The following is a 45277-nucleotide window of genomic DNA, read 5'->3' on the forward strand; positions in this document are numbered from 1 at the left end:
TCGAGCGCTCGGAGCTCACCTCCGGCTCGTCCTGGCACGCGGCGGGCGGCTTCCACACGCTGAACGGCGACCCCAACGTCGCCAAGCTGCAGGCCTATACGGTGCAGCTCTACAAGGAGATCGAGGAGATATCCGGCCAGTCCTGCTCGCTGCATTTGACCGGCGGCGTGATGATGGCCGACACGCCCGAGCGCATGGACTTCCTGCGCCTTGCCCATGCCAAGGGCCGCTATCTCGGCATGGACACCGAGCTGATCACCCCCTCCGAGGCCAAGGCGATGTTCCCGCTGATGGACGAGACCAATTTCGTCGGCGCCATGTGGGACCCGGTCGAAGGCCATCTCGACCCGTCCGGCACCACCATCGCCTACTCCAAGGCGGCGAAAAAACTCGGCGCCGAGATCGTGCTGCGCAACCGCGTCGTGGAACTGACACAGGAGGTCGACGGCACCTGGAACGTCGTCACCGAACAAGGCACGGTGAAGGCCGAGCATGTCGTCAATTGCGGCGGCCTGTGGGCGCGCGAGATCGGCCGCATGGTCGGCGTCGAACTGCCGGTGCTGGCCATGGAGCACATGTATCTGCTGACCGAGCCGATGCCGGAGGTCGAGGAATTCAACAAGTCGACGGGCCGCGAGATGATCGGCGTGCTCGACTTCAAGGGCGAGATCTACACCCGCCAGGAGCGCAACGGCATCCTGCTCGGCACCTATGAAAAAGCCTGCAAGCCGTGGTCGCCGGTCAACACGCCGTGGGATTTCGGCCATGAATTGCTGCCGCCGGACCTCGATCGCATCGCGCCGTCGCTGGAAATCGGCTTCAAGCATTTCCCCGGCATCGAGAAAGCCGGCATCAAGCAGATCATCAACGGCCCCTTCACCTTCGCGCTCGACGGCAACCCGCTGGTCGGCCCGGTGCAGGGCCTGACCAATTTCTGGTGCGCCTGCGCCGTCATGGCCGGCTTCAGCCAGGGCGGCGGCGTCGGCCTCGCACTGTCGAACTGGATGGTGCATGGCGATCCCGGCTTCGACGTCTGGGGCATGGATGTCACCCGCTTCGGCGAATGGGCCGGCCTGCGCTACACCAACGCCAAGGTGCGCGAAAACTATTCGCGCCGCTTCTCCATCCGCTTCCCCAATGAGGAACTCCCGGCAGCACGCCCGGCGCAGACGACACCGCTCTACGACACGATGCTGGCCAACAATGCCGTCATGGGCGACAGCTGGGGACTTGAGACGCCGCTCTGGTTCGCACCTGAAGGCAAGGAACCCAGGGATATCGTCTCCTTCCACCGCTCCAACGATTTTGGGCCGATCGGCGAGGAAGTGCGCGCCACGCGTGAGCGTGTCGGTGTCACCGAGATCGCCAATTTTGCCAAATACGAAGTCTCGGGACCCGCAGCCGAGGATTTCCTCAACCGGCTGATGACCAACCGCATGCCGAAGACCCGCCGCATCGTGCTGACGCCGATGCTCAACGAATTCGGCAAGCTGATTGGCGACTTCACCATCGCCAAGGCGGCAGAAGACCGCTTCATGATCTGGGGTTCCTCGGCGGCGCAGAAATACCACATGCGCTGGTTCGAGAAGCATCTACCGAAGGACGGAACGGTGCGCATCCACCGCTTCGACCAGACGCTGGTCGGCCTGTCGATCGCAGGGCCGAAGTCACGTGACTTGCTGCAGAAATTGGTCGATGTCGATGTCTCGACAAAAGCCTTCCGCTTCATGGATTTCCGCGAGATGGCGGTTGGCGGGGCGCCTTGCATGGTCAACCGCATCACCTACACCGGCGACCTCGGCTATGAAATCTGGATGGCACCGGCCTACGAGCGCCTGGTTTACAAAGCGATCAAGGACGCAGGCGAGGAATTCGGCCTTGTCGATTTCGGCATGCGCGCGCTGCTCTCCATGCGCCTCGAAAAGAATTTTCCGACCTGGTTCCGCGAGTTGCGGCCGATCTATGGACCGTTCGAAGGCGCGATGGACCGCTTCATCAAGCTCGAGAAGAACGACTTCATCGGCCGCGAGGCCGCTGCCAAGGAACAGGCCGAGGGGCCAAAGCTGCGCCGCGTCTCCTTCATCGTCGATGCCACCGACGCCGATGTCATGGGCGATGAGCCGATCTGGGCCAAGGTCAGCAAGGACTATGGCACGGTTGAAAAGCCGCATGGTTATGGCGCGCCCCGCTTCGACGAGGGCGGCAAGGAAATACGTGGCTCCAAGGCTACCGAAGGCGCTTCCGCCGTGCGGGGTATCGTCGACGGTGACTGGCGCGTGGTCGGCTGGGTCACGTCAGGCGGCTATGCGCATTATGTGCAGAAGTCGATGGCGCAGGGCTACGTCCCCGCAGCGCTTGCCGAGGACGAAAGTGCCGGGCTGTTCGAGATCGAGATCCTCGGTCACCGGCGCCCGGCCCGCATCAATGTCGAAGCGCCCTTCGATCCGAGCGGCGAGAAGATGCGGACCTGAGTTTCGACCATGGACAACGCGGGGCCGAAGGGCAGCTTTGGCCGGCATCGCAAGATCATGCCGTTCGAAGCCGACTCGATCGAAGCCTTGCGCGACGCCTCCCGCCAGAAGGCGGCTTCGCTCAACCAGCATGTGCTGGGCTACGGTGCGCAGGCCGAGGCTGAATGGGCCGCGGCGGGCATTGCCGCGCCCGATCTGGCGGCGATGCGCCAATACCGGCTGGAGCGCATCCGCGCCGAGCTGAGGCGCCGCGGCTATGCCGGCGCCGTGCTCTACGATCCCGTCAACATCCGCTACGCCACCGACTCGACCAACATGCAGCTGTGGGTGGCGCACAACCCGACGCGGCATTGCTTTGTCGCCGCGGAGGGGCCGGTGGTGCTGTTCGACTATTTCTCCTGCGAGCATTTGTCCGATCATTCCGGCGTCGTCGACGAAGTGCGACCGGCAGTGTCGTGGATGTATCTCTATGGCGGTGAGTTGACCGAGCAAAAGGTCCGCCGCTGGGCCGCAGGAATAGCCGATCTGGTGAAAGAGCATGGCGGCGGCAACAGCCGCATCGCCGTCGACCATATCAATCCGGAAGGCGTCGAGGAGCTGGCTCGCCTCGGCATTTCCATCGGCAATGGCGAAGCGTTGATGGAGAACGCGCGGCTGATCAAATCACCCGACGAGATCCTCGCCATGCGCCGCGCGATCGTCGCCTGCGAGGCGGCGATGGGCGAGATGGAACAAGCGCTGAAGCCGGGGACTTCCGAAAACGAATTGTGGGCGGAACTGCACCGCGGCAACATCGCGCGCGGCGGCGAATGGATCGAGACGCGACTGCTGACGTCAGGCCCGCGCACCAATCCGTGGTTCCAGGAATGCTCGTCGCGCAAGATCGAGGCTGGCGATCTCGTCGCCTTCGACACCGACCTGATCGGCCCCTACGGCTTCTGCGCCGACCTGTCGCGCACATGGCTGTGCGGCGATGGAAAGCCGACCAGCCAACAGCGCGACCTGTTCCGCATCGCTGCCGACCAGATCGGGCACAACACGGCACTGATGCAGCCAGGCATCTCGTTTCGCGACCTCGTCGAACGCTCGGCGGTGCCGCCCGGCGACTGCTTCCCGACGCGCTACGGCGTGCTCTATCACGGCGTCGGTCTGGCCGATGAATACCCGACCTTGCCGCATGCCAGCGACTGGACATCGGACACTCCGGACGGCGTGCTGGAACCGGGCATGGTGCTGTGCGTGGAAAGCTATATCGGCAGGCTTGGCGGGCGCGAAGGCGTCAAGATCGAGGAACAGATACTGATCACCGAGACGGGCAACGAACAGCTCTCAACCTACCCGTTGGATAAGAGACTGCTCGGCTAGCCCGGCAATGGCCTCGCGCAACGCCCCAACCGTCTTTTCCGGTGTCCCTGCGGCGGTGATGTAGGGCAGGCCTTTGCGCCGTCCGGTCCAGCCAACGACCGCCACCCTTTTCGCCGCCGGCTCGAAACGCTGCGCCAGTGCCCAGCTCTTGCAGTCGATGGCCGCTATATCGGCCTTGCCCTCTGCAATTGCGACGATCGAGGAACGGTGCCCACCGCTTTCGCTGCGCGAGGCAAAGAGGTCAAGGCTCTCGCCCATCGCCTCCAGGTCGCGCGTCAAACCGAGGAACCCCGACATCGAATCGAGGCTGTTGAAGGTGAAGCGCTTGCCGCGGATCCGATCTAGTGGGATCAGCGGGCTGCCGTCATTGGGCGAGGCAACCGACGGCGCGCCATCCGCCAGCATGACGATGGCGCTGGAATAGAGCTCGCCCTGCCCGCCTTCGTAGGCGTCGTAGCTTGGCTGGGCAACCACCTGCACATGCCTGGACAGGCCGAGTTCCATCGGCCCCCAGCAGGTCTGCGCGAACAGCAGCGCCGGGTGCAGCCACAGTCTGTGAAAATCGAGTTCGTCCGGCGGCAATGTCACTGGGTCGGGTGCGATCAATGCACCGGCAGCATCACGAATACCGCCCGGCACCGGCGGCAGGTCTCCATTGCGCCGCACGATGGTTTGCGGTGCGTCGATACCCTTTTGCCGAAACACGTCGCGCAACAGCATCCATTGCGCGTCGACCTCGCCGCGCATTTCGGGCCAGTCATACATCGGCAACGCCGCAATTGATTTCATCAGATTTTCTTTCTAAATCAACAGATTAACGTGTCAGTCCGGTTCAGCCAAATTCCCGCTATTGCACGGTTTTTCATTTATAGTACAACATGTCGTACCGACCTTGGGGGAATGTTGTACGGATGGCTAGCATCATAGAGCGGAAACGGAAGGACGGCTCGCCGTCGTTCATGGCCCAGATCGTCATCAAGCGCGACGGCAGGACAGTCCACCGTGAAAACAAGACGTTCTCCAAGCGGCGAGAGGCAGCGGCGTGGGGAGCCTTCCGCGAGGGCGAGCTTGCGAAGCCAGGCGTCGTTGAGGACATCAAGAAAGAAGACCCGACCCTTGGCGAGGCCATAGGGCGGTACGAGCGGGAGGCCAAGCGGCTTGGTCGCACCAAAGCAGCGGTCTTAAAAAGCCTGAAGGAATACTCCATCGCGTCTATGCGGTGCTCCGAAATTCGATCCGACCATATAGTGTCGCTTGTCCGCGAACTTGCGGAAACTCGACAACCTTCGACCGTTTCCGGGTACCTGACATTCCTCTCTGGCGTCTTCAAGATCGCACGGCCAGCATGGGGCTACCCGCTAGACGAGAAGGCCATGGCGGACGCCAGCACGGTTGCGTCTAAACTTGAGATGACTGGCCGTTCCAATCAACGCGATCGGCGCCCGACCGTTGGCGAGATGAATCGCATTATGGATTTCTTCGCCGCCCGCACCGAGCGCAGTCTTCCCATGGAACGCATCGCGGCGTTCGCTCTGTTCAGCGCGCGCCGTGAGGGAGAGATAGTCCGCATCCGATGGGATGACTTGGACGAAGCGCACTCACGCATCTTGGTTCGTGACGCTAAGGATCCACGCGGTTCATCAGGAAATCATATTTGGACGGAGCTGACGCCAGAAGCTCTGGCGATCATCAAGGCCACGCCAAAGACGGGCGAACTGATCTTCCCGTTCAAAGGCGACACCATCAATTTTGCTTGGCGCAACGCCTGCAATTTGCTCGACATCAAGGATTTGAAGTTCCACGATTTGAGGCACGAAGGCGTGTCGCGGCTGTTCGAACTTGGTCGGACCATTCCACAGGTGGCCTCAGTGTCGGGGCACCGCTCTTGGCAAAACCTGCAGCGATACACCCATATTCGCGAGACAGGCGACAAGTGGGCAAACTGGAAATGGCTGGAGATCGTCACACCGCAGGCGGAAAGCGCCTGACTAACATTGACATGCAAGGCGAAAACGCCTATACACGACGTCCGCTTCTGCACTCTACAAGCCTATTTTAGCAGGAGCGTCAACATCCTACCATCGGGAGGATAGATGTCAACTGGGAAAATGAGCACCGCCGCGGCTGCCGCGTATATTCGAAAATCGACCTCATGGCTGAACAAGAGCAGAATGTCGGGAACTGGTCCCGTCTACTTTAAAGCAGGCGCAGGCGTCAGCTACGCCCTGTCCGACCTAGACGAGTGGTTGGCAGGATGCAGACGTACCGCAGTGTACGACCATGCCAACGACAATCAACGAGCCATGAGGATAACAGCATGACCGATTTGGACGACGCCCTTGAGCACCTGAAGGAACTCCGTCGCACATTCGTGGAGAAGTACGCCGACCGTGCTGGCGACGACGAAACGCTAGGCAGGATTGCTCTAATCCAGACGAGCATTACCGCCGTTGAAGCAGTGATGGCCGAGCCAAAGCCGGTAAAGACCGGACCGAAAATTGAGTTCGGCGAAGACGGCTACCCCAAGTAGACCCCCTACCCGCGCCTCGGCCTCAATCTCCTCGTCACCCACCGCAAGGGCGCCGAGGCGCGGGCATTACTGCCTACGGGCAGCCACCCTGTTGAACAGGAACATCAACCTTGAAAGTTCTTTCGGTAAGACCTGCACCCAATGGTGCGGGCAGCGCAGTCGCGCACGTCGATATCGAATTCAATCAAGACATCAAGTTCTTCGGCCTTCGCGTCTCGAGGCGCACGGGAGGCGGCTATTCGGTTTTCGCACCGAACGGCCAGGGAGGTGCTGGCCGGGTTGTGACATTCTCCCCGGAATTGGTCAGAGACATAGCAAGCGCCGCCCTGGCCGCAATCGAGGGCGTTGTTCATGACCAGCGCTAAGGGGAAGCCGAGATACATCCCTGTCCCCGGCGACAACACCACGCGATGGTTGTTCTTGGGCGCACTGTCCACGGACAGGCGCCGCCGCCTGACCCACATGATGGTGTGTTGGCATATTCTCGAGGCCTGGTGGGATAAGTTTGGGAACTGCCGTGCAGGGGTCACTTTCCTGCAAAACGGCACAGGCCTAACCCGCGGTGCCATCGCCACGGCCACCTCTGAGTTGGTGGAATGGGGATATTTCACCCGCCGTATGGGGGAGGGAAAACGGCCTACGGAATACTTCCCTAAATGGTCTATCGTCCTACAGCCATCGGACGTTAACCCTAGCGTCCTACAGCTACGGGACCCATGGGTCCTACCGTCACAGGACGCTAAATTCGGTAGCGTCCTACAGCCATCGGACCAAACACACTTACTAAGCCCGCTTACAGCGGGGCTTACGTATAGTGTGAATGATAATACCCATGGCGCGGCTTTGCCGCCGCTTTCGGCTGGCCTTGCGGCCACCGACGCGGAAACGCCACGGGACCCTGAAAATGGATTCGAACAATTCTGGAAAGCATTTCCTCGGAAGCATTACAGGACAGCAGCCGAAGCGGCCTGGGGGAAGATTGCCCCTGACGCAGAGTTGCTTGAAACTATAATCGGCGCCGCGGAAGCTCTAGCCAATCACTATGCCGCCAATCCAATCGAAAAGAAGTGGATGCGAACCGCTCCGAAGTGGCTTGCCGGAAAGGGTTGGACCGAAGACTTGCCGTCCGTCTACGCGGACCCGAGGGATGCTGCTATCGCGAAGGCCAAGGACCGTCCGAAGAAAGACAAGCCTGCCAGTGTCGCACAGGTCGAAGCTGACAACGATAACAAAGACAACCTCGACGCGCCTGGCGAATGGATAGGCGATGTCGGGGTCTTCTCTCCGTTCGGCAGATTCGGCGCGGAAATCGCTGGAAGCAAGGTCCATTGGCGGGACGAACACAACGAACAGGTAGTCCTCACGCTGCGGCTCAATCCGTCAGGAGGCATCGCTAGTGGTGTCGAGGTGGAACATACGTTTCTATCGCAATCGGCTGACGAGCAAAAGCAGAAGCGCGGCCAAGCGTTCCTAAATCGCATCGCCTTCTGTCTTGGCATCGAGCACGACTTGGAGGACACCGACGTTTTTCATGGCCGCACTCTCTCATGCTACATCAGCAACCGCGGCGAGATATCGTACATGCCAACAATGCAGATAGCAGCATGAGCCTGCCTTCGCTCCACGAAATAGCCGATCGCCTCGCGCGGTTGGCACCTTCGCATCGGGACCCGGATTGGTTCCATGAGGAAAAGAGCGAGCTGGTCGACTTGTTGCGTCGGTTGGCTGCGAACTACAACGCCAAGCGCGCTAAATCGTCAATTTATTAGGCCACAACAGTATCACATATTATGCCAAATTGGCGCTTTCTGGCATTCCCATGGTGTATATAGGCAGAGGGACGGTAAAATCGTGGCCAGTTCTGACGTATGTACATGAGGGTAAGTCCCTTTTGTGATCTCATGACCTTATGAGTATAAGGGGGTGCGTCCCTTTCTGCAGAGTTGTTCGGAGTATGGTGAGGCCAGTACGGACTCAAACAGCCAGAATGTTGGGAAGGGTACGGAGAGCATCTTTGGTTATAACCATTTCCGGCTCCCGCGCCTTATAGGTGGGAAGCTTGGTGCGCACCAAAAGCCGGAAACTCGACAGTAGGTAGGAAGGCTAACTCCCACCTCCCCCCCAAGCCGCCTCTGAGCGGCTTTTTATTTGCCCACACAATCTTTCAATCGATAGACAGGAGGCCGTTCATGGCCTGGACTTCGCGCGGCTTCACTGTCGCCGAGGCCGCGCAGCTTGCCGGCCTTCACCGTTCCGCACTCGACGTCATCATCCACCGTGCGCGGCATGTGTCTGTGTTGTGGAGTGAGAAGCGTGCCACCCGCCGTTGGTTTTCGCCGCGTGACATTTGCGTGCTGCGGATCGCTCACGAGTTGGAGCGCTCTGGCCGCTCGTGGCTCATGTCGATCGGTACGGCCTTCGACAACCTCGAGCACCCGCCAACCGCTGACACGCTGCTGGTCGCGCCTGCCGTCATCCGGCGTGGTTGCGGCTTGCCGCGCGTCATCCCAGAGCGGGATGCCAACCGCTTGCCGTTCGATGTTTCAACAATCGTCGTGCCGTTCGGTCGCATCTGCAACGACATCATTGCGCGCTGCGCAGAACTGGAGTCCAGCCGTGTGGCCGTTTGACCGTAAGCAACCGCCTATTGAGCAGAAATCCCTAGCTGCCCCTGACGAGGAGCTGTTGGCCATCCTTGGCGCCACCGTGACCGGTACGGCAGCTGTATCGGCCAGCGTGGCGCTTACCGTGCCGGCAGTGTCCGCCGCGGTGCGCGTGCTGTCCGAAGCAGCAGCGACGCTCGACGTCCGCGTACAGCGGAAGGACGGCGACGCTTGGGTTGACGACGAGGAACATCCAGCATGGTGGCTCCTTCGCGGCGATGCCTGCCCATGGTCTTCAGGCTTCGAAACCATCCGCGACCTTGTTGCCGAGGCGCTGACTCGCGATGCTGGCGGCTTGGCGTGGGTCAACCGCGTCGAGGGCAAGCCTGTCGAGATTATCCACTATCGCGACCATGTCATCTCGGTTGAGTACGCCGATACCGGCGAGCCGACATACCGCCTGTCAGGTAAGGTGGTTCCGGCCAGTGACATCATTCACCTTACGGGACCATTCGCCAAAAGCCCATTGAACATGGCGGCGGAGGCGATCGGCGTTGCTCACAAGATGGAGCAACATGCCGCTAAGCTATTCACCAGCGGCGCTAGGCCCGCTGGTGTGCTCCAGTTTCCCACTGGCGTTAAACTTGGCGACACGGCACTGGCCAAAATCAAGGCCGGCTGGAACGCCGCTTTCGGTGGATCCGGTAACGGCGCCGGCACGGCGATTACGTGGGATGGCGCAGAGTGGAAAGCTTTGGCTTTCTCCAGCGTCGACAGCCAATTCCAAGAGCTTCGGACCTTCCAAGTCCAAGAGGTGGCGCGCGCGTTTCGGGTACCGCCGGGCATGCTTTACGAAATGTCGCGGCAGACATGGTCGAACATGACGCAGGCGACACGCGAGTTCTTGGTGTTCTCGCTAGAGCCGTGGCTGCGGTCACTCGAGGCCGCGCTTACCAGAGCGCTCATCGCGCCAGGCGATCGTAAGACATTCCGTATCTGGTTCGAACGCGATGACCTCACTCGTGCCGACCTTGGCGAACGCGCAACAGCCTACTCGTCCTTGATTACGAGCCGCGTCATCAACCCAAACGAAGCTCGCGAGTGGGAGAGCATGCCGCCTTATCCGGCCGGCAATGAATTCGCCAATCCCAATGTCAGCGGCGTCAAACCCGCCAACGACAACACTCCAGCAAAGGCTGCCGCCTGATGGAACGCCTATTATTCGAAACCAAATTTGTGGCCGATGACACGGGCGCAATCGAGGCGCTTGCCTGGCCGTTCGGCACGCCGGACCGGGTCGGCGACGTCATTGAAAAAGGCGCCTTTGCAGACGCCAAGATGCCGATGCCAATTCTTTTTGGGCACGACATGAATGACCCGTTGGGTGCCTGGACAGAAGCGACAGAAGCCATCGACGGTCTACGCCTAAAGGGCCGGCTACTTGTCGGTGAGGTGCGTCGGGCCGACGAAGTTCGCAGCCTAGTTAAGGCGGGTGCCGTCCGCGGCATCAGTATTGGGTTTGTTACCCGCAAGGCGATTGCTCGCAAGGGCGGCGGTCGAACCATCTCACAACTCGAATTGCTGGAGGCGTCACTCGTGACGATCCCCATGCATCCTGGCGCTCGCGTGACGAGTGCCAAATCCGCCGTGCGCGCGCTCGAAATTGCGGCGGCTATCAACCGGATGGCTGCAGCCATCCGAACCTAAAAGGACCATCCTACATGCGTGATGCAAACAACGCCCTTGTCACCAAGGGTGAAGACGAAAACGTTGACACCATCGTGACCAAGGCACTCGCTGATTTGCAAAAGTCGGTTGATGACCGCCTCAAGGCAGTCGAGACCAAGACGGCTGCGAACGACAACACCAAGCTTGTCGACCGTCTGGCCGCCGTCGAAACCAAGCTCAATCGCCCTACCATTCTCAAGGGTGCCAACGACAACGAGCCGACCGAAGAGCGCAAGGCTTTCGTTAGCTATTTGCGCCGCGGCAAGGAGTCGATGGTCGCCGAAGAGACCAAATCCCTCCGAATTGCGGACGACACGAGCGGTGGCTATTTCGCCACAGCCGAGTTCACTACGGAAGTCATCAAGGGCATTGTAGAGCGTTCGCCTATCCGCCAGGCGGCTCGCGTTGGCAGCACGGCTAGCGGTTCGGTTCTGTTGCCTAAGCGCACCGGCCGTCCGACCGGCTATTGGGTTGGTGAAACCGAGACCCGCACCAGCACAGAGTCGGCTTACGGCCAGCTTGAAGTGCCAATTCACGAAATGGCTTGTTACGTCGACGTTTCGACGCGCCTGCTTGAGGACGCTGCCGTTAACGTCGAGAGCGAAGTTGCTTTTGATCTTGCCGAAGAGTTCGGGCGCCTCGAAGCCGCTGCCTTTATGGACGGCGACGGCGTTAAGAAGCCGCTTGGTGTTATGGCGACGTCTGGCGTTGCATACAGCTTCACCGGCAACGCTTCGACGCTTGGCACTGCACCAGCCGACACGCTCATCGACGCCTTCTATGAGCTTTCCGCTTACTACCGCAACCGAGCGGTTTGGATGATGAACGGATCGACGTTGGCGGCCGTGAGGAAATTGAAAGACGGCAGCACGGGCGCATACCTGTGGGCGCCGGGCCTTAGCGCTTCGACTCCGGAAACGATCCTTGGCCGTCCGGTTATCGAAGACCCAACGATGGATGATGTTGGCGCCGCTGCGGAGCCGATCGTTCTTGGTGACTTCGATTCCGCGTTCCGCATTTATGACAGGCTCAACCTGTCCATCATGCGCGACCCGTACAGCCAGGCCACCTCTGGTTTGGTGCGCTTCCATGCGCGCCGCCGCGTTGGCGCCGGCATGGTTTTGGCCGAAGCACTACGCAAAATCCGCTGCGCGACCTCGTAAAACTACATCGCCTGCGCAATGCAGTTAGGGCGGTCCCAGACCAGTGGCCGCCCATTTCCCTTCAAATCATAGGAGCGCACATGCGCGATCTAGCTCACAACCTTGGGGCTGTTAATGCCCTTTCGCCTGCCGTGCAGGCTGCCACTATCAAGGGCAACGCAATCGACTTGCTAGGCTTCGACAGTGTCATGTTCACTGTCGTTACTGGCGCCATTGCCTCTTCCGGCAACTTCACCATCACAGTGCAGGAATCCGACACTACGACTGACGGCGACTTTACTGACGCTGCGGCTTCGGCCCTGATAGGCTCGAGCCTCGTCAACCCGCTCACTGCGGATGGCGCGTTCAAGATCAGTTATATCGGGTTCAAAAGGTATGCCCGTATCGTGGCAACCAAGAACTCAGGCACGTCGATTGCGGCCGGCGCTGTTGCTATCAAAGGCAGAGCCTACAGCAAGCCCGTAGCCTAACCCCATCCGGCGGGGGACATTTGAGGGCACCGCTACGCACGTAGCTCACGGGCCTGCCCGACAGCGAACTCATGGATGCGGCCCGCCAAGGTCTTCAACGATCCGTTCAATCCATGAAGGTCCAGATACCAGCCGCGCCTCCTTTCCTCATGGGTCACACCATGAGCGTCGGCTAAGGGTCAATTAGCGGGTGGCATGCAGGACGCTGCCATCCGCTTTCAATTCAGGAGCCACCATGCCCAACGTGATATGCGCGTGCGGCTATTCGCTACCGAAAGGCGTCAAGTGCCCATGCCAGCAGCGCAATGCCAAGACTAGGCAAGCAGCCAACGACGCAGCCCGCGGCAGCGCCTCAGAGCGCGGATACACAGCCGAATGGCATCGCGAGTCTAAAGCCTACCTAGCGCTGCTAGGAAGGCCGCTATGCGCCTGTGGCTGCGGCAGGCCAGCCAACATGGTGGATCATATCAAGGCGCCGAAAGGCGACATGGTACTGTTCTGGGATCGCACCAACTGGCAGCCCTATAACCGTGGCTGCAACAGCAGAAAGAACATACGCAGTGAGGGTGGGTTCGGGCGTTAGCGCAACGATCTCGCTATGCTTTCAACCTTTGAGATTGCGTCATCGATACGACGCTTCGCCTTCTGGCCGTCGTCATGTGAAGCAGCGCTTCTAGCTGCTGCCAATTCGCCTGACACTACAGCAGATAGTTCACGCGAAGCACGCTGCATCTTACGCTTGATCTCTTCTAGCTCCATCATCGCCTCCCGTTTGCCGGGCCGACAATGACACGCCCCCACCAGGTCGGCAACTTTTGTCGACTCCTCCCTAACCACTCGCCCCCACACATTTCGCAATAAATCGAAAATAGGAATTTGGACCTATGGCATTAGTCATTGTCACGGCGCCGTCTGTCGAGCCGGTCACGCTTGCGGAGCTTAAGGCGCATGTCCGCGTCGACCATAGCGACGACGACAGCTTGCTCGTGGCAAAGGGCCTGGCGGCACGCCAGTACGTGGAGCGCTTCGTCGGCAAGCCGCTTATTTCGACCACCTATGATCTGGTTCTGGATGCCTTCCAGCGCGGGCCGATGCAGATCCCCAAAGGACCGCTTCAGGCTGTGACGTACGTCAAGTATGTCGACGCAACTTCGGGCTTGGAAACGACGCTCGCAACCGACCAATATGCCGTGGATACCGCAAGCGATCCGGGTTGGATTGCACCGGGTGATGTCGGCTGGCCGGCAACAACACCAACCATCAACGCTATCCGCGTTCGCTTCATTGCTGGTTACGGCGACGCAGCAGAAGACGTCCCGATGCCATTGCGGGAAGCCATCCTTCAGATCGCTGCCCAAGAATACGAATGCCGGGAGGCTTCGTCACACGGTGATAAGGCAGCCGCAATTCCATACGGCGTCGGTGACATCCTGTCAGAGTACCGGGAGTGGTCCTTCTGATGCGTGGACGAAAGGCGACAGTTACGGCGCTCGACGGCGCACTATCGAGGGTGCCGTCACCACCAAAGGATATGCCTGCACGCGCTACTAAAGAATGGCGGAAAGTGCTCGGCGTGCTGGTGGAGCAGCGAAAGATTGCTGATCACGAACTGCCTCTTGTCGACGCCTACTGCCGCGTCGTGGCCCACATCGGCGCCTGCGAGGTAGCGATTGCCGAGCACGGATTAACGATGGTCTCGCCGTCAGGTGAGACCAAGCGCCGACCCGAAACGACACTGCTCAAAGAATATCACGCGACGCTTGCACGCCTCGCGGACGCCCTTGGCTTGGCACCAGCATCAAGGAACAAGAACAAGGGAGGCGCCATTGGAAACGACGACGCCGACGACCTCGGAGACATCTAATGCGTGGTTATTCGACGACAGCTCAATCCCAGACCCGCACGGAAAAGGCGAAGCTGCAGTCCGCTTCGTCCGAGCACTGCGCCATCCAAAATCAAATCTTCAGAACCATGCTTTCCAGTTGGACCGCTGGCAGGAGCGTATCATCCGGCGAGTCTACGGCGACACGAAGCCAGACGGCACCCGCCGCATCAAGACCGTCTTTGCGCTAATCCCGCGCGGCAATCGCAAGACAACGCTTGGAAGCGCTCTCTGTCTCGTAGGCTTGGGACCAGAGCGCATTCCGCGTAGCCAGGTCGTATCGGCGGCCGTCGACCGCGATCAATCCCGTATCGCGCTCGAGGAAATGACCGGCATCATTCGGGCGCATCCTCGCCTTGAAGAAGCGTTTCAGATTCAGGATACAAAGAACCGCATAACGCATCGTAGGAGCGGCGCGTTCTATAGAGCGATGTCGGCTGATGCTGCCACTGCTCACGGCAGGACGCCTGTCTTTGCGCTCGTTGACGAGCTTCATGCCTGGAAGAAACGCGACCTTTGGGACGCCATCAAGACAGGCTTGGTCAAGACGCCAGGTTCGCTGCTTGTGATCACTACCACGGCAGGCATCGGCCGCGAGAACATCGCTTACGACATGTACGCCTATGCGCGGCAAGTGGCATCCGGCGCCATCGAAGACGATGCGTTCCTGCCGATCTTGTTCGAGGCCGACAAGGACGAAGACTGGCGCGACGAGTCAGTGTGGCATCGGGTCAATCCCGGCCTGTCATGCGTGCCGCCGTATCCCGACATTGATGGCATGCGGCAGATGGTGCGGGAAGCCGAACACCGGCCAGCCGATCGCGCCATGTTCCAGCAGTTGCACCTCAACATCTGGCAGGATGGTGCAGCCAATCCTGAGTGGGATCTTGGCATTTGGGATCAATGCGTTAGCGAAGTGGACCTGGAAGCGCTGCGCGGTAAGCGTGCTTGGCTTTCCGCCGACCTTGCCAAGCGTACCGACCTCGCAGCCGTTGCGGCCTGCATAGAACTAGAAGACGGTCGCTATGCGCTGCACGTGCAGTCGTTCGCGCCCGAGGAAGGCATACGAAGGCGAGCCGATAACGACAGTGCACCGTACCAACTATGGGCGGAACAGGGCTACCTCACGGCCTGTCCTGGTGACATCGTCGACCGCGGCATTATCGAAGAGCACATACGCCGCTTGTGCGGTCTTCTGGACGTTCAGGAAGTCGCGTTCGATCAGTATCTAGCTCGTGAAATAATGGAAAATCTGGAGGCGGACGGCATCCCCGTTGCTGCCTTTCCGCAGACACTCGCTAACTACGCTAAGCCAGTCGATGACTTTGAGCAGTTGATGCTTACACGTCACGTTGTGCACGACGGTAACCCGTGTCTCCGGTGGGCAATCGGCAACGTTGTGATGATGGCGGACCAATCGGGCAACCGCAGGCCTAACAAGGCACGCGCGGCCGATCGGATCGACCCGGCTGTTAGTGCCATCATGAGCTGCGGACGCGCTGTGGCGGGCGCCTCTGGCCTCAGCATGTACGAAACCGCCGACGAGTCGGCCTTCCACTTTTAGGCACTAGGACCCCCACAAATGACCACCACACAACGCGCTAACGCGCGACTGCAGAGCCGTGCCCGCCAGCACATGATGGTCTCCGGCTATGCCGCGAACTATGGCGTGCTGTGCGGACGCTACATCATCGCGGCAGGCGCCTTCCGCGATCTCTTGCAGGGCGGATGCAAGCCAAAAATGCTGCTCAACCACGACGGCCCACAAATCGGCGAATGGCTGTCGATCGCCGATGACCGCGGCCTTTTCGTCACTGGCCGGCTCTGGGATACCTCGCGCGCCCATGAGGCTATCGCGCTCTACCGAGATGGCGAACTGACCGGACTTTCGCTCGGTCCAAAGGGCGCCGTCTGGGACACGATGCAGTGCGGGATAAAGGTAATTTCGGAGGTCAACCGGATCGATGAAATCTCTCTATGTGGCGAGCCCCTCGACCCGGCGGCACTGATCACCGAATTTTCGCACGTAGGAGGTCTGTAAATGTCGAGACCGGTAAGAGGGCGTTGGGTTTTCGATGATCCGACAGCGCCGACCGTGCCGCAAGTGCCGGAAGTCCAGACCACGCTGCCGACTTCGGCCTACGGTCAGACGATCCCTGTTGTATACGGCAAGTGCCGTCTGCCTGCGGCCTATATCTGGGTGCCGCCGATCCTTACCGTCACGTCGACCCATGTCGAGTATTGGGACACCATCACCTCGACCACGGCAAAGATGTCGGCCCGCTTGCGTTTCGCGCGCCCGCTTGTCCCGAACTCGAACTGGACGATGCGCAAGCTCTATGCCAATGGCAAGCTGATCTATGATGGGTCGAACGGCTATCGCCAAAGCGGCCTGAAATTCACCGCTTATGATGGCAGAAGCATCCAGCCGCGCGATCCGACGATGGTTTCCGAGGAAGGCGAGACCAACGTCTCTGCCCATCGCGGCTATCTCGATATCGTCGTCAAGGATTTCGACATTGTTGGCCTTGGTGCTCCGCCGGTCTTTGAAGCTGAGTGGATTCAGGACGGTGCGACAACGCACGATTATGACAGCTTTGCCACGCTTTCGAGCAGCACCGTCGACCACATGGTTCCGGTATGGGAGCAGGGCTTGCTCTATGGCTACCAGGAGCCGAGCAGCATTGTGAGGCAATTTTCAATCTACGCCATGCGGGAATATTTCAGGCAGGCGCAGGACGAGTTCTCATTCCTTTTTGCCGGATGGCGATACAGCCGAACGCTCGACCTACTATTCTATCTTGGGCAGGACGGTGCCGGCCATTGGAGACCTATCCTAACGAATGCCGTATCGGGCATTGTTGCCACTGGCGCCAACGTAGGAAGCGTGGCCGCGGTCATTGGCACTGTCTGCCTAGTCGATACCTCGGCCTATGCCTTCTATGCGGGCTTCACTGACGACGCGCAGCTTTTTGTGTACCGGGCCGATACGGGAACGATCATATTGGCCTTCGACTCCGGCGCGGCTTGGAACGGCTATACCAAGCTCGAGTGCCTTGTGCCTGGTGAAGTTCGGGGCAGCGAGTTCGACATCTGGCTGTGCGCCGACACCGACCTTGTGAAACTGACCTTCACGTCTCAGGGCACGCTCAAAAGCTCAACCGTCATTGCCACACTCTCGGATGATCTCTGCTACGTTGTCTATGATGCCGGCGGCTTCCTCGTTGTCTGGACTGATGCCGCTCACATCGTGCGCATCAACGGCGCTACTGGCGCTATCGTCTACAACAGCACTGTTCCTTACCAGATCGAGACCGTAGGCTCTCGAAGGCTTGGCGACCCCGATCTTCAGCGGCTAACCGATGAACTCTACTACGTCGCCAGCAGCACGAGCTATTTCACCAATCTCGACACCGGCTTGACGCGTTCTGTTGCGGGGGCGACCAGCAACCCACAGCTATTCTACTACGATGGCCAGACCGACACGCTGTTGACGAAGACACCCGTCTTCAGTGTGCCTCAGCGCCTCCGGATCATCTCGGAGGACGGCACGCAACGCTTGCTCAGTGATTTCCTGCTCGCTCTCATGGTTTCGGGAGGATTTGACGAGTCTGAAATCGCCTTTGAAGGCGACATCGATGATGTGATCGACGGCGCCGTTGTCGATGTCACTGCCGGTGTCCGAGACATCGCGCGGTCGGTCTGCGAGCCGTATTCGATCGCCATCTTTGAGCGAGCCGGCCAGATCATCTTCAAGCGTGCATTTACTGGCGATGCGCTCGTTATTGATGCCGTTCTGGCTTCGGTCGGCGACATCGCAGACAACCCATGAAAGGTGACAAGCAATGTCCCACGATCTAAATCTTATTCTGATCGCTGATGGCCAGGCAGATGACCAATGGCAGTCGTCCAATGACGGCCTGACCCAATTGGCCAACGGAATGGCTGATATCTACACGGTCGATTTCTCCGGCGGCAATGTCGCGTTGACATCTGCCCAGTTCCGTTCGGCGATGACATTTGTTCCCAGTGGTTTGTCAGCCACCAGGATCCTGACGTTGCCGGCCGTCAAACGGGCGCTGTTCATCGTCAACAACACCGATGCGGCCGACACAATTAACGTCACAAAAGGCTCGACCACCATCGCCGTCGGGCCTGGCGAAATTGGGCTTCTCACCACGGATGGCACGACGAACGACCTGGGCGGCACCGTGGTCCATGCCGGCGGCGGTTCTGTGAGCCCTATTGGCAAGCACACATTGTGGGTGCCGGCTGGGGCCATGACGGCGCGCACAAGCAACGGCGCAGCGGCTGGTTCGGTCGAGACGACAACCAACAAGGTCATGCTTAAGACGCTCGACTTCGACGCTTCCGCTGACGAGCATGCGCAGTTCTCTATCCTGATGCCCAAGAGTTGGGATGAGGGCACCGTTACGTTCAAGCCAGTCTGGAGCCATGCCGCAACGGCCACGAATTTCGGCGTCGCCTGGTTCTGCCAGGGCCTTGCCTTGTCGAACGACGATGCGGCCGATTCGGCTTTCGGTACAGCGCAATCGAGCGTCGACACTGGCGGCACGACCAATGACATCTACGTCGGGCCGGAAAGCTCCGCAATTACCATCGGCGGCACGCCGGCCGAGGGCGACCTCGTCGTGTTCCAGATTTACCGGGACGTCAGCGACGCCGGTGACACCATGGCGATCGACGCGCGACTGCATGGCGTCCACCTCTACCTGACAACCAATGCTGCTACGGATGCCTGACCATGCTCATGTTGACCCAACTATTTGGATTTGGGGACGGCCAGCAGTCAGCTGGTGGCGGCAGTCCTCTGGGCATTTCTGGCATTCCTGTTCTTACTACGATCGAGGACGTGGCCTATGCTGGCTTCACCGTCTCGGCGACGGGTGGCACCGCGCCCTATACGTTTTCCGTTCATGCGGGAACGTTGCCGACCGGCATTACTCTGAATAGTTCAACTGGTGTTGTTTCAGGGACGCCGACAACACCGGGAACGTCGACAGGAATAGTGATTCGGGTCACAGACAATGTGTCGGCAACTGCCGATCTCGCATCGTTCGATTTGGAAGTGCAGGCGGCTGGCCCGGTCACCTACCAGGGCACCAACTCGTTCGGCGGCACGCATACAGGCAACACCTACACGAACGCTCCGATCGGCCCGGCGAGCGCGACCAGGCTGGTCGTGGCTGTTGTTCAGTGCCGACGCGCTGCCAACTCGGCACGAACCATCACTGGCGTCACGATTGGCGGCAATTCGGCACCTATTCTCGTGCAGACAAACGTCGTGGATGGCGTTTCGAGCGGCATCACAGTTGGCATCGCGGCGCTGGTCGTCCCGTCCGGAACGACCGCAACTGTTGTCGCCACATTCAGCGGCGCAGGCTCTCAGAGCGCCGTGTCGGTCTACACGATAGACGGTCTTGCATCCACCACGGCGACGGATACGGCGTCGGCGACCGGAAACAATGCTTCAAGCTCGACCCTGGACGTCAACGCCAACGGCGTCGTCATTGCTGGATTTGCTGGTGCCGGCGGGACGCTCGGTGATATGACCCTCGTTGGTGTCACCGAAAATGACGACCGAGATGTGTTCGACGCTGCTGGGACGCTTACGCATGCGCGTTTTGCGGCAGGCTCGATAGCCAATCTTGCGAGCGAAACGAACCGGACAATTTCGGTTTCGTCATCCGCTAACATCGAAGCGCTGGCTGTCGCGTCTTGGGCCTAACCGGCGATTGCCATCCCCAGTCCAACGCCTAGGATAGCAAGGTCCTATGTCGGCTTATCGACAAGCGGGGTTTTTCGCTTGGGCGGGACATAGGCGCTCACCAGCCGGACGACATCGTCCTTCACCGTCACCGGCCCGCCGAGATTGACGGTCACCTCGTCCCCGTCGATCCTCGTAACGTCGCCGATCAGCTCGATTGGTTGGCCCTTCTTCACCTTGCTCGTCGGGTCGACGATAGAATGTGGAAAGCCATAACCTGGTATCGTGACGCTGACGCGGTCCTCCGTGACCCGCCTTCGCACCGTGGCGGTGATTGCCACCTCGTCGCCAATCTTGATGCCCCTTGCCATAGGCAGAGTCTGGGGCGGGCCGGAGCTTAGTCAAGGGATTGCTAATGTGTCAGTGGCTCGTGTAGTTGCCGTCAGCCAGCCAGCGCTAGGCCAATGGCAAAACCAACGCCGACCGCCAAACCGGTGGCGAACTTCCCGCCGAGGTTCATTGAAATGGCGAGCGCATGGCGGCGCCAGTCAGCCCGCGGCTGCGCGACAATTCTGGTGAGATCATCGAATATCAGTGCGTCATGCATGGGTCTAACCCCCGTGTGTTTCGCTGCCGATATGGATTCCATAAAATAAACTCGGAGTCCAGCCGAAATACGTCCGAGTACAAATAGGCGTTTTCGCCTATTCTCTATTGGCAAGTTAGGCGAAAACGCCTTTAACAGTTTAGGTTGTGGAAATTAATTAATCGACGTTGCGGTAGAAACCAGACAGGATCATTGAGGATCGCGAAAGCCGATTCCGGTTTTCTTCAACCACACTCGAATAGAAGATGAAATACAATGCGAATCTCATTCGGCAGGAGAAGTGCCCGATCTGCAAACGACAACTTTCTATTTAATCTAGGTGACCTTGTTGAACACGCCAGCGGACAGTTTCCGGGGATCGTAACGTTCCGTGCGCATACCGCGAGGCGAAGCGGAGGCTCAGGTCCGGACGTGTATGAAGTCGAACTGGTCGGTGGCTCGTGCCTTGGTCAGCGTAGAATAATTGTCGGGTCGGCTCTCCGAAGGGTTGCACCGCAATTCGTGGCTGCGACCGGGCGTCTTGAGCTCGCCGCATAGGCGAGCCGCCGCTTTGCAATTTTATCCATTCCGAAATAGTTTGGCACATCGATTGTAGGCGCTTGATCACGTCTATAGGCGAGTGTGGGCCGGCGCGTCGGTGAGCGTCGGCCTTTTAGTTGCTGGCTATCCTCACGCCAGAATGATCGATGAATTCGACGCCCGCAGCCTCAAGAGCTGCGCGGATAGCTGCTAGGTTGTTTCTCCCCGGCACCCGCCTCTCCTTTTCGAAATCAATGATGACACCGCGCGAAACGTCGGCCGCTGCAGCCAGCGTGTTTTGATCCATGTCCAGCAGGGCACGGGCCGCCCTGCACTGCCCTGGCGAAATCGACTTTATGTCCAACGTTGGATTCCTTATTGACATCGAGACTTACGTTGAACATTATGTCCGACATTGGACTCAAACGCAACGAGGAGCGAACGATGGACACCCACGCAGTTAACGGGGGCTGGAAATTCAACGTCGGCCAAATGGTCACGCACAGAGACCAGCCGATGCCGGCGCTGGTGATGACGCGCCACAAGGCTGGCCGGTTGGGGGAGTTATATGGCGTCCTCCGTCAGGATGACTGCGATGTGCCGTATCTCACGATTTTGGGTGAAGTGCTGGTAGCCAACTAAGTCCAAGCCGAAAAACAGAAGCCCGCTTCGGCGGGCTTTCTCAGGGTCGGTACGACAAAAGTACAACTCACCCGAAGAAATCGCGCAATTGCTGGCCTGACGTCCCATCATACATCGGCAACGCCGCAACCAATTCACTCATGCCGATATCAAATCATCATGTCTGGAAAAATGATCGCAAAAACGCGGCGCCCAATCAGAATTGGCCGACACGGATTCCGGGTAGACCGGAATTATTCCTTCGGCGGCTCCGCGGGAACCGGCGCACTGCCGAGTCCGCTGATGCTGCGCGCCCTGATGCGCGGCTTGAAGGCCCTGCCCGGCTCGGCTTGACGCCGCAGCACCGGGTGCACGATCGGCTCCTTCGCCTTGAACGCATAGGCTTTGATCAGCGCGAAATAGTTGGGATAGGCATAGCCATTGTTCATCCGCAGCCATTCCTCACGGCGGTCGCGAAACAGCTTGGGCAGCTGGTACCAGGCCACGGTCGGGGTCTTGTGATGGACGAAGTGCAGATTGTTGTTGAGGAACAGGAACGACAGCGGCGAGCGCTCGACGATGACCGTGCGGCCTTCCGGATGTTCCGACCATTGATGCTCGGCGAAAGTACGGATCGAGATCAGCGACTGGCCGAGCCAGACCGGCACCAGAATGTAAAGCCACAGCGGGATGCCGAAGCCGAACTGCACGATCGGCATCACGACGGCAAGGCCGATCGCATGCAGCAGCCAGGCCTTGCGGATCGCCTTGTCACCGGCGATCACCTGCTTGGCATCGTCGATGAAGAAGCCGACGCAGGACAGCCACGGGCCAAGCACGAAGCGGCCGGCCATGGTGTTGTTGATCTTGAGCAGGAATTTCATCGTCGGCGGCAGTTCGTCGTGCTGCCAGAGCGCCTGATAATAGCTTTCCGGATCGTCCAGCGGGTCCGTCAGCCGCTCGTCGGCGTGGTGGCGCAGATGAATGGTCTTGAAGCGGCGGAATGGCCAGACCAGACCGATCGGCAGGAACACGAAGGCTTCATTGACCCGCGCGTTGCGTGTCGGATGCCCGTGCAGCACTTCGTGCATGATCGACGATTGCAATGCGGCGGTCAAAGCCAGGATGGCGAGCGCCAGGACGGGGTAGGATGGCCAGAGCAGGAAACCGGTGGCGAGCCAAGTTGCGTAGCAGAAGAAGGCGAGTACCACGGTCGGCCACTCTATGGCCGGTGCGCTGTGTCGCCTGATGCTCTTGCTCGTCATGCTATCGACCACTGCCCCTCAGTCGCCGGAGCCCCAATTGGCTCCTGACAACATTGTGTCAGGAGAAGTGATTCCACTCAACGAGACAAAGTACACAAACTGTTGCGATTGCGCATTTTTGACCGCACTTGTTACACATTGTAAACAGGCTTATGGATTCATTTACGCCTGAGGTGCGCTCGGAAGCGATTCGGCGCAAATTTTTCCTCAATCGAGGTGGAGCACGGACATGGACAAGCGCGACCTGTCGACGATCTTCCGCGAGCGCCTGAAAACACTCTTGACACGCTCCGACCTGAACCAGTCGGCCTTCGCGACTGCGGTCGGCATCGACCGTTCGGCGCTGTCGCAGCTGCTGTCGGGCGCCTCGACGCGTCTGCCCCGAGCGGAAACGCTGCTCAACATCGCCGCCGAGTTCAAGGTGTCGCTCGATTGGCTTCTCGGCCTCAGCCAGGACGAGGGCCTCACCGGCGAAATCCGCGAGAGCCTGGAGATCGAGGAGGCACCGGACGGCTTCGACCGCACGCTGCTGGCCAAATGGCATGCCGAGGCGGCCGGCACCAAGATCCGCTACGTACCGGCCGGCATTCCCGACCTTCTGCGCACCGAAGCATTGGTCGACTACGAAGCCGGCATCACCAACAAGAGCCGCCTCGCCCAGGCCGGCGAAACGCAATACCGCATCGACTACAACAGGCGGCCGGAAACCGACATGGAAGTCTGCATGCCTCGCCATACGCTGGAGATTTTCGCCCGCGGCCTGGGTGTCTGGGATCGTTTCCCGGAAGCCGACCGCCGCGCCCAATTGCTGCACATGGCGACGCTGCTCGACGACCTCTACCCCACCTTCCGGCTGTTTCTCTATGACGGGCGGATTCGCTATTCCATCCCCTACACCATCTTCGGTCCCTATCGCGCCGCCATTTATGTCGGCGACATGTATCTGGTGCTCAACGCCACCCAGCCGATCCAGACGCTGATCCAGCATTTTGACAATTTGATCCGCGCCGCCGACATCAACGCGCACGAGGCGTCCGGCTTCGCGCACAGGCTGGCCGGCATGTCGTTCCCAACAGGCACTGTCTGATCTCTGGCAATCATGGTCCTCTGGTGGAGCCTCGTCCCGGCCACGCCATTTCCATTTTTGAAGGACAGCTCATGCCCGATCCGCGCCGCATCGTCGTTCCACCCCAGTCGGGCCGCGCCATCCGCGTCTCACGAGGCGACCTCATCCGCATCATCGACCCCAAAGGACAGCAGGTTTCCGATCTCTGGGCTTTCAGCACCGACCCGGCGCTTGACTGGCTGAGCACCTCGCAGACCCGTGACATCACCGAGCGGCTTTTTCCCGCAATCGGCGACAGTTTCTTCAGTGCCGCCGCCAAGCCGATGCTGACGCTGGTCGAAGATGGCTCGCCGGGTCCGCACGACATGCTTTACCCCGCTTGCGACAGCGCGCTTTATGAGCGCGCCGGATTTCCCAATCATCCGAACTGCCGGGACAATCTGATGCAGGCGCTGGCCACAGAGGGCATATCGCTGCCTTTCGCCCCCGATCCGGTCGATCTCTTTCAGAACTCCTTGCCGGAACCCGACGGTCGGCTGGTGGTTTCCGCGTCGATCAACCCGCCGGGCGGCTATGTGACGTTGCGCGCCGAACAGGACCTCCTGCTGGTGGTCACCGCCTGCTCGGTCGACCATCACCCGACCAATGGCGGCATCTGCACCGAGATCCACGTCGAGATCACCCCCGGATCGTGAGGAAAGGGCTCCATCTGGCCGAGCGGTCGCGGCAAAATCATTGACTACACATAAAGACTTCTTTATATCCTTATTCGAATTCGAAACATGAAAGCCAATCCGATGACGACCACCAACCCGATCGATACGCTGCTGGCTGAAAAGGGCGTGCTGCTAGCCGATGGCGCCACCGGCACAAACCTGTTCGCCATGGGGCTGGAGGCGGGCGAGGCGCCAGAGCTGCTCAACGAGACGGCGCCCGACACCATCACCAGCCTGCATCAGAATTTCGTCGATGCCGGCGCCGACATCATCCTCACCAACTCGTTCGGCGGCACCCGTCACCGCTTGAAGCTGCACCATGCGCAGGATCGCGTGCACGCGTTGAACAAACGCGCCGCTGAGCTTGCGCGTGCGGTCGCCGGCAGGGCCGGCCGCAAGGTCATCGTCGCCGGCTCGGTCGGCCCGACCGGCGAATTGCTGGTGCCGCTGGGCGCCATGACCTATGACGAGGCGGTCGACGCCTTCGCCGAGCAGATCGAAGGCCTCAAGGAAGGCGGCGCCGAAGTCGCCTGGATCGAGACGATGTCGGCTCCAGACGAGATCCGGGCCGCCGCCGAGGCTGCTATCCGCGTCGGCCTGCCCTACACCTATACCGGTTCCTTCGACACTGCCGGCCGCACCATGATGGGCCTGCTGCCCAGGGATATCCACGGCGTCACCGACGGGCTGTCGCAGGCGCCGCTCGGCGTTGGCGCCAATTGCGGCGTTGGCGCGTCCGACATCCTGGCCTCGCTGCTCGACATGACCGAGGCGAAGCCGGAGGCGACGGTGATCGTCAAGGGCAATTGCGGCATTCCCGAATTCCGCGGCACCGAAATCCATTATTCCGGCACGCTAGAACTGATGGCCGATTATGTACGCCTCGCCGTCGATGGCGGCGCCAAGATTATCGGCGGCTGCTGCGGCACCTCGTTCCAGCACCTTGCCGCCATGCGCAAGGCGCTCGATGCGCACACCAAGGCGGATCGTCCGACGGTTGCCGCGATCGTCGAGCGCATCGGTCCGATGCGCAACAAGGTCGCGACGGAAAACACCGCCGAGACCAGCGAAGCCCGGCGCGAGCGCCGCCGCAGCCGGGCCTGACCTCATCGATTTCGGTTATTCGCTGTTGTCGGCGTAGCTCGACTGCGCCGACTTGAAGTCGACCACATTGTCGCCGCGCATCGTCATCAGCGCGCCTGAAGCGCTGGGGTCGGTGATCTGTTCCAGCATGATGCGGAAGCGGTCGTTGGTCAGCGCCGACAGGGCGGTGTGGCGCGCCTGTGCGACATCGTCACTGATACGCCTGGATTCCGATGATGGGGCCGATGAAACCGCCGAGGCGTCTGGCGCTGGGGGTATCGAGTTGGCGATAGTCCTGATCTGCAATTTCGGCTCCCTCAAGCCCAGTACACCTGTCCTGCGTAACAAGGAGGGGGTTGCCATCCGGTACCGGAAATGCCGCGCAATTTAACGACCCATAAAATCCGCGAAAAAAGGCCGGCAAGGTTTCCCTCGCTGGCCTGCCTCACCCGCCCGCGGTCGGTTCCCCCGTATCAGAACGATCCCATCTGAAAGAAACCGGCCGTCATCATCACTTACCGGTTACCGCCCAGCGCAGAGGTAAGGCGCACAAGCGAGAGGAACTCGGCCCTGTACCCAAACGGGTCGGCTCCTCGAGCGGCAGTGGCGATCTCCATGATCTTGTCGTAGCCGAACTTCGCGGTCGCATCCTCGTCGCGCAGCTTCTGGCCGAAGGCGGCAACCGCGACGGAGAAGCGCTGATCGGTGCTGGCCTGGTCGAAGGACGAAATCTCGTTGGCCGAGGTCACCGGCGTGGTGATCAGTTTCGAGACGTCTTCATTCGGCAGCTTATAGCGGATCTTGACGAAGGCATATTCGTCCGCATTGGCGACGCCGCCATTGTCCACCGACGCCTGGCCATAACGCAGTTGGTCGATCTGCTCGCCACCACTGCCCTTGGGCGTGATCTCGTAGATCGCGGTGACCGAGTGGCCCGAACCGATATCGCCGGCATCGACGCGGTCATTGTTGAAATCCTCGCGGTTCAAGGCGCGGGTCTCGTAGCCGATCAGGCGATATTCCGAGACCTTGTTCGGGTTGAACTCGACCTGGATCTTCACGTCCTTTGCGATGGTGAACAGCGTCGACGAGGCATCCTCGACCAGCACCTTTTCAGCCTCGGCCAGCGTATCGATATAGGCGGCGGTGCCGTTGCCGTTCTGGGCAATGGTTTGCATCATCTGGTCGTTCAGATTGCCGCGGCCGAAGCCGAACACCGACAGGAAAACGCCGGTCTTGCGCTCGCTTTCGATCAGCCGCTTGAGGTCGTCGTCATCGGTCTGGCCGACATTGAAGTCGCCGTCGGTAGCAAGCATCACGCGGTTGACGCCGTCCTTGACGAAGGATTTTTGCGCCAGCCTGTAGGCTTCCTTGATGCCCGCCTCGCCGGCCGTGCTGCCACCGGGCGTCAGATTGTCGATGGCGCTGAGGATCTTGTCCTTTTCGGACGCCTTGGTCGGCTCCAGCACTGTGCCGGCGTCACCGGCATAGGTCACGATCGAGATAGTGTCGTCGGCCTTCAGCTTGCTGACCAGCAGGCGAAATGCCGATTTGAGCAGCGGCAGCTTGTCCGGCTCGTCCATCGAGCCCGAGACATCGATCAGGAAGACCAGATTGGCCTTCGGCTGCTCGGTCGGCTTGACGTCAAAACCCTTGATGGCGACATGCATCAGCTTGGTCTGCGTGTTCCACGGCGTCGGCATGACGCTGACGGTCGAGTTGAATGGTGTCGAGGCCGACTCCGGACCCTTCCAGTCATAGGGGAAGTAGTTGATCATCTCCTCGACGCGAACAGTATCGGCCTGCGGCAGGGTGCCCTGCTTCAGCGAGCCGCGCACGAAGGAATAGGAGGCCGTGTCGACGTCGATCGAGAAGGTCGAGACCGGATCCTCGAGTGCCGCATGCACCGGATTGGTCTTGAAATCCTCGATGCGGTCGCGGTTTTCCGGTTGCGGCTGCATCTGGTCGGCCGGCAAGATCGACGGCTGCTGCGGCGCCATCAGCTTGGATTCGGCCGGCATGCGGGCTCGCGAGGTGCTGGGTACACTTGCAGCGCCATCCAGCGCGAATTCACCTGTCGGTGCCGGCGGCGCAGGCTCGGCCAGCACACCGCGCTCCAGCGCATTTTGTTGTGCCGCGCCGGAAGCAACGGTCGATTCGGATTTCTGCGGCGAGGCCGGCGCCACAAGCGCATCGGTGGCGCCGCGGCTTTCCACATCCGCGTCTGCCTTCTTGTCCTTCTCCAACTCGCCGCGAGCCGGCTTCGGTTCGGCGGTCGTCGGCTTCACCGTCGCCGGCTTATCGGCCAGCGTCTCGGTGATTTTCTCGTCGCCGCCGAATTTGGGCGGCTGTTCCCTCAGCAGATGGAAGGTGGCGTATCCGGCGATCGGCAGGGCGACGAGCCCGGCAAGGGCCGGCGTGGCAATGAGTTTCTTTTGCATGATCTCGCTCCAGAGCTTTTGTGCTCGCTCTGTGAGACGAAGCCCGCCAATCGATCCTTGGGTGACAGCAGAAATATTTTCCTGATCATAGGCGCGCAGGGCGGCCTCGAAGGCACGTGCCTTGGCATCCTTGGCGGGCGCCGGTGCTGCGATATCGCGCAGTCTGTTGAGTTCGTTGTCGTCGACCATGGTCACACTTCCCCGGCCGCGCGCATCAGCGTCTTCAGCCGTTTCTTCGCTTCATGGATGTGCCAGGAAACCGTCGTCTCCGAGATCGCCATCGCCTCGGCGGCGGCCGCGTGGCTCAATCCTTCGCCATAGACCAAAAGCACGGCGTCGCGCTGCTTGTCCGGCAGTTGCCGCACCGCCGTCCACAGCGCTTCGGCCGGATCTTCCGGTTCGACCGACGCCTCGCCTGAGATCAGTGCATGGACGCCATAGGCCTCTGTCTTGACTGTCTCGCGGGCGGATTTGCGCATCATGTCGCGCGCGGCGTTCAGGGTCACGGAATAGAGCCATGTGGTGAAGGCCCCGCCGCCGCGATAGCCGCGGATCGCCTTGCCCAGCCTGACGCAGACTTCCTGGGCTATGTCCTCGGCATCGGCCTTCCTGCCGCACCAGCGATAGGCAGCGCGATAGACGAAGTCATAGTGCCTTTCCAGCAATGTGCTGAAGGCTCCCCTGTCTCCGCCCTTCGCCCGCCCGATCAGTTCGGCGTCGGAGGCTTCGCTTTCATCCAGCATCATCGCCATCATTTGCCTGTTGGACGAAGGCTAATGGCTAATCCTTGGGGCAATGGAAAGATTTTTTTGGAAACCGCCGGATCGTGACCGCCGGCACCCCGCTTGACACATCCATATCTCGGCGGTTATACGTCAATCAATAGCCACAGGGTTATCGATCCCAGATGACGAACGCTCACGATGTCCTCTTCAGAACGCTCTCCGATCCGACGCGTCGGGCAATCTTCGAGCGCCTGTGCCGGCAAGGCGAGCAGACGGTCGGTGCCCTGACGGCTCAGTCGGGGGTCTCGCAGCCGGCGGTGTCGAAGCATCTCGGCGTGCTCAGGAAGGCCGGGCTGGTGCGCGACCGCCATCAAGGACGGCAGACCCATTATAGCGCCCAGCTCGCAGCACTTTCCCCGCTGACCGACTGGACGAACCAGATGAATGCGTTCTGGCAGAGCCGGTTCGACGACCTCGAAAATTTGCTCAAAAGAATGGACCAATGACCAACATTGCGACCGAAAGGCGCTCCGTCGTCGTCGAACGTGAGATCCCCTATCCGCCGGAAAAAATCTGGCGCGCGCTGACCCAACCGCATCTGATCGAGGAATGGCTGATGAAGAACGACTTCAAGCCAGTTGTGGACCACCGTTTCAATCTGCGAAAGGAACCGCAAACCGACGTGAGCATTGTTGTCGACTGTCAGGTAACAGCCGTCGAGCTGAACAAGACACTATCCTACACGTGGCAGGCCTATGGCCTCGAGAGTGTCGTCACCTGGACCCTCATGCCGACCAGCACGGGCACCCGGTTGCGTATGGAACAGTCCGGCTTCCGGCCGGATCAGGAGCAGGCGTATCGGGGCGCGACGAGTGGGTGGCGGCAGTACTTTACAAATCTGAATCAGGTCCTGGCGCGGATGGATTGAACCCGCCGACATGCGGATCACGGGTCCGCTTCGGTCTGTTTTGACAGGAGGAGCTATTGGACAGGAACAAGTGGGTTCGGCAAATTCATCGCTGGCTGTCGATTATGTTTACGCTGACCGTCGTCGCCAACTTCGCCACCATGGCATTCGGCCAGCCTCCCGCCTGGGTAGTCTATTCGCCGCTCCTGCCGCTCTTCCTGCTGCTGTTCAGCGGCCTGTACATGTTCGTGCTGCCCTATGCCGCCAGGGGCCGCGGCGCGCAGCGTGCCGGCGGATAGGAAGGGGTAGAATGACCAAGACGCAGGGTCAGTCGACCAAAGCCGCACCGGTCCTGCTCTCGGGCGGCAACCCGCAAATCGCCAAGGGCGACGGCGACGCTCCGGTGCAGGCCTACATCGCTGCAATGCCGGGCTGGAAGCGTGGCCTCGGCGAGCGGCTCGACGCGCTCATCGAACACAACGTGCCCGACGTGCGCAAGGCCGTGCGCTGGAACTCGCCCTTCTACGGCGTCGAGGGCCAGGGCTGGTTCGTGAGTTTCCATGTCTTCACCCACTATTTGAAAGTGACCTTCTTCAGCGGCACGTCGTTGCGGCCGATTCCGCCTGGCGGCACGGCCAAGAGCAAGGATGTGCGCTGGATCGACATCCGCGAAGACGATCCGTTCGATGAGGCGAGGATGGTGGAATGGATCAAGCAGGCCGCGGCCCTGCCCGGCTGGATCCCGTAATGACCGACTATGACAGAGGAAAAAGAGCAATGAAGATCAAGCTGACCAGCGTGTATGTGGACAACCAGGAAAACGCACTGCGCTTCTACACCGACGTGCTGGGCTTCACCAAAAAGGCCGATTTCAGCAACGGGCCTTATCGCTGGCTGACCGTGGCCTCGGCTGAAGAGCCTGATGGAACCGAGCTGCAACTCGCGCTCAACGACAACCCGGCCGCCAAGGCCTATCAGGAAGCCATCTTCAAGCAGGGCCAGCCCGCGGTCATGTTCTTCACCGACGACGTCAAGGGCGACTACGAGCGCATCAAGGCGAAGGGCGGTGCGTTTATCCAGCCGCCGACCGAGGCGACCGGTTCGACCATCGCCCAGTTGAACGACAGCTGCGGCAACCTCGTTCAGATCACCCAGCTGGCGCGCTGGTAACGGCGGCGGTTGAAACGCGTCGAGGCACAGGAGACACCCAATGAACCCATCCGAACAGATCGACCAACTGATCGCCGGCCTCATCGATTGGCGCGGCGATACGCTCGGCGGCATCCGCAAGACCATCCTTGCAGCCGACCCGGACATCGTCGAGGAGTGGAAGTGGATGGGCAGCCCGGTATGGTGCCTCGACGGGAACATCGTGGTCGGCAACGCCCACAAGGACAAGGTGAAGCTGACCTTTTCCCATGGCGCCAGCCTGCCGGACCCCGACAATCTGTTCAACAATGGTTTTGGCGGCAAGGTGTGGCGGGCAATCGACATGTTCGAGGGCGACACGCTCAATGAGGGCGCTTTAAAAGAGCTCGTCCGCGCAGCGATCGATTACAATCAGGCCAAAAAGAAGAAGAAAGCGGCTGCCGGGGCGAAGCCACGGACGCAAGTCTAGGCCGCCTGGCCTGCCACCCAGCCCGACGACCATGCCCACTGGAAATTATAGCCACCCAGCCAACCCGTGACATCGACGACTTCGCCGATGAAGAACAGGCCCGGCACGGATTTCGCCTGCATCGTCTTCTGGTCCAGCCCGTTGGTGTCGACCCCACCCAGCGTCACTTCGGCGGTCCGGTAGCCCTCTGAGCCGGCAGGCTTGATGCGCCAGTCATTGACTGCGGCAGTTATGGTTTTCATCTGGGCGTCGGAAAGATCAGCAAGGTTGCCGTCGATCCCGGTGCGCTCGGCGATCGACTGCGCAAGCCGCTTCGGCAGATGATTTGCCAGCACCGTCTGTGCCGCTTGCCGCCCATTGCTTCGCTTGGCCACCCGAATGAGGTCCGCCACGTCAACTCCCGGCAGCATGGCGATGCGGATTTCATCGCCCTCGCGCCAATAGGAAGAGATCTGCAGGATGGATGGCCCGCTGACGCCGCGATGCGTGAACAGCATCGCTTCGGAGAACCGCGTCTTGCCGCAGGCGACTTCCGCGTCGACCGCATTGCCTGCCAGCGGCGCTAGCCGCTCAAGCGTGTTTGCGTCGAACGTCAGCGGCACCAGCGCCGGTCGCGTTTCGACGATGGCAAGGCCGAACCGTTCGGCAAGCTCGTAGCCGAAGCCGGTCGCGCCCATCTTGGGGATCGACTTGCCGCCGCAGGCCACGACCAGCGACTGGCAAGTAACCAAGCCTGTGGAGAGGGTGAGCGCAAACCCCTCCACGGTTTTGCGGACATCCTCAACGCTGGCCGAGAGCGCCAGCTCCACGCCCCTGCCCTGCATTTCCGAGACCAGCATGTCGATGATCTGGCGTGCGGAGCCATCGCAGAACAGCTGCCCAAGCGTCTTCTCGTGATAGGCAATGCGTTGGCGTTCGACGAGGGCGATGAAATCGCGCTGCGTGTAGCGACTGAGCGCCGAAATGCAGAAATGCGGATTGCCCGACAGAAAATTCTTCGGGCTGGCATGGATGTTGGTGAAATTGCACCGGCCGCCGCCGGAGATGCGGATCTTCTCGCCAGGCGCCGTCGCATGATCGAGGATCAGCACCGAACGGCCGCGCTTGGCCGTCTCCACGGCGCACATCATTCCGGCGGCACCCGCGCCGATGATCACGACATCATAGGATTGCATCAGGCTATTCGTTCCCGCTCGACCAACTCATTTGGGGCGCGCCACTTGCGCTGCCTGATACCACTTTGGCCCGATAGTTTTCTAGCAATCCCGTCCCAGCAGCCTGGTGATCTGGGGGGTGACGATTATGGTGAACAGCCCGGGATCGCTGAAAGCCCTCGCGGACAGCATTGCCCCGTGAACCGATGCCATCAGCATCTGGGCCTCCTCCTCCGGCCGGTTGTTCAAGCGGAACAAGTCCTGTTCCATTCCAGCCCGCAGCACCGACGTAAGCCATCCCGCGAGATTTTGGAAATGGGCACGAACGCGTGACGCCACCTCTTCCGGCAGCATCTGCATCTCGCCGGCGAGCATCGCGCAGACGCAGAACGACGGCGAGGCATCGCGAATGCATGTCCGCCAATAGTTCAGATAGGACTGCAGTTGTTCAGCAGGGCTTGAGAGTTCTCCCCGGAGAGACTCCAAACCCACTTCGGCCTGCCGCCTGTAACGATCCACCAGCACCGAAACCAGCTCGGCCTTCGTCGGAAAATGATGGTGGACACTCGCCTTCCTGATGCCGATGGCAGCCGAGATATCGGCATAGCTGAACCCGTTGTAGCCTCCCGCGACGATGAGAGACTGCGCGACATCGAGAATCTTTTCTGAAGTCGAAGCCATTGATTTCATATCGCCGCCTACCTTCTGGTAGGCGAACTGTCAAGGTTGCATCGTTCCCGATTCTCACAGGGAGGTGTTCCGGACATTGGGTTGACTTAGGGGTTTTGTCTACCTACTAATAGGTAGACAGCAACAAGGAATCTGCCGATGCAAAACCAATCTTTCACCCGGTCCGGATGGCTACGACCCTATTATTTCGCACGCGCCATATTTTCTATCGCCTGGGTTGCTGCCGCCATCCTGTTTAACGGGCAACCCGGTCCCACCGCGCTTCTGCTCGTGATCTACCCGGCATGGGACGCCCTCGCCAATCTGGTTGACGCCAGGGTAAATGGCGGCCTGAAGGCCAACTCGTCCCAGGCTTTGAATGTCGTGGTCAGCACGATAACGGCGCTCGCCGTCATCGTGGCGGTTAACAACAGCATGTATGCCGTTCTGGCCGTGTTTGGGGTTTGGGCGATCCTCTCGGGCCTGCTGCAGCTGAACACGGGACTAAAGCGTTGGCGCTACCAAGGCGCACAATGGCCGATGATCCTCAGTGGTGCGCAGTCGGCCCTCGCCGGCGGCTTCATGATCAGCCGATCCCTCGGCACGGCTGCGCCGACGATTCTGGACATCGCCCCTTATGCCGGGTTCGGCGCGTTTTACTTTCTGCTTTCCGCAATTTGGCTTGTCGTAGCAGCCTATCGCAAGGCAAACGCCTAGGCGCAGCCCGATCCGGCGGCGGCAAGGTGAAAGTCACCTGCCGCCGTCGAAGGGCAAGCATCGCTCACTCTTTGCCGCATCGGCTGCCATTCTGGTTCAAAGACGTGTAGCGTCCTGCTCAGGGGCGCGACCGCTGACCTAAGATCAGCGTCTCTGCGAACAGCGTCGTCAATCGCTTCCAGTGGCGTTCGGCACCCGCGGCGTTGAAAACGCTATGATCGGGCACGCACCAGCCATGCGCCATCCCGGCATAGTTCTCGATGACATGATCGACTTCCGCAACCCTTAGCGCCTCGGCCAGCCGCGCCGACTGTTCCGGCGGGAAACTCCTGTCGACACCCGACATGCCGACATAGACGCGCGCCTTGATGGAGGCTGCCTTGCGATGCGGGCTGTCGGCGGCGTCGCTGGCCAGATTGCCGCCATGGAAGCTTGCGGCCGCCCTTATCCTGTCGGGATAGTTAGCGGCGGCGTTCAACGCCCGGCCGCCACCCATGCAATATCCCACCGTGCCGATCGGCCCGGTGATGCCCTCGGCAGCAAGCGCGTCGAGGAACGCACCGCTGTCGCTAATGGTCATCTCCTGTGTCGTGCCGGTGACCAGCGCCATCAGCGGGATTTTGGTCTTTTCTTCGGCGAAGGCGGTCTTGGCGTCGAACGGCCCGTAAGGCGCATTGCGGTAGAACAGGTCCGGCACCAGCACCGCATAGCCTTCATTCGCCAGCCGCTCGGCCATACCGTCGAGCGCCGGCCGCGGACCGAAGGCGTCCTGATAGAGGATGACGCCGGCCTTGGCAGGAGATGCGTTTGCCGAGCGGAAAAGCCCGGCATTGGCAACACCATCCCTGGTCTTGATCTGAATGTCGTGTTTCGTCATCGCCCGCTCCGTTCGACTGATGCGCGATACATATCCGCGCAAGGCCATACGGCAAGGCATTCCCGGGGCGTGGCAGTCAACATTTCGTGCAGGATTGCGGACGCTATTGCTCGCCCTCGCGCACGGTTCGCGCGCCGACATGCAGCGCACGGCCGGCACCGAGCCCCATAATGGCTACGCCAAGCCCGAGCGCGACGAACAGGAACGCCGTTCCCGAAAAACTGCCGGTCCAGTCGCGGATCAGGCCCACCAGCAGCGGGCCGAAGGCCGCCAGCACATAGCCGACGCCTTGCGCCATGCCTGAAAGATGCGCGGCGACATGCGAATCCGGCGAACGCAGCACGATCAAACTCATGGCAGCCGCGATAAGGCCACCCTGCCCGATGCCTTGCAGGACCGCCCAGAACAGCATCGTCGAGGTCGGCGCAAAGAGAATGCCGAGCAGCGCGACCACCGCCGTGGCGACGAGCGCCACATTGATGCCGCGCTGGTGCTTCAGCCGCATCGCAAAGGATGGCACGGCGAGGCAGGTGATGACCTGCGCCATCACTGACACCGAAACCATGGCGCCAGCGGTGGCCGCATCGAAGCCACGCTCGCGCAGGATCGGCGCCAGCCAGCCGAAGATGCAATAGGCGAGCGCCGACTGCAGCCCCATGAACAGCGTCACCTGCCAGGCCAGGCGATCGCGCCAAAGCCCGACGACGCGAAAGCCTTGATGGCTCACTTGCCGCCGGCTGCCCAGCGCCTGCGGAATCCAGATCAGCAACACAATCAGGGTCGGCACCGACCAGGCAGCAAGTGCTCCGGACCATGAACCGGTGACCAAATGCTCGATCGGCAGCGTGAAGCCCGCGGCGGCAGCCGAACCGGCGCAGAGCGCCATGGTGTAGAGCCCGGTCATGACGGCGGCCCTGTCGGCGAAATCGCGCTTCACCAGGCCTGGCAGCAGCACATTGCCGATGGCAATGGCGCCGCCGGCCAGGAAGGTCGCGACAAACAGCAGGGGAACCGTACCGAACCAGCGCAGGCCGGTTCCCAGCACCAGCAAGGCGAGCGCCCCGAGCAAGGTGCGCTCGGCTCCATAGCGCTGCGCAAGCCTTGGCGCGAAGGGCGCGAACAGGCCGAGGCACAGGACGGGCAGCGTCGTCAGCAGGCTGGCGCCCGTCGTCGACAGCCCGGTTGCCTGCATCACCTCGGGCAACAGCACCGACAGGCTCGAAAACAACGGCCGCAGGTTGAAGGCGATCAGCACAAGGCTCGCGCCAAGCACGATGCGCGCCGCACGGCTGCGCAGTTCAGGCGGCTGCGGCATGGGCAGGCTGTCGGCCTCGGCATCGATGAGTTCCAGACCCTCGACCTCGGCCTTCGGATCAGGCTGACGAAAACTCTGGTTCATTGCGAAAGCAGTCTTTCAAGTTGGGTAAGCACCGGCGCCATGAAGGCTCGGACGGCGGCAACGGCGCGCTCGGGATCGCTCGCGGCAATGGCGTCGACGATTGCCGCATGCGCCTGGTGGTCCGGTTCGGGCAGATCGCCGTCGATGGTGGCATGGATGGTCTCGGTGATGGCGGCGGTGAAGAAGTCGTAGAGCTCCATCATCGCCCTGTTGCCGGACGCCGCGACAACGGATTTGTGGAAGGCGAGATCGCGCCGGATGAAGGCTTCGCTTCCGCCTTCGGCGACAGTGCCGCGCGCGGCAAGCAGTTGCCGCATCCTCTCAAGATCCGCTGGCATATGACGCAAGGCAGCGAGCCGTGCGGCCTCGAGGTCCAGCGCTGCCCGCGCCTCCCACTGATCGCGCAGGCCGCTGCGCTTGACCCGGTCGAGCGCGGCAGAAGTATCGACGGCAGAGCGCACATAGGTGCCCGAGCCTTGGCGCGTATCCAGCAATCCCTGCGAGACCAGCACCCGCACCGCCTCGCGTACCGTGCCGCGGCTGACCGACAGAAGGTCGGTCAGAGCTGCCTCGTTGGGAATACGCTCGCCGACGCCCCAGCGGCCGCTGACGATCTCGGCACGCAGGCTCTCGGTGGCGCTGTCGGTGAGATTGGTTCGGATAGCAGGTTGCATCGGTCTATTCATCAAGTCATCTGATGACTTGATGAATAGGCTTGTGTCTAACTGCCGTCAAGATGCGCGAAGCGAACGAGCACCACGCAATTGGAATGGATCAGTTGGTGGCTCGTGCGAAGCTCGCCATGTGGAAGGCCTGAACCTCCGGCGGATAGCGATACTCCGTGCCATAGGGGCACGAATTGCGATCAAGGCAGCCGCCGCTGCGGCAAGGCGAGCCGCCGGCTTCACGCACATGCGCCAGGCAGGATTGATAAGCGAATCCTTGCTCGGAATAGGCGTCGACCGGGCAGGATTTCAGGCAGGGTTTCTCGACGCAGCTATCGCAAAGGTGAGGCGCCGCTTCGCCGGCTTGAATCGGAAGCTCGTCCTCGAACAGCAGCGCACCGCGATAGGCATGCCATAGCCCGTATTGCGGATGCATGAGGATGCCGAGCGGCGACGGCTTCAGTCCCTCCGCCCGCATCGCCCATTGCTGGAACGGCAGATAGGGCTTGTCCGACGGAGAAATCGCCCGTGCGCCGAATACCTCGGCCACGGCGCCGATCACTTCGCGCGACCACGTATCGAGCGGATTGGCGATGGTCTGCGATTGCTTGTCGAACCAGCGCAGGAAATGCGGCCAAGGCGCTGCACCCGCCTGCCCGACCAGCAAGACGGATTTGACGGGAGCACCTGAGAGGTCGGCAAACGGGGTTTCGCTCGCTCCGCACTTGAAGCCGCCGCGCAGGATTAGGCCATTGGCCGAAAGCACGGTCGCGATATCCTCGACCCGGCGCCCCGCGGCAATCATTCCTTCTTGACCGGATCGGAGAACGCGCTCCGCCAGACTTCCTTGTGGATGATGTTGGCGACTTTAGCCCCGCCTGATTCGGGCTCCTTTCAAGTGAAGGCGTCGGGCATCGACCCCTTCTTCTTGGCGATGAAGTCCTTCAACGCTTCGTCGATGCTCGGATCGAGATGCGGCGCCTCGTAGCTTTCCAGCCAGCGGCGGGCGAGTTCGTTGGCGCGCTGCGGCGCGGTCTTCTCGCCTTCGGCCAGCCACTGCTCGTAGGAATTGTTGTCGGCGATGTTGGAGCGGTAGAAGGCGGTCTGGAAATTGGCCTGGGTGTGGTCGCAGCCGAGATAGTGGCTGCCCGGCCCAACCTGGCGGATGGCGTCCATCGCCTGGCCGTTTTCCGACAGGTCGACACCCTCGGAAAACTTCTGCGTCATGCCGAGCTGATCGATGTCCATCATGAATTTCTCATAGCAGGACGCCAGCCCGCCCTCGAGCCAGCCGGCCGAATGCAGCACGAAATTGGTGCCGGCCAGGATGGTCGAGTTCAGCGTGTTGGCGCTCTCATAGGCCGCCTGTGCGTCCGGAACCTTGGACGCGCAGAGCGAGCCGCCGGTGCGGAACGGCAGGCCGAGGCGACGGGCAAGCTGCGCCGCGCCATAGGAAACCAGCGACGGCTCCGGCGTGCCGAAGGTCGGCGCTCCCGACTGCATCGAAATCGACGAGGCGAAGGTGCCGAACAGCACCGGCGCGCCCGGCCGGATCAGCTGCGTGAACGAGGCGCCGGCCAGCACTTCGGCCAGGACCTGCGTCAGCGTGCCGGCCACCGTCACCGGGCTCATCGCGCCGGCAAGGATGAACGGCGTGACGATGCAGGCCTGGTTGTGGCGCGCATAGACTTTCAGCGCGCCGAGCATGGTCTCGTCGAACACCATCGGCGAGTTGGCGTTGATCAGGCTGGTCAGCACCGTGTTGTTCTCGACGAAATCGTCACCGAACACGATCTTGGCCATGGCGACGGTGTCTTCGGCGCGCTCCGGCGCGGTCACCGAACCCATGAACGGCTTGTCGGAATATTTGATGTGGCTGTAGATCATGTCGAGATGGCGCTTGTTGACCGGCACGTCGACGGGCTCACACACCGTGCCGCCCGAATGGTGGATCGACGGCGCCATATAGGCGAGCTTCACGAAATTCTGGAAATCCTCGATCGTCGCATAACGCCTGACGCCATCGAGGTCACGCACGAAGGGCGGACCGTAGACCGGCGCAAAGACGGTGGCATTGCCGCCGATCTGCACCGAGCGCTCGGAATTGCGCGCATGTTGGGTGTAGACGGACGGCGCGGTCTTGAGCAGCGAACGGCACAGACCCTTCGGAAAGTGCACGCGCTCGCCCTTGACGTCGGCGCCGGCCTCTTTCCACAGTTGCAGCGCTTCCGCGTCATCACGGAAGATGATGCCGATTTCCTCGAGCACCGTGTCGGTGTTCTTCTCGATCAGCGCCAGGCCTTCCTCGTCCAGCACCTCGTAAACGTTGATCTTGCGTTTGATGTAGGTGAGCTGCGTACCTGGGCCACCGCCCGAACGTGCTGCCCGCCGGGCTGCTGCCCCGCCACTGGCGCCACGCCCACGTCGCGCGTTTGACGCTTCCTGATCGACTGCCGCGTGTTCGCTCATGGTGGCTCTTCCCTGAAACTGTTCTTGTCTGGATCCATAGCGGCTGCCTCGCCGCTTCTTGCCAGATCGTAGCCATGCACCCTATTCGAAACGGCCCGCCAGCGCCAACGCCTGTCGCAAAATCGACAAGAATTCCAAGAGAGTTACGGTCGCTTTCCTTTTGCGGGAAGTCGCAAATCAGCTATGGATACATGCCCTCAGCGGGTTAGGTATGAACGCGAAGATGTGTGCCTTGCGACATGGTCGCGATGCCGGCAGGAGCTCGATATAAATGTCCGACGACGAGATCATCCTTTCCGAACTTTCCGACGACGAGTTGGTGCAGCAGATGCACGACGATCTCTATGACGGGCTGAAGGAAGAGATCGAGGAAGGCACCAACATCCTGCTCGAGCGCGGCTGGGTGCCCTATAAAGTGCTGACGGAAGCGCTGGTCGAAGGCATGCGCATCGTCGGCGAGGATTTTCGCGACGGCATCCTGTTCGTTCCCGAAGTGCTGCTTTCGGCCAACGCGATGAAGGCCGGCATGTTCATCCTGCGTCCGCTGCTCGCCGCCACCGGCGCGCCGAAGCAAGGCAAGATGGTCATCGGCACCGTCAAGGGCGACATCCACGACATCGGCAAGAACCTCGTCGGCATGATGATGGAAGGTGCTGGTTTCGACGTCATCGATCTCGGCATCAACAATGCGGTCGAGAAATATCTCGATGCGATCGAACAGCACCAGCCCGACATCATCGGCATGTCGGCACTGCTGACCACGACCATGCCCTATATGAAGGTCGTCATCGACACGATGAAGGAAAAGGGCATCCGCGACGATTATGTCGTGCTGGTCGGCGGCGCGCCGCTGAACGAGGAATTCGGCAAGGCCGTCGGCGCCGATGCCTATTGCCGCGACGCGGCAGTGGCGGTCGAGACCGCCAAGGACTTCATGAAGCGCAAGCACAATGTGCGCGCTTCGGCCTGATTGGCCATTTCGGCCGGACAACAGGAAAAGCCGCGCCTTGCAGCGCGGCTTTTTTGTTCCCAGATGAAGAAGGCCGGGTGCGGATCAGGGATTGTTGACGGTGTCCTCGACCGCATTGGCGGTTGATTTGACGTCCTTGCCGACGCCTCGGACGGTGTTCGCACAAGCCGTGAGGGCCAGGGCGCAGGTCAAGATGGCAATTGGCGTGATGCGTAGCAGTTTCATGGACGGTGTCTCCCTCAATAGATAAATTAGCGCTACAGCAACGAAGGCCGGCTCGACGGGTTCCATGGCCAAGACGCAAAAAACGAAACCGAATCAAGACGACAGGCTGCTCGTTATCGCCTGTGGGATGATTGCGCGCGAAATTCTGGCCGTCAAGGAACAGCTCGGACTGGATCACCTCGACCTGACCTGCCTGCCGGCAGAATTCCATTTCTATCCGGACCGCATCGCCCCGGCCATGGACAAGGCAATCGAAAAGGCCAAGGCCGAAGGCTACAGCAACATCTTCGTCGGCTATGCCGACTGCGGCACCGGCGGCCTGCTCGACAGGGTCTGCGAGAAGCATGGCGTCGAGCGCATGGCCGGCCCGCACTGCTTTGCCTTCTATCAAGGCATGGAAGCCTATGCGAAAATCGCCGACGAGGACATGATGTCCTTCTACATGACCGACTTCCTCTGCCGGCAGTTCGACGCCTTCTTCATGAAACCGCTCGGCCTCGACAAGCACCCGGAGTTGATCAAGGACTATTTCGGCAACTACGAGAAGCTGATCTATCTGGCCCAGACCAATGATCCGGAACTCGACAAGGTCGCCGAAAAGGCAGCCAGAATGCTTGGTCTCGTCTATGAACGCCGCGCAACCGGCTATGGCGACCTGACGGCCGGAATGGCGCAGGCGGCTGCACACGCCTGAAGCAATTCCTGACCCCGCTATGCTCCAACCCTGGGTGACAGGCCGCCGAGAACGGGTAAGTTGTGCGCCATAAGGCAACAGGCCCTCCAGGCCATTCGAACGTGGAAACGCACCGATGACCCCTCGCCTCTTGATAGCCGCACTCGGTCTCCTCTGTTTCGCCCTGCCCGCTCATGCCGATGGCGACGTACAGAAACTCATCACCCCGGCCGACAAGAAGCGGCTCGACAATTATGGCGAGACGCGCAAGGCGGCGCTTGCCGAGGCGAAAGCTGGAGATGCGGCCGAGGTCAAGCAACTCGACGCCTTGCTGGCAAAACCGCTGGTGGCCTTTTCCGACAAGGACCTGACCGGCAGTTGGCGGTGCCGCACCATCAAGGCCGGCGGGTCTTTGCCGCTCGTCATCTATGGCTGGTTCAAGTGCAAGGTGACCGACGACGGTTCCGGCTGGCGGCTGGAAAAGATCAGCGGCTCGCAGCGCACCAAGGGCCGCTTCTTCGATGATGGCGAGAAACGCGCGATCTATCTCGGCTCCTTCTATGTCAACGATGATCCGGCAAAGCCCTATGGCAGCGGCCCGCAGACCGACCAGGTCGGCTACGCCTTCCGCAACAGCGCCAAGGAATGGCGCATCGAATTTCCGGCGCCCTACTACGAATCGAAGCTCGATATCATCGAATTCAAGCGCTGACTGTGTATCGAAGGCTGATCACCAAGGATTAACCCGGACGCCCTAGCATCCCGACCATTATCAAGAACGGGTTGCTTGGAGGGGGCAAGATCCATGGCAGCATCAGAATCCAGCACGCGGATCGTGGTCGTCACCGGAGGCGGCCAGCATGTCTGGGCTATCGTCAACGCGATCACCGACCGCGTCGGCCCTGTCAGCGTCATCCTCGAAACGCCTGAATCCAAAAAGCAATTGCTTCGCGGCCGGGCTCGCCGCCAGGGCTGGATCTCCGCCATCGGCCAACTTGGCACGATGGTGCTCAGCAGACTGGGCAAACGGCTTCTCGCCAGCCATGCCGCCCGGCTGATTGCCGAGGAAAAGCTCGAGGTCGAGCCGCGGCGGGATCAGGAAATCATCCATGTCGCCTCAGCCAACGGGCCGGAATGCCTCGAAGCGATCAAGAAGATCCAGCCTGGCGTTGTCCTGCTTAATGGCTGCAGGCTGTTGTCGAAGGACATGCTTGCCCGGATGCCTTGCCCGGTGCTCAACTATCACGCCGGCATCACGCCGAAATACCGCGGCATGAACGGTGGCTACTGGGCGTTGACGTCAGGCGACCCGCAGAATTTCGGCACCACCGTGCATCTGGTCGATGCCGGCGTCGATACGGGCGCCGTGCTGAAACAGGTGCGCGGTCAACCGAAACGCGGCGACACCATCTCCAGCTATGCGTTGCGCCAGGCCGCGTTCTCGCGCGACATCTGCGTCGAGGCGGTCAGCGATGTTCTGGCCGGAAAAATCACCACCGTCGACCCCGGCCTGTCATCACAGCAATGGTTTCACCCGACGATCTGGTTCTACGTCTGGACTGGCCTGAGAACCGGCATCTGGTAACGCGTTCCTCGTCAGGATCCGCATGCCGTGCGCCGGCTTTTCCGACGCCTCGAACCGGGCGCCGGCAGACGCCGGAAACGAATAATCACACCTTTCATTTTACGACATCCAAATGCGTCGCTTTTGAATGCGCGCGCGTCGTCCCATAACAAGCGGCCCCACTGCGCTTCCGGCAATGCTCGCAGAACGAGGAGTGAGAATTCATGGCCGATCTGATCGTCGTCTACTGGCGCGACATCCCAGCCCAAATCATCGTCAAGAAGGGCCGGCAGAACGCCAAGCGCGAGCTGCCGCTGCGCTTCACCGAAGCGATCGACATGTGCGCGATGCGCACTGGCGCCGGCGGCACCGACGATTATCTGGCCGAATGGCGCAAGGCCGATCCCGTTCCGGTCGGCGATGACCTCGAAGCCGAGGTCGAGAAGGCATTCAACGACATCGACACGAAATACGACCGCGAGCGGCTGGTCGCCCTGGTCAAGGCAGGCGGCAAAGAAAATGTCTGAAACCAGTCCTGCCAAGGATGGCCAAAGGGTTGTCCAGCCGGTTACCCAGGCCACTCTGGTCAAAAAGGCAGCGCCGAAATCCGACTACAAGCCGGCCGACGTATCGCCGCAGCGGCGCGTGCAGCGTTCCTTTGCGGTCAGATTATGGTCTGTGCGGCACTCGCGATTACTCGAATGGTTCTACGCCAAATTCGCCGACATGTTCCTGCTCCTCCATCCCTTGTGGAAGGGCATAGGTTACGGCCGCGTCGAAGGGCCGATCAAATTCGTCGAGAAGCGCGTCAAGGGCTTCATGTTCGACTGCCGCATGTGCGGCCAGTGCATATTGTCCTCGACCGGCATGTCCTGCCCGATGAACTGCCCCAAGCAATTGCGCAACGGTCCTTGCGGCGGCGTCCGCGCCAACGGCAATTGCGAGGTCGAGCCCGATATGCCCTGCGTCTGGGTCAAGGCCTGGGAAGGCTCGCAGAACATGGTGCACAGCGACAGGATCCTGACCGTGCAGAAGCCGGTCGACCAGTCGCTGCGCGAAACCTCGGCCTGGCTGCGGGTGACCGCACAGGCGGCCACCGCACGAGAAGCGGCCGCTGCCGCCAAGAATGAGACGGCAAACACCGGGGCACCGGCATGATCGGCCGCCAGCGCGACGAGAACCCGGCCGGCATCCATCTGCCGCTCGAGCCACTGCCCGGCCACACTTCGCGCGGCCGGCTGGAGCGCGTCCTGCGGCGCGGCGAGTTCGCCGTCACCACCGAGCTCAACCCGCCCGACAGCGCCGATCCGGAAGACGTCTATAACCGCGCCAAGATCTTCGACGGCTGGGTCGATGCCATCAACGCCGTCGATGCATCCGGCGCCAATTGCCACATGTCGTCGGTCGGCATTTGCGCGCTTTTGACCCGCATGGGCTATGCGCCGATCATGCAGATCGCCTGCCGCGACAAGAACCGCATCGCCATCCAGGGCGACGTGCTGGGCGGGGCCGCGATGGGCGTCGCCAACATGCTGTGCCTGACCGGAGACGGTGTGCAGGCCGGCGACCAGCCCGGCGCCAAGCCGGTGTTCGACCTCGACTGCATGTCGCTCCTGGAAACCTGCCGCATCATGCGCGACAATGGCAAGTTCCTGTCCGGCCGCAAGCTGACGACGCCACCGCAGCTTTTCCTCGGAGCCGCGATCAACCCATTCGCGCCACCGATCGACTTCCGGCCGCATCGGCTGGGCAAGAAGATCGCCGCCGGCGCGCAATTCGTGCAGAGCCAGTATTGCTTCGACGTGCCGATGTTCCGCAGCTACATGCAAAAGGTGCGCGACCTCGGCTACACCGAAAAATGCTTCATCCTGGTTGGCGTCGGGCCGCTGGCCTCGGCCAAAACGGCCAAGTGGATCCGCTCGAACGTGCCGGGCATCCATATTCCCGATTCTGTCATCAAGCGGCTGGAAGGCGCCCAGGACCAGAAAAAGGAAGGCAAGCAACTCTGCATCGACATCATCAACGAGGTGAAGGAAATATCAGGCGTTTCCGGCGTCCATGTGATGGCCTACCGGCAGGAGGAATATGTCGCCGAGATCGTCGATGAATCGGGCGTGCTGAAGGGCCGCCAGCCTTGGAAACGTGAGATCCGCCGCGACGATCAGCTCGTCGCCGACCGGCTCGACAGCATCTTGCACGACGACATTACCGAAACGCAGGTGGACATGGTGAAGACCGCGCATTGACGGCGCGGACGGCCACCCATTCGCTTGAACGAAACCAGATAACGATATAAAGAAATCTTTATATCACGGCGGAGAGAATTCCATGACCCGTACCATCGTCGCCTCGGCGACACGAGAAATCATCATCGGCTTCGACCAGCC

The 45277-nt window shown here is 60.8% G+C and carries 52 protein-coding genes; 35 read left to right on the top strand and 17 right to left on the bottom strand.

Translation table 11 applies throughout. The features are described 5' to 3' along the window. Together EOB59_RS05400 and EOB59_RS05405 are read left to right on the top strand one after the other, a co-directional pair. On the top strand, positions 1 to 2471 hold a 2471-nt coding region (locus tag EOB59_RS05400), incomplete at its 5' end, for an FAD-dependent oxidoreductase (protein ID WP_245486534.1). 9 nt (positions 2472 to 2480) lie between these two features. Beyond that, positions 2481 to 3836, top strand: coding sequence for a Xaa-Pro peptidase family protein (locus EOB59_RS05405; RefSeq protein WP_127810208.1), 1356 nt, complete (start codon positions 2481 to 2483; stop codon positions 3834 to 3836). Here EOB59_RS05405 and EOB59_RS05410 read toward each other — a convergent pair. Further along, positions 3801 to 4628, bottom strand: coding sequence for a PhnD/SsuA/transferrin family substrate-binding protein (locus tag EOB59_RS05410; protein WP_128287838.1), 828 nt, complete (start codon positions 4626 to 4628; stop codon positions 3801 to 3803). The genes EOB59_RS05405 and EOB59_RS05410 overlap by 36 nt on opposite strands. A 119-nt stretch (positions 4629 to 4747) precedes the next feature. Between EOB59_RS05410 and EOB59_RS05415 the strand changes: the two genes are divergently transcribed. Together EOB59_RS05415 and EOB59_RS05425 are read left to right on the top strand one after the other, a co-directional pair. After that, positions 4748 to 5824 (top strand): site-specific integrase, encoded by a 1077-nt coding sequence (locus EOB59_RS05415; protein ID WP_128287839.1) that lies wholly within the window; start codon positions 4748 to 4750, stop codon positions 5822 to 5824. A 329-nt stretch (positions 5825 to 6153) separates the two neighbouring features. Continuing rightward, on the top strand, positions 6154 to 6366 hold the full coding sequence (locus EOB59_RS05425) for a hypothetical protein (protein ID WP_128287840.1): 213 nt from the start codon (positions 6154 to 6156) through the stop codon (positions 6364 to 6366). Between the two features lie 104 nt (positions 6367 to 6470). On the opposite strand, the gene EOB59_RS05430 is transcribed toward EOB59_RS05425, so the two are convergent. Then, a complete protein-coding gene (locus EOB59_RS05430) occupies positions 6471 to 6803 on the bottom strand; it encodes a hypothetical protein (RefSeq protein WP_128287841.1) in 333 nt (110 codons plus the stop codon). A 379-nt stretch (positions 6804 to 7182) separates the two neighbouring features. On the opposite strand from EOB59_RS05430, the gene EOB59_RS05435 reads away from it, so the two are divergent. From EOB59_RS05435 to EOB59_RS05500, 13 genes are all read left to right on the top strand, one after another. Next, positions 7183 to 7974 carry a hypothetical protein gene (locus tag EOB59_RS05435; protein ID WP_128287842.1) on the top strand — a complete coding sequence of 264 codons (792 nt, stop codon included), beginning with the start codon at positions 7183 to 7185 and terminating at the stop codon, positions 7972 to 7974. Positions 7975 to 8555: 581 nt separating this feature from the next. After that, complete coding sequence (locus tag EOB59_RS05440) at positions 8556 to 8996, top strand: hypothetical protein (protein ID WP_128287843.1); 441 nt, start codon at positions 8556 to 8558, stop codon at positions 8994 to 8996. Continuing rightward, positions 8983 to 10176 (top strand): phage portal protein, encoded by a 1194-nt coding sequence (locus EOB59_RS05445; RefSeq protein ID WP_245486535.1) that lies wholly within the window; start codon positions 8983 to 8985, stop codon positions 10174 to 10176. The genes EOB59_RS05440 and EOB59_RS05445 overlap by 14 nt, the downstream gene beginning before the upstream one ends. Continuing rightward, positions 10176 to 10676, top strand: a complete 501-nt coding sequence (locus EOB59_RS05450) for an HK97 family phage prohead protease (RefSeq protein WP_128287845.1) — start codon at positions 10176 to 10178, stop codon at positions 10674 to 10676. Before EOB59_RS05445 ends, EOB59_RS05450 begins: the two co-directional genes overlap by 1 nt. A 14-nt stretch (positions 10677 to 10690) precedes the next feature. Continuing rightward, the gene (locus EOB59_RS05455) at positions 10691 to 11860 is read left to right on the top strand and encodes a phage major capsid protein (protein ID WP_128287846.1); all 1170 of its coding nucleotides are present in this window, start codon (positions 10691 to 10693) and stop codon (positions 11858 to 11860) included. An 80-nt stretch (positions 11861 to 11940) separates the two neighbouring features. Beyond that, a complete protein-coding gene (locus EOB59_RS05460) occupies positions 11941 to 12330 on the top strand; it encodes a hypothetical protein (protein ID WP_128287847.1) in 390 nt (129 codons plus the stop codon). Positions 12331 to 13214: 884 nt separating this feature from the next. Further along, a complete protein-coding gene (locus tag EOB59_RS05470) occupies positions 13215 to 13790 on the top strand; it encodes a head-tail connector protein (protein ID WP_128287849.1) in 576 nt (191 codons plus the stop codon). Then, entirely contained in the window at positions 13790 to 14194 is a 405-nt protein-coding gene (locus EOB59_RS05475) for a phage terminase small subunit P27 family (protein WP_128287850.1), read from the top strand. Before EOB59_RS05470 ends, EOB59_RS05475 begins: the two co-directional genes overlap by 1 nt. Beyond that, positions 14157 to 15776, top strand: coding sequence for a terminase TerL endonuclease subunit (locus tag EOB59_RS05480; RefSeq protein WP_128287851.1), 1620 nt, complete (start codon positions 14157 to 14159; stop codon positions 15774 to 15776). The genes EOB59_RS05475 and EOB59_RS05480 overlap by 38 nt, the downstream gene beginning before the upstream one ends. A gap of 18 nt (positions 15777 to 15794) precedes the next feature. Beyond that, a complete protein-coding gene (locus EOB59_RS05485) occupies positions 15795 to 16253 on the top strand; it encodes an HK97 family phage prohead protease (RefSeq protein WP_128287852.1) in 459 nt (152 codons plus the stop codon). Next, complete coding sequence (locus tag EOB59_RS05490) at positions 16254 to 18044, top strand: hypothetical protein (RefSeq protein ID WP_128287853.1); 1791 nt, start codon at positions 16254 to 16256, stop codon at positions 18042 to 18044. Between the two features lie 13 nt (positions 18045 to 18057). Beyond that, complete coding sequence (locus tag EOB59_RS05495) at positions 18058 to 18975, top strand: hypothetical protein (protein ID WP_128287854.1); 918 nt, start codon at positions 18058 to 18060, stop codon at positions 18973 to 18975. 2 nt (positions 18976 to 18977) lie between these two features. Beyond that, entirely contained in the window at positions 18978 to 19961 is a 984-nt protein-coding gene (locus EOB59_RS05500; RefSeq protein WP_128287855.1) for a putative Ig domain-containing protein, read from the top strand. A 44-nt stretch (positions 19962 to 20005) separates the two neighbouring features. Here EOB59_RS05500 and EOB59_RS05505 read toward each other — a convergent pair whose 3' ends face one another. From EOB59_RS05505 to EOB59_RS05510, 3 genes are all read right to left on the bottom strand, one after another. Then, the gene (locus EOB59_RS05505) at positions 20006 to 20311 is read right to left on the bottom strand and encodes a hypothetical protein (RefSeq protein ID WP_128287856.1); all 306 of its coding nucleotides are present in this window, start codon (positions 20309 to 20311) and stop codon (positions 20006 to 20008) included. Positions 20312 to 20382: 71 nt separating this feature from the next. Beyond that, complete coding sequence (locus tag EOB59_RS35220; protein WP_164895586.1) at positions 20383 to 20547, bottom strand: hypothetical protein; 165 nt, start codon at positions 20545 to 20547, stop codon at positions 20383 to 20385. Positions 20548 to 21199: 652 nt separating this feature from the next. Next, positions 21200 to 21430: a helix-turn-helix domain-containing protein gene (locus tag EOB59_RS05510; RefSeq protein WP_348639501.1), complete on the bottom strand. Its 231-nt coding sequence runs from the start codon at positions 21428 to 21430 to the stop codon at positions 21200 to 21202. 80 nt (positions 21431 to 21510) lie between these two features. Here EOB59_RS05510 and EOB59_RS05515 point away from each other — a divergent pair, with 80 nt between their 5' ends. After that, the gene (locus tag EOB59_RS05515) at positions 21511 to 21708 is read left to right on the top strand and encodes a hypothetical protein (RefSeq protein ID WP_128287858.1); all 198 of its coding nucleotides are present in this window, start codon (positions 21511 to 21513) and stop codon (positions 21706 to 21708) included. 233 nt (positions 21709 to 21941) lie between these two features. On the opposite strand, the gene EOB59_RS05520 is transcribed toward EOB59_RS05515, so the two are convergent. Then, positions 21942 to 22952 carry a fatty acid desaturase gene (locus EOB59_RS05520; protein ID WP_164895587.1) on the bottom strand — a complete coding sequence of 337 codons (1011 nt, stop codon included), beginning with the start codon at positions 22950 to 22952 and terminating at the stop codon, positions 21942 to 21944. 229 nt (positions 22953 to 23181) lie between these two features. Between EOB59_RS05520 and EOB59_RS05525 the strand changes: the two genes are divergently transcribed. The 3 genes from EOB59_RS05525 (at position 23182) to bmt (ending at position 25838) form a co-directional block, all read left to right on the top strand. Then, complete coding sequence (locus tag EOB59_RS05525) at positions 23182 to 24039, top strand: helix-turn-helix transcriptional regulator (protein ID WP_127267834.1); 858 nt, start codon at positions 23182 to 23184, stop codon at positions 24037 to 24039. 71 nt (positions 24040 to 24110) lie between these two features. Then, positions 24111 to 24713, top strand: coding sequence for an urea carboxylase-associated family protein (locus EOB59_RS05530; protein ID WP_127810184.1), 603 nt, complete (start codon positions 24111 to 24113; stop codon positions 24711 to 24713). 102 nt (positions 24714 to 24815) lie between these two features. Next, positions 24816 to 25838: a betaine--homocysteine S-methyltransferase gene (bmt, locus tag EOB59_RS05535; protein ID WP_164895589.1), complete on the top strand. Its 1023-nt coding sequence runs from the start codon at positions 24816 to 24818 to the stop codon at positions 25836 to 25838. 15 nt (positions 25839 to 25853) lie between these two features. Here bmt and EOB59_RS35225 read toward each other — a convergent pair whose 3' ends face one another. The 3 genes from EOB59_RS35225 to EOB59_RS05550 all read right to left on the bottom strand — a co-directional run bounded on the left by EOB59_RS35225 (position 25854) and on the right by EOB59_RS05550 (position 29010). After that, positions 25854 to 26123: a hypothetical protein gene (locus EOB59_RS35225; RefSeq protein WP_023812294.1), complete on the bottom strand. Its 270-nt coding sequence runs from the start codon at positions 26121 to 26123 to the stop codon at positions 25854 to 25856. Positions 26124 to 26332: 209 nt separating this feature from the next. Further along, positions 26333 to 28447: a VWA domain-containing protein gene (locus EOB59_RS05545; protein WP_128287860.1), complete on the bottom strand. Its 2115-nt coding sequence runs from the start codon at positions 28445 to 28447 to the stop codon at positions 26333 to 26335. Between the two features lie 2 nt (positions 28448 to 28449). Then, positions 28450 to 29010, bottom strand: coding sequence for an RNA polymerase sigma factor (locus EOB59_RS05550; RefSeq protein ID WP_127810181.1), 561 nt, complete (start codon positions 29008 to 29010; stop codon positions 28450 to 28452). Positions 29011 to 29165: 155 nt separating this feature from the next. Here EOB59_RS05550 and EOB59_RS05555 point away from each other — a divergent pair, with 155 nt between their 5' ends. From EOB59_RS05555 to EOB59_RS05580, 6 genes are read left to right on the top strand one after another with little or no spacing between them, the layout of a single operon-like run. Beyond that, positions 29166 to 29489: a metalloregulator ArsR/SmtB family transcription factor gene (locus EOB59_RS05555; RefSeq protein WP_128287861.1), complete on the top strand. Its 324-nt coding sequence runs from the start codon at positions 29166 to 29168 to the stop codon at positions 29487 to 29489. Beyond that, complete coding sequence (locus EOB59_RS05560) at positions 29486 to 29911, top strand: SRPBCC domain-containing protein (RefSeq protein ID WP_128287862.1); 426 nt, start codon at positions 29486 to 29488, stop codon at positions 29909 to 29911. Before EOB59_RS05555 ends, EOB59_RS05560 begins: the two co-directional genes overlap by 4 nt. Before the next feature lie 56 nt (positions 29912 to 29967). After that, a complete protein-coding gene (locus tag EOB59_RS05565) occupies positions 29968 to 30189 on the top strand; it encodes a hypothetical protein (RefSeq protein ID WP_127267744.1) in 222 nt (73 codons plus the stop codon). An 11-nt stretch (positions 30190 to 30200) separates the two neighbouring features. Then, positions 30201 to 30638, top strand: coding sequence for a DUF1801 domain-containing protein (locus EOB59_RS05570; RefSeq protein ID WP_127267743.1), 438 nt, complete (start codon positions 30201 to 30203; stop codon positions 30636 to 30638). 29 nt (positions 30639 to 30667) lie between these two features. Then, complete coding sequence (locus EOB59_RS05575; protein WP_127267742.1) at positions 30668 to 31060, top strand: VOC family protein; 393 nt, start codon at positions 30668 to 30670, stop codon at positions 31058 to 31060. Between the two features lie 40 nt (positions 31061 to 31100). Further along, complete coding sequence (locus EOB59_RS05580; protein ID WP_128287863.1) at positions 31101 to 31508, top strand: DUF1801 domain-containing protein; 408 nt, start codon at positions 31101 to 31103, stop codon at positions 31506 to 31508. Here EOB59_RS05580 and EOB59_RS05585 read toward each other — a convergent pair. After that, the gene (locus EOB59_RS05585; RefSeq protein WP_128287864.1) at positions 31505 to 32683 is read right to left on the bottom strand and encodes an NAD(P)/FAD-dependent oxidoreductase; all 1179 of its coding nucleotides are present in this window, start codon (positions 32681 to 32683) and stop codon (positions 31505 to 31507) included. The genes EOB59_RS05580 and EOB59_RS05585 overlap by 4 nt on opposite strands. 81 nt (positions 32684 to 32764) lie before the next feature. Continuing rightward, positions 32765 to 33352 carry a TetR/AcrR family transcriptional regulator gene (locus EOB59_RS05590; protein ID WP_128287865.1) on the bottom strand — a complete coding sequence of 196 codons (588 nt, stop codon included), beginning with the start codon at positions 33350 to 33352 and terminating at the stop codon, positions 32765 to 32767. 138 nt (positions 33353 to 33490) lie between these two features. On the opposite strand from EOB59_RS05590, the gene EOB59_RS05595 reads away from it, so the two are divergent. Next, complete coding sequence (locus EOB59_RS05595) at positions 33491 to 34048, top strand: DUF308 domain-containing protein (protein ID WP_128287866.1); 558 nt, start codon at positions 33491 to 33493, stop codon at positions 34046 to 34048. Positions 34049 to 34166: 118 nt separating this feature from the next. Here EOB59_RS05595 and EOB59_RS05600 read toward each other — a convergent pair whose 3' ends face one another. The 5 genes from EOB59_RS05600 to EOB59_RS05620 all read right to left on the bottom strand — a co-directional run bounded on the left by EOB59_RS05600 (position 34167) and on the right by EOB59_RS05620 (position 39458). After that, positions 34167 to 34925 carry a dienelactone hydrolase family protein gene (locus EOB59_RS05600; protein WP_128287867.1) on the bottom strand — a complete coding sequence of 253 codons (759 nt, stop codon included), beginning with the start codon at positions 34923 to 34925 and terminating at the stop codon, positions 34167 to 34169. Between the two features lie 103 nt (positions 34926 to 35028). Then, positions 35029 to 36324, bottom strand: a complete 1296-nt coding sequence (locus EOB59_RS05605) for an MFS transporter (protein WP_128287868.1) — start codon at positions 36322 to 36324, stop codon at positions 35029 to 35031. After that, positions 36321 to 36998: a FadR/GntR family transcriptional regulator gene (locus EOB59_RS05610; protein WP_128287869.1), complete on the bottom strand. Its 678-nt coding sequence runs from the start codon at positions 36996 to 36998 to the stop codon at positions 36321 to 36323. Before EOB59_RS05610 ends, EOB59_RS05605 begins: the two co-directional genes overlap by 4 nt. A gap of 100 nt (positions 36999 to 37098) precedes the next feature. Further along, positions 37099 to 37794, bottom strand: a complete 696-nt coding sequence (locus EOB59_RS05615; protein ID WP_128287870.1) for a 4Fe-4S dicluster domain-containing protein — start codon at positions 37792 to 37794, stop codon at positions 37099 to 37101. Positions 37795 to 37883: 89 nt separating this feature from the next. Next, positions 37884 to 39458 carry a trimethylamine methyltransferase family protein gene (locus EOB59_RS05620; protein WP_024501311.1) on the bottom strand — a complete coding sequence of 525 codons (1575 nt, stop codon included), beginning with the start codon at positions 39456 to 39458 and terminating at the stop codon, positions 37884 to 37886. Positions 39459 to 39729: 271 nt separating this feature from the next. On the opposite strand from EOB59_RS05620, the gene EOB59_RS05625 reads away from it, so the two are divergent. After that, positions 39730 to 40428, top strand: coding sequence for a B12-binding domain-containing protein (locus EOB59_RS05625; RefSeq protein WP_027029468.1), 699 nt, complete (start codon positions 39730 to 39732; stop codon positions 40426 to 40428). Between the two features lie 84 nt (positions 40429 to 40512). Here the strand turns inward: EOB59_RS05625 and EOB59_RS05630 are convergent, their stop codons facing one another. Beyond that, entirely contained in the window at positions 40513 to 40653 is a 141-nt protein-coding gene (locus EOB59_RS05630; RefSeq protein WP_023812312.1) for an entericidin A/B family lipoprotein, read from the bottom strand. A 64-nt stretch (positions 40654 to 40717) separates the two neighbouring features. On the opposite strand from EOB59_RS05630, the gene EOB59_RS05635 reads away from it, so the two are divergent. From EOB59_RS05635 to EOB59_RS05660, 6 genes are all read left to right on the top strand, one after another. Beyond that, positions 40718 to 41347, top strand: coding sequence for a DUF1638 domain-containing protein (locus EOB59_RS05635; protein ID WP_128287871.1), 630 nt, complete (start codon positions 40718 to 40720; stop codon positions 41345 to 41347). Positions 41348 to 41462: 115 nt separating this feature from the next. Continuing rightward, positions 41463 to 42038 carry a DUF4893 domain-containing protein gene (locus tag EOB59_RS05640; RefSeq protein WP_127317921.1) on the top strand — a complete coding sequence of 192 codons (576 nt, stop codon included), beginning with the start codon at positions 41463 to 41465 and terminating at the stop codon, positions 42036 to 42038. A 93-nt stretch (positions 42039 to 42131) separates the two neighbouring features. Beyond that, a complete protein-coding gene (locus EOB59_RS05645) occupies positions 42132 to 42911 on the top strand; it encodes a formyl transferase (protein ID WP_128287872.1) in 780 nt (259 codons plus the stop codon). Between the two features lie 203 nt (positions 42912 to 43114). Beyond that, positions 43115 to 43417 (top strand): virulence factor, encoded by a 303-nt coding sequence (locus EOB59_RS05650; RefSeq protein WP_023812316.1) that lies wholly within the window; start codon positions 43115 to 43117, stop codon positions 43415 to 43417. Then, complete coding sequence (locus EOB59_RS05655) at positions 43410 to 44048, top strand: methylenetetrahydrofolate reductase C-terminal domain-containing protein (protein ID WP_128287873.1); 639 nt, start codon at positions 43410 to 43412, stop codon at positions 44046 to 44048. Before EOB59_RS05650 ends, EOB59_RS05655 begins: the two co-directional genes overlap by 8 nt. Next, the gene (locus tag EOB59_RS05660; protein ID WP_128287874.1) at positions 44045 to 45136 is read left to right on the top strand and encodes a methylenetetrahydrofolate reductase; all 1092 of its coding nucleotides are present in this window, start codon (positions 44045 to 44047) and stop codon (positions 45134 to 45136) included. The genes EOB59_RS05655 and EOB59_RS05660 overlap by 4 nt, the downstream gene beginning before the upstream one ends. Positions 45137 to 45277: the final 141 nt, after the last annotated feature.

It is taken from the genome of Mesorhizobium sp. M7A.F.Ca.MR.176.00.0.0, from assembly GCF_004023165.1.
Taxonomy (GTDB): Bacteria; Pseudomonadota; Alphaproteobacteria; order Rhizobiales; family Rhizobiaceae; genus Mesorhizobium.

Coding starts and splice junctions, on each gene's coding strand:
- EOB59_RS05615 (WP_128287870.1), bottom strand. CDS start 37,794: ATGATTGCCGCGGGGCGCCGGGTCGAGGATATCGCGACCGTGCTTTCG.
- bmt (WP_164895589.1), top strand. CDS start 24,816: ATGACGACCACCAACCCGATCGATACGCTGCTGGCTGAAAAGGGCGTG.
- EOB59_RS05650 (WP_023812316.1), top strand. CDS start 43,115: ATGGCCGATCTGATCGTCGTCTACTGGCGCGACATCCCAGCCCAAATC.
- EOB59_RS05585 (WP_128287864.1), bottom strand. CDS start 32,683: ATGCAATCCTATGATGTCGTGATCATCGGCGCGGGTGCCGCCGGAATG.
- EOB59_RS05440 (WP_128287843.1), top strand. CDS start 8,556: ATGGCCTGGACTTCGCGCGGCTTCACTGTCGCCGAGGCCGCGCAGCTT.
- EOB59_RS05530 (WP_127810184.1), top strand. CDS start 24,111: ATGCCCGATCCGCGCCGCATCGTCGTTCCACCCCAGTCGGGCCGCGCC.
- EOB59_RS05660 (WP_128287874.1), top strand. CDS start 44,045: ATGATCGGCCGCCAGCGCGACGAGAACCCGGCCGGCATCCATCTGCCG.
- EOB59_RS05595 (WP_128287866.1), top strand. CDS start 33,491: ATGCAAAACCAATCTTTCACCCGGTCCGGATGGCTACGACCCTATTAT.
- EOB59_RS05560 (WP_128287862.1), top strand. CDS start 29,486: ATGACCAACATTGCGACCGAAAGGCGCTCCGTCGTCGTCGAACGTGAG.
- EOB59_RS05545 (WP_128287860.1), bottom strand. CDS start 28,447: ATGGTCGACGACAACGAACTCAACAGACTGCGCGATATCGCAGCACCG.
- EOB59_RS05640 (WP_127317921.1), top strand. CDS start 41,463: ATGACCCCTCGCCTCTTGATAGCCGCACTCGGTCTCCTCTGTTTCGCC.
- EOB59_RS35220 (WP_164895586.1), bottom strand. CDS start 20,547: ATGCATGACGCACTGATATTCGATGATCTCACCAGAATTGTCGCGCAG.
- EOB59_RS05550 (WP_127810181.1), bottom strand. CDS start 29,010: ATGGCGATGATGCTGGATGAAAGCGAAGCCTCCGACGCCGAACTGATC.
- EOB59_RS05415 (WP_128287839.1), top strand. CDS start 4,748: ATGGCTAGCATCATAGAGCGGAAACGGAAGGACGGCTCGCCGTCGTTC.
- EOB59_RS05655 (WP_128287873.1), top strand. CDS start 43,410: ATGTCTGAAACCAGTCCTGCCAAGGATGGCCAAAGGGTTGTCCAGCCG.
- EOB59_RS05475 (WP_128287850.1), top strand. CDS start 13,790: ATGCGTGGACGAAAGGCGACAGTTACGGCGCTCGACGGCGCACTATCG.
- EOB59_RS05575 (WP_127267742.1), top strand. CDS start 30,668: ATGAAGATCAAGCTGACCAGCGTGTATGTGGACAACCAGGAAAACGCA.
- EOB59_RS05610 (WP_128287869.1), bottom strand. CDS start 36,998: ATGCAACCTGCTATCCGAACCAATCTCACCGACAGCGCCACCGAGAGC.
- EOB59_RS05555 (WP_128287861.1), top strand. CDS start 29,166: ATGACGAACGCTCACGATGTCCTCTTCAGAACGCTCTCCGATCCGACG.
- EOB59_RS05630 (WP_023812312.1), bottom strand. CDS start 40,653: ATGAAACTGCTACGCATCACGCCAATTGCCATCTTGACCTGCGCCCTG.
- EOB59_RS05620 (WP_024501311.1), bottom strand. CDS start 39,458: ATGAGCGAACACGCGGCAGTCGATCAGGAAGCGTCAAACGCGCGACGT.
- EOB59_RS05495 (WP_128287854.1), top strand. CDS start 18,058: ATGTCCCACGATCTAAATCTTATTCTGATCGCTGATGGCCAGGCAGAT.
- EOB59_RS05505 (WP_128287856.1), bottom strand. CDS start 20,311: ATGGCAAGGGGCATCAAGATTGGCGACGAGGTGGCAATCACCGCCACG.
- EOB59_RS05425 (WP_128287840.1), top strand. CDS start 6,154: ATGACCGATTTGGACGACGCCCTTGAGCACCTGAAGGAACTCCGTCGC.
- EOB59_RS05645 (WP_128287872.1), top strand. CDS start 42,132: ATGGCAGCATCAGAATCCAGCACGCGGATCGTGGTCGTCACCGGAGGC.
- EOB59_RS05405 (WP_127810208.1), top strand. CDS start 2,481: ATGGACAACGCGGGGCCGAAGGGCAGCTTTGGCCGGCATCGCAAGATC.
- EOB59_RS05450 (WP_128287845.1), top strand. CDS start 10,176: ATGGAACGCCTATTATTCGAAACCAAATTTGTGGCCGATGACACGGGC.
- EOB59_RS05580 (WP_128287863.1), top strand. CDS start 31,101: ATGAACCCATCCGAACAGATCGACCAACTGATCGCCGGCCTCATCGAT.
- EOB59_RS05635 (WP_128287871.1), top strand. CDS start 40,718: ATGGCCAAGACGCAAAAAACGAAACCGAATCAAGACGACAGGCTGCTC.
- EOB59_RS05520 (WP_164895587.1), bottom strand. CDS start 22,952: ATGACGAGCAAGAGCATCAGGCGACACAGCGCACCGGCCATAGAGTGG.
- EOB59_RS05600 (WP_128287867.1), bottom strand. CDS start 34,925: ATGACGAAACACGACATTCAGATCAAGACCAGGGATGGTGTTGCCAAT.
- EOB59_RS05515 (WP_128287858.1), top strand. CDS start 21,511: ATGGACACCCACGCAGTTAACGGGGGCTGGAAATTCAACGTCGGCCAA.
- EOB59_RS05455 (WP_128287846.1), top strand. CDS start 10,691: ATGCGTGATGCAAACAACGCCCTTGTCACCAAGGGTGAAGACGAAAAC.
- EOB59_RS05485 (WP_128287852.1), top strand. CDS start 15,795: ATGACCACCACACAACGCGCTAACGCGCGACTGCAGAGCCGTGCCCGC.
- EOB59_RS05590 (WP_128287865.1), bottom strand. CDS start 33,352: ATGAAATCAATGGCTTCGACTTCAGAAAAGATTCTCGATGTCGCGCAG.
- EOB59_RS05490 (WP_128287853.1), top strand. CDS start 16,254: ATGTCGAGACCGGTAAGAGGGCGTTGGGTTTTCGATGATCCGACAGCG.
- EOB59_RS05460 (WP_128287847.1), top strand. CDS start 11,941: ATGCGCGATCTAGCTCACAACCTTGGGGCTGTTAATGCCCTTTCGCCT.
- EOB59_RS05625 (WP_027029468.1), top strand. CDS start 39,730: ATGTCCGACGACGAGATCATCCTTTCCGAACTTTCCGACGACGAGTTG.
- EOB59_RS05525 (WP_127267834.1), top strand. CDS start 23,182: ATGGACAAGCGCGACCTGTCGACGATCTTCCGCGAGCGCCTGAAAACA.
- EOB59_RS05500 (WP_128287855.1), top strand. CDS start 18,978: ATGCTCATGTTGACCCAACTATTTGGATTTGGGGACGGCCAGCAGTCA.
- EOB59_RS05570 (WP_127267743.1), top strand. CDS start 30,201: ATGACCAAGACGCAGGGTCAGTCGACCAAAGCCGCACCGGTCCTGCTC.
- EOB59_RS05605 (WP_128287868.1), bottom strand. CDS start 36,324: ATGAACCAGAGTTTTCGTCAGCCTGATCCGAAGGCCGAGGTCGAGGGT.
- EOB59_RS05470 (WP_128287849.1), top strand. CDS start 13,215: ATGGCATTAGTCATTGTCACGGCGCCGTCTGTCGAGCCGGTCACGCTT.